At 53.6% G+C, this 57,671-nt stretch carries 53 protein-coding genes, 1 tRNA gene and 2 other annotated features (2 of these 56 only partly in view); of the genes, 53 read left to right on the top strand and 1 reads right to left on the bottom strand.

The genetic code is table 11. The annotated features are described in order from the left end of the window. The 7 genes from ACL02P_RS11970 to ACL02P_RS11940 form a co-directional block, all read left to right on the top strand. Positions 1–379 carry the end of an ABC transporter permease gene (locus ACL02P_RS11970; RefSeq protein WP_009225139.1) on the top strand. The gene continues 626 nt to the left of window position 1, outside the view, so 379 of the gene's 1,005 nt are visible here — the last part of the coding sequence; its start codon lies beyond the left edge, outside the window; it ends in the stop codon at positions 377–379. Between the two features lie 12 nt (positions 380–391). After that, complete coding sequence (gene nikC / locus ACL02P_RS11965) at positions 392–1,291, top strand: nickel transporter permease (protein ID WP_412837359.1); 900 nt, start codon at positions 392–394, stop codon at positions 1,289–1,291. Between the two features lie 125 nt (positions 1,292–1,416). After that, positions 1,417–2,367 (top strand): L-lactate dehydrogenase, encoded by a 951-nt coding sequence (locus ACL02P_RS11960; RefSeq protein WP_323077487.1) that lies wholly within the window; start codon positions 1,417–1,419, stop codon positions 2,365–2,367. A gap of 144 nt (positions 2,368–2,511) precedes the next feature. Next, on the top strand, positions 2,512–2,748 hold the full coding sequence (locus ACL02P_RS11955; protein ID WP_412837358.1) for a hypothetical protein: 237 nt from the start codon (positions 2,512–2,514) through the stop codon (positions 2,746–2,748). Then, the gene (locus ACL02P_RS11950) at positions 2,749–3,084 is read left to right on the top strand and encodes a GNAT family N-acetyltransferase (protein ID WP_412837357.1); all 336 of its coding nucleotides are present in this window, start codon (positions 2,749–2,751) and stop codon (positions 3,082–3,084) included. 276 nt (positions 3,085–3,360) lie between these two features. Then, positions 3,361–3,819: an alpha/beta fold hydrolase gene (locus ACL02P_RS11945; RefSeq protein WP_412837356.1), complete on the top strand. Its 459-nt coding sequence runs from the start codon at positions 3,361–3,363 to the stop codon at positions 3,817–3,819. Positions 3,820–3,888: 69 nt separating this feature from the next. Then, on the top strand, positions 3,889–4,323 hold the full coding sequence (locus ACL02P_RS11940; protein WP_009225144.1) for a DUF1801 domain-containing protein: 435 nt from the start codon (positions 3,889–3,891) through the stop codon (positions 4,321–4,323). 549 nt (positions 4,324–4,872) lie between these two features. Here ACL02P_RS11940 and ACL02P_RS11935 read toward each other — a convergent pair. Continuing rightward, positions 4,873–4,946 (bottom strand) — tRNA-Arg (locus tag ACL02P_RS11935). Between the two features lie 262 nt (positions 4,947–5,208). Here ACL02P_RS11935 and ACL02P_RS11930 point away from each other — a divergent pair. From ACL02P_RS11930 to ACL02P_RS11705, 46 genes are all read left to right on the top strand, one after another. After that, positions 5,209–6,102, top strand: a complete 894-nt coding sequence (locus ACL02P_RS11930) for a hypothetical protein (protein ID WP_009225145.1) — start codon at positions 5,209–5,211, stop codon at positions 6,100–6,102. Positions 6,103–6,351: 249 nt separating this feature from the next. Continuing rightward, positions 6,352–7,773 (top strand): trigger factor, encoded by a 1,422-nt coding sequence (gene tig, locus ACL02P_RS11925; protein ID WP_009225146.1) that lies wholly within the window; start codon positions 6,352–6,354, stop codon positions 7,771–7,773. A gap of 254 nt (positions 7,774–8,027) precedes the next feature. Then, the gene (clpP, locus tag ACL02P_RS11920; RefSeq protein WP_009225147.1) at positions 8,028–8,618 is read left to right on the top strand and encodes an ATP-dependent Clp endopeptidase proteolytic subunit ClpP; all 591 of its coding nucleotides are present in this window, start codon (positions 8,028–8,030) and stop codon (positions 8,616–8,618) included. 12 nt (positions 8,619–8,630) lie between these two features. Then, the gene (gene clpX, locus ACL02P_RS11915) at positions 8,631–9,887 is read left to right on the top strand and encodes an ATP-dependent protease ATP-binding subunit ClpX (protein WP_009225148.1); all 1,257 of its coding nucleotides are present in this window, start codon (positions 8,631–8,633) and stop codon (positions 9,885–9,887) included. A gap of 121 nt (positions 9,888–10,008) precedes the next feature. Then, positions 10,009–11,130, top strand: a complete 1,122-nt coding sequence (gene ispG, locus ACL02P_RS11910; RefSeq protein WP_009225149.1) for a flavodoxin-dependent (E)-4-hydroxy-3-methylbut-2-enyl-diphosphate synthase — start codon at positions 10,009–10,011, stop codon at positions 11,128–11,130. A 172-nt stretch (positions 11,131–11,302) separates the two neighbouring features. Beyond that, positions 11,303–13,021 carry an ATP-dependent protease LonB gene (gene lonB, locus ACL02P_RS11905; protein ID WP_412837355.1) on the top strand — a complete coding sequence of 573 codons (1,719 nt, stop codon included), beginning with the start codon at positions 11,303–11,305 and terminating at the stop codon, positions 13,019–13,021. Between the two features lie 149 nt (positions 13,022–13,170). Further along, the gene (gene lon / locus ACL02P_RS11900; protein ID WP_009225151.1) at positions 13,171–15,507 is read left to right on the top strand and encodes an endopeptidase La; all 2,337 of its coding nucleotides are present in this window, start codon (positions 13,171–13,173) and stop codon (positions 15,505–15,507) included. 51 nt (positions 15,508–15,558) lie between these two features. Further along, a complete protein-coding gene (yihA, locus tag ACL02P_RS11895) occupies positions 15,559–16,203 on the top strand; it encodes a ribosome biogenesis GTP-binding protein YihA/YsxC (RefSeq protein WP_009225152.1) in 645 nt (214 codons plus the stop codon). 196 nt (positions 16,204–16,399) lie between these two features. Beyond that, positions 16,400–16,984 (top strand): hypothetical protein, encoded by a 585-nt coding sequence (locus tag ACL02P_RS11890; protein WP_009225153.1) that lies wholly within the window; start codon positions 16,400–16,402, stop codon positions 16,982–16,984. Between the two features lie 320 nt (positions 16,985–17,304). Beyond that, positions 17,305–17,703 carry an adenosylmethionine decarboxylase gene (gene speD, locus ACL02P_RS11885; RefSeq protein WP_009225154.1) on the top strand — a complete coding sequence of 133 codons (399 nt, stop codon included), beginning with the start codon at positions 17,305–17,307 and terminating at the stop codon, positions 17,701–17,703. 203 nt (positions 17,704–17,906) lie between these two features. Next, positions 17,907–19,352 carry a glutamyl-tRNA reductase gene (gene hemA / locus ACL02P_RS11880; protein WP_412837354.1) on the top strand — a complete coding sequence of 482 codons (1,446 nt, stop codon included), beginning with the start codon at positions 17,907–17,909 and terminating at the stop codon, positions 19,350–19,352. Between the two features lie 205 nt (positions 19,353–19,557). Then, a complete protein-coding gene (locus tag ACL02P_RS11875) occupies positions 19,558–20,184 on the top strand; it encodes a bifunctional precorrin-2 dehydrogenase/sirohydrochlorin ferrochelatase (protein ID WP_323077472.1) in 627 nt (208 codons plus the stop codon). Positions 20,185–20,186: 2 nt separating this feature from the next. Then, positions 20,187–21,149, top strand: a complete 963-nt coding sequence (gene hemC / locus ACL02P_RS11870) for a hydroxymethylbilane synthase (RefSeq protein ID WP_260071179.1) — start codon at positions 20,187–20,189, stop codon at positions 21,147–21,149. 6 nt (positions 21,150–21,155) lie between these two features. Beyond that, a complete protein-coding gene (gene cobA, locus ACL02P_RS11865) occupies positions 21,156–22,703 on the top strand; it encodes a uroporphyrinogen-III C-methyltransferase (RefSeq protein WP_009225158.1) in 1,548 nt (515 codons plus the stop codon). Positions 22,704–22,764: 61 nt separating this feature from the next. Next, complete coding sequence (gene hemB, locus ACL02P_RS11860) at positions 22,765–23,769, top strand: porphobilinogen synthase (RefSeq protein ID WP_009225159.1); 1,005 nt, start codon at positions 22,765–22,767, stop codon at positions 23,767–23,769. 45 nt (positions 23,770–23,814) lie between these two features. Next, a complete protein-coding gene (gene hemL / locus ACL02P_RS11855; RefSeq protein ID WP_009225160.1) occupies positions 23,815–25,119 on the top strand; it encodes a glutamate-1-semialdehyde 2,1-aminomutase in 1,305 nt (434 codons plus the stop codon). Further along, a complete protein-coding gene (locus ACL02P_RS11850; protein WP_412837353.1) occupies positions 25,116–26,048 on the top strand; it encodes an RluA family pseudouridine synthase in 933 nt (310 codons plus the stop codon). Before hemL ends, ACL02P_RS11850 begins: the two co-directional genes overlap by 4 nt. A gap of 186 nt (positions 26,049–26,234) precedes the next feature. Beyond that, positions 26,235–27,692 carry a LysM peptidoglycan-binding domain-containing protein gene (locus ACL02P_RS11845; RefSeq protein WP_412837352.1) on the top strand — a complete coding sequence of 486 codons (1,458 nt, stop codon included), beginning with the start codon at positions 26,235–26,237 and terminating at the stop codon, positions 27,690–27,692. Positions 27,693–27,777: 85 nt separating this feature from the next. Then, positions 27,778–28,040: a binding site (T-box leader), on the top strand. Between the two features lie 151 nt (positions 28,041–28,191). Continuing rightward, on the top strand, positions 28,192–30,867 hold the full coding sequence (locus tag ACL02P_RS11840) for a valine--tRNA ligase (RefSeq protein ID WP_412837351.1): 2,676 nt from the start codon (positions 28,192–28,194) through the stop codon (positions 30,865–30,867). Positions 30,868–30,966: 99 nt separating this feature from the next. After that, positions 30,967–32,340 (top strand): bifunctional folylpolyglutamate synthase/dihydrofolate synthase, encoded by a 1,374-nt coding sequence (locus tag ACL02P_RS11835; RefSeq protein WP_036645168.1) that lies wholly within the window; start codon positions 30,967–30,969, stop codon positions 32,338–32,340. A 59-nt stretch (positions 32,341–32,399) separates the two neighbouring features. Next, complete coding sequence (gene murC / locus ACL02P_RS11830; RefSeq protein ID WP_050769755.1) at positions 32,400–33,722, top strand: UDP-N-acetylmuramate--L-alanine ligase; 1,323 nt, start codon at positions 32,400–32,402, stop codon at positions 33,720–33,722. Between the two features lie 172 nt (positions 33,723–33,894). Next, on the top strand, positions 33,895–35,055 hold the full coding sequence (locus tag ACL02P_RS11825; protein WP_260071172.1) for an SPOR domain-containing protein: 1,161 nt from the start codon (positions 33,895–33,897) through the stop codon (positions 35,053–35,055). A gap of 220 nt (positions 35,056–35,275) precedes the next feature. Beyond that, the gene (locus ACL02P_RS11820; protein ID WP_009225167.1) at positions 35,276–35,881 is read left to right on the top strand and encodes a Maf family protein; all 606 of its coding nucleotides are present in this window, start codon (positions 35,276–35,278) and stop codon (positions 35,879–35,881) included. Between the two features lie 128 nt (positions 35,882–36,009). Continuing rightward, complete coding sequence (gene radC / locus ACL02P_RS11815; RefSeq protein ID WP_260071170.1) at positions 36,010–36,705, top strand: RadC family protein; 696 nt, start codon at positions 36,010–36,012, stop codon at positions 36,703–36,705. Between the two features lie 307 nt (positions 36,706–37,012). Then, positions 37,013–38,047, top strand: a complete 1,035-nt coding sequence (locus tag ACL02P_RS11810) for a rod shape-determining protein (RefSeq protein ID WP_009225169.1) — start codon at positions 37,013–37,015, stop codon at positions 38,045–38,047. A gap of 96 nt (positions 38,048–38,143) precedes the next feature. After that, positions 38,144–39,022 carry a rod shape-determining protein MreC gene (mreC, locus tag ACL02P_RS11805; protein ID WP_260071169.1) on the top strand — a complete coding sequence of 293 codons (879 nt, stop codon included), beginning with the start codon at positions 38,144–38,146 and terminating at the stop codon, positions 39,020–39,022. Continuing rightward, a complete protein-coding gene (mreD, locus tag ACL02P_RS11800) occupies positions 39,019–39,549 on the top strand; it encodes a rod shape-determining protein MreD (protein WP_009225171.1) in 531 nt (176 codons plus the stop codon). The genes mreC and mreD overlap by 4 nt, the downstream gene beginning before the upstream one ends. 78 nt (positions 39,550–39,627) lie before the next feature. Then, complete coding sequence (gene minC / locus ACL02P_RS11795) at positions 39,628–40,287, top strand: septum site-determining protein MinC (RefSeq protein WP_009225172.1); 660 nt, start codon at positions 39,628–39,630, stop codon at positions 40,285–40,287. Between the two features lie 3 nt (positions 40,288–40,290). Beyond that, complete coding sequence (gene minD, locus ACL02P_RS11790) at positions 40,291–41,088, top strand: septum site-determining protein MinD (protein WP_009225173.1); 798 nt, start codon at positions 40,291–40,293, stop codon at positions 41,086–41,088. Between the two features lie 3 nt (positions 41,089–41,091). Continuing rightward, a complete protein-coding gene (locus ACL02P_RS11785; protein ID WP_009225174.1) occupies positions 41,092–42,237 on the top strand; it encodes an FtsW/RodA/SpoVE family cell cycle protein in 1,146 nt (381 codons plus the stop codon). A 413-nt stretch (positions 42,238–42,650) separates the two neighbouring features. After that, positions 42,651–43,556, top strand: coding sequence for a peptidoglycan DD-metalloendopeptidase family protein (locus ACL02P_RS11780; RefSeq protein ID WP_412837350.1), 906 nt, complete (start codon positions 42,651–42,653; stop codon positions 43,554–43,556). After that, positions 43,549–44,406 (top strand): M50 family metallopeptidase, encoded by an 858-nt coding sequence (locus ACL02P_RS11775; protein ID WP_260071168.1) that lies wholly within the window; start codon positions 43,549–43,551, stop codon positions 44,404–44,406. The genes ACL02P_RS11780 and ACL02P_RS11775 overlap by 8 nt, the downstream gene beginning before the upstream one ends. Before the next feature lie 93 nt (positions 44,407–44,499). Beyond that, positions 44,500–45,687: an Rne/Rng family ribonuclease gene (locus ACL02P_RS11770; protein ID WP_412837349.1), complete on the top strand. Its 1,188-nt coding sequence runs from the start codon at positions 44,500–44,502 to the stop codon at positions 45,685–45,687. 55 nt (positions 45,688–45,742) lie between these two features. Further along, positions 45,743–45,831 (top strand) — a sequence feature (ribosomal protein L21 leader region). Between the two features lie 13 nt (positions 45,832–45,844). Then, complete coding sequence (rplU, locus tag ACL02P_RS11765) at positions 45,845–46,156, top strand: 50S ribosomal protein L21 (protein WP_009225178.1); 312 nt, start codon at positions 45,845–45,847, stop codon at positions 46,154–46,156. Positions 46,157–46,170: 14 nt separating this feature from the next. Continuing rightward, entirely contained in the window at positions 46,171–46,506 is a 336-nt protein-coding gene (locus ACL02P_RS11760) for a ribosomal-processing cysteine protease Prp (protein ID WP_009225179.1), read from the top strand. Positions 46,507–46,524: 18 nt separating this feature from the next. Further along, positions 46,525–46,836, top strand: a complete 312-nt coding sequence (rpmA, locus tag ACL02P_RS11755) for a 50S ribosomal protein L27 (RefSeq protein ID WP_009225180.1) — start codon at positions 46,525–46,527, stop codon at positions 46,834–46,836. A 585-nt stretch (positions 46,837–47,421) separates the two neighbouring features. Further along, positions 47,422–48,714 carry a group II intron reverse transcriptase/maturase gene (gene ltrA / locus ACL02P_RS11750; RefSeq protein ID WP_020815955.1) on the top strand — a complete coding sequence of 431 codons (1,293 nt, stop codon included), beginning with the start codon at positions 47,422–47,424 and terminating at the stop codon, positions 48,712–48,714. A 202-nt stretch (positions 48,715–48,916) separates the two neighbouring features. Then, entirely contained in the window at positions 48,917–49,684 is a 768-nt protein-coding gene (locus ACL02P_RS11745) for a Spo0B domain-containing protein (RefSeq protein ID WP_412837348.1), read from the top strand. Further along, positions 49,675–50,985, top strand: a complete 1,311-nt coding sequence (gene obgE, locus ACL02P_RS11740; protein WP_412837347.1) for a GTPase ObgE — start codon at positions 49,675–49,677, stop codon at positions 50,983–50,985. Before ACL02P_RS11745 ends, obgE begins: the two co-directional genes overlap by 10 nt. Positions 50,986–51,114: 129 nt before the next feature. Continuing rightward, entirely contained in the window at positions 51,115–51,552 is a 438-nt protein-coding gene (locus tag ACL02P_RS11735) for an ACT domain-containing protein (protein WP_016311133.1), read from the top strand. A 61-nt stretch (positions 51,553–51,613) separates the two neighbouring features. Beyond that, positions 51,614–52,900, top strand: coding sequence for a homoserine dehydrogenase (locus ACL02P_RS11730; protein WP_009225184.1), 1,287 nt, complete (start codon positions 51,614–51,616; stop codon positions 52,898–52,900). A 34-nt stretch (positions 52,901–52,934) separates the two neighbouring features. Next, a complete protein-coding gene (thrC, locus tag ACL02P_RS11725; protein ID WP_009225185.1) occupies positions 52,935–54,005 on the top strand; it encodes a threonine synthase in 1,071 nt (356 codons plus the stop codon). After that, positions 54,002–54,967, top strand: a complete 966-nt coding sequence (thrB, locus tag ACL02P_RS11720) for a homoserine kinase (protein ID WP_009225186.1) — start codon at positions 54,002–54,004, stop codon at positions 54,965–54,967. Before thrC ends, thrB begins: the two co-directional genes overlap by 4 nt. A 58-nt stretch (positions 54,968–55,025) precedes the next feature. Further along, a complete protein-coding gene (gene pheA / locus ACL02P_RS11715) occupies positions 55,026–55,922 on the top strand; it encodes a prephenate dehydratase (protein WP_412837346.1) in 897 nt (298 codons plus the stop codon). Then, positions 55,922–56,800 (top strand): branched-chain-amino-acid transaminase, encoded by an 879-nt coding sequence (gene ilvE, locus ACL02P_RS11710; RefSeq protein WP_085279368.1) that lies wholly within the window; start codon positions 55,922–55,924, stop codon positions 56,798–56,800. The genes pheA and ilvE overlap by 1 nt, the downstream gene beginning before the upstream one ends. A 163-nt stretch (positions 56,801–56,963) precedes the next feature. Beyond that, positions 56,964–57,671, top strand: the start of a protein-coding gene (locus ACL02P_RS11705) for a LysM peptidoglycan-binding domain-containing protein (protein WP_412837345.1). It continues 1,302 nt past the right edge of the window; the window shows 708 of its 2,010 coding nt (coding positions 1–708); its start codon is at positions 56,964–56,966; its stop codon lies off the right edge, out of view.

Genomic DNA, 57,671 nt, shown 5'->3' with positions numbered 1-57,671 from the left:
TACGATTCCGATGGCGATTATCGCCCGGATGACGCGGTCGAGTATGCTGGAAGTCATGAATTCCGATTTCGTTCGCACGGCCAAGGCCAAAGGGTTGTCGCAATTTATTGTCATCTATAAACACGCCTTGAAAAATGCATTTATTCCCGTGCTGACGGTCATCGGTCTGCAAACTGGCGCATTGCTTGGCGGTGCGGTTTTGACCGAAACGATCTTCGCATGGCCTGGTGTGGGACGGTATATTTACGAAGCGATCAGCTCGCGTGATTATCCGGTAATTCAATCCGGCATTCTGGTTATCGCCTTTATTTTCGTCATTATCAATCTGATCGTGGATTTGCTGTACGCAGCGGTCGATCCACGCATCCGTTACCGGTAAAGGAGGGAAACCATGGCAGAGGCAACTACAGCAAGCACAAACCGCAGCACCGCCGTCCCGGCCGAGAAGGTTTCCGGACCTTGGCGCGATGCGTGGAAAGCGTTCCGCAAAAATAAAATCGCCATGGCCGGCCTGATCATGATCGTGTTTTTCATTCTGATCGCCTTGCTGGCCCCGGTGATTGCTCCTTATGAATTTGACAAGCAGGTTTTGCGCGACCGCTTAAAACCGCCGTCCTCATCGCATTGGTTTGGGACGGACGATCTGGGACGCGACCTGTTCACCCGCGTATTATACGGGGCGCGAATCTCCTTATGGGTGGGGACGTTCTCCGTTGTGGGATCAATCATTTTGGGGACGCTCTTCGGCATTCTGGCAGGGTTCTACGGCAAATGGATCGATATGGTGATTTCGCGCCTGTTCGATATTTTGCTGGCGTTCCCGAGCATTTTGCTGGCGATCGCGATCGTGGCCATCCTTGGTCCGTCGCTGCAAAACGCGTTGCTTGCCATCGCCATCGTCAACATCCCAACGTATGGGCGGCTGGTGCGGGCGAAGGTGCTTAGCCTGAAGAACGAAGAGTATATCACTGCAGCACGGGCAATCGGGATGAAAAACAGCGCGATTTTGCTGCGGCACATCCTGCCAAACAGCTTGACGCCAATCATCGTGCAAGGCACGCTGGGAATCGCTACGGCGATTATCGAAGCGGCTGCGCTGGGCTTCCTTGGTTTAGGTGCTCAGCCGCCTACACCGGAATGGGGCAAGATGCTGTCTGACTCGCGTCAATTCATCGCCACCGCTCCGTGGACTGTAGTTTTCCCGGGGATTTCGATCATGCTGACCGTACTTGCCTTCAACCTGATGGGCGACGGTTTGCGTGACGCGCTTGACCCGCGGATGAAAAGTTAAATCCATCGTTATGAACTGTCGGGAGGATTCCCGGCAGTTTTTTTGTGTGTTGCACCAAATATACGGTCTGCGGTTATAATTTAGGCATCGGATATAGAGAATGGATAGGAGAAGGAGGCGGCAGAATGGCTAAAAAAGCGAGGAAGGTAACGATCGTTGGTTCCGGCCTGGTCGGTACGGCTTGCGCTTATTCCATGATCAATCAATCGATCTGCGAAGAAATTATGATGATTGACCGGACGTATGATCGTGCGGTGGCACATGCGCTGGATTTGTCGCATTGCATGGATTTTACGCCAACCCGTACGAAGGTATATGCTGGCCGGCTGGAGGACTGCCGCGACATGGATGTGGTTGTGCTGACGGCAGGGGCGAATCCGAAGCCGGGGCAAACGCGTCTGGATGTGCTGGGCGAGGCGGAGAAGATTACGCGGGATATCGTCAGCCGCATCGTGGATGGAGGATTTGACGGCGTGTTTGTCGTCGCTGCCAATCCGGTGGACATCGTGACCTATATTGTACGCGAGGTGTCGGGATTCCCGCGGAACCGGGTGATCGGCACTGGGACCTCCATCGATTCGGCGCGGCTCAAAACGCTGCTGTCGGAGGTATTTGCTGTTGATCCGCGCAGTGTAAACGGGTATGCGATGGGAGAGCACGGGGATTCGCAGTTTGTGGCCTGGTCGCATGTCACGATCGGCGGGAAACCGCTACTGCACATTTTGGAGCAGCATAAGGAGCGGTTCCGCCACGTCAAGCTGGACGAAATCGCGCAAAAAACCAAAGATGCGGGATGGGAGATTTTTACCCGTAAGGGCAACACCCAGTTTGGGATTGGGAACGCGCTCGCTTATATCGTGAGATCCATCTTAAACGACGAGCACAAAATCATCGCCGTTTCGGTTGTGCTGGAGGGGGAATATGGACAGACCGGAGTTTGTGCCGGTGTGCCTGCCATTATCGGTGACGGCGGGATCGAGGAAGTGCTGGAACTGAACTTGACCTGGGAGGAACAGCGCAAATTTACGCAATCCTGCGATATTTTGAAGGCGGCGATTGCAAGTCTTCAACTCTAATCATGTTTAGCCGCTGTCGGTTGGCGGTTTATCAGAGCATCCGTTCGATGGGGAACGGATGTTTTTTTATTTTTCCTGGAGAGGTCTGATTCTGTGCTTAAGTCGCGGGAAGGAGGGGGAATCCGCCTGAGGACCGTTCTGTGCATGTTTCCCCTTTTTATACAGGCGGCGGAGATTTTTGTGGAAGGCTTTTACGACTCGCTGCGATACTTTACTTCGGACCGGGACAAACTGGCGAAAGCCATTGTGCATGCTTTGGTCAGAGAGCAGTTTTTTGTTGCCTTGGAAAGGGAGCAGGTTCTGGGGATATTCGCGTATTCCGCGGGGCAGAAGCGGGCTTTCCGGTTTCAACGGGCTGAGCTTCAGCGGGAACTTGGCTGATTGAAGGGAAGTTTGTTTTATTTCCTTGTCCGTCGGGAGCTGGAAAAACCGCTGCATTTGGCGGAGGGCCAATGTTATTTCGAGGCGGTTGCTACGGCAAAGCAAGCACGGGGTCGTGGGGTTGCCAGCCAACTGAACAACGAACTGATATCTCGTTTAGGTTATGACGATTATATTTTGGAGGTTGTTGATACCAATACCGCAGCGATTCGTTTATATGAACGATTGGGGTATGCCGAGTTTCGGCGGAAGCCGCAGCGCTGGTTTCGGAAGCAGGCGGGGTTTAATGCCAGGTTGTATATGAGATGGATGCAAGACCAGGCGCGACCAGAATAAGGTGTGGTAAATTTAGGTCTAGACAAGAACATATATTCTCTTTATGATGAGGGCATCATGCGGCCGATCGTGCTGATTCACGGGTTTACGCTTGACCATCGCCTGATGAGCGGCTGCATGGAACCGATATTTCAGAATCGCACGGGGTGGAGAAGGATTTACCTTGATTTGCCATTTGCCGGGGACGGGAAAGTCGAAGAATTATGCGGGTATTGAGAATACGGACGGGATGCTGGATGCGGTGCTGGAGTTGATCGATGGGTTGGTGCCGGACCCTTGATCGTGGCGGATCCAGATCAACGGGAACTGCCGGACCATACGGTTATTTATGAGGATCCGGCGTTGATTCATGAACTGTCTCCCGAGGAGTATGATGATTTTTGCTCGATGAGCGCAGTTTTGGATCGGCACACCTGGAGAAGGTATGCAAACGAGATCGTTCCCGGCTGTCGCATGGCAGATTCCGCTTTTTTGGACAAGATTCGGGCACGGTATGGGTTTTCTTTTCTGATCGATCGGGAGAAGTTTGACGCGCCTTCGTTATTCCTGCTCGGCAGGCAGGACACGTCGGTGGGATATGCGGATGCGCTCCGCTTTTTAGAGCTGTATCCGTGCGGTACGCTTGCGGTCATGGACCGGGCCGGGCATAACCTGCAGATTGAGCAGGAGGACACGTTTAACGCGTTGGTGAACGAGTGGCTGGATCGAGTGGAGGAAGCTAAGGATAAGGAATAATAAAATGAGACAGGCTTGCGGTGGGACTTGAATTGGCGGGATACGGAGATTCTTGAGGGAGGTTTCTGAATGTACGAGTTGAAGACCAAAGAAAACGACAACAGTGTCATCGAGTTCATTGAAGGGGTGGCCGATGCCAAGAAGCGAGAGGATGCCTATCGGTTACTGGATATTTTTACAGAGACAACGGGGTATCCGGCCAAAATGTGGGGCCCCAGCATCATCGGCTTTGGCTCCTACCACTACAAATACGCCTCCGGCCACGAAGGGGATGCGCCGCTGGTTGGCTTCTCGCCTCGGAAGGCGAAGATCAGCCTATATCTTGCCGCGGATGATCCGGGACGAGGCGCTTTGCTGGAATCCTTCGGGAAGCATACCCAAGGGAAAGGGTGTGTTTACATTAATAAAGTCGCCGACATCGATGTGGACGTGCTGCGTAAGTTGATCCGGCATTCGGTCGAGCACCTTCAGAAGTTGTATCCGAATGATGGGGGAAGGAGCTAGCTGGTAAGCGGCTCTTTCTTTGTGTCGGAAACGGTAAGGGGATTCGGTGCGGGAAATCGGTATAGGAACTGGTATGAGGAACTGTTGTGGGACGGTTATAGCGGCGCGTAGGGTAGCAACTAGGGGGGCGTCGTCGTCCGCAATGGTCGGCCATGGTTCACCTTGTCCGCCGTCGTCTGCCTTGCCCGCCGTCGTCTGCCTTGCCCGCCGTGTGGTCCGCCTTGTCCGCCGTCGTCCGAAATATATGCGAAAAATCGAATAGAATTCAACGGGTAACGGTACTTTTGGGCGATTATATATGAAATTTCATGCTTATTTGGACCATCAGAGGTCGAAAGGCCGAAATCTATATGAAAAATCGAATAGATTTGGCGATATTGGCTGTTTCGGTCTGAATTATATATGAAATTTCGAATAGAATTCGGTTGCTGCTATATCCCAGTCACATCGGCCCTACTCGCATGGGCGGCCTCGCTCCGACGACCCCCACCGGGGTTCTCACCCTCCTGGGAACGCAAAAACACTCTCCGTTTGGAGAGTGTTTCGTCACGTCCCAGGAGGGATTCGAACCCCCGACCGACGGCTTAGAAGGCCGTTGCTCTATCCAGCTGAGCTACTGGGACATCTCAAATATGAAAAACACAAGCAAAATATATTATATCACATGTAAGGTTGTTGGGCAATAACTTATAAAGAAAAATTGACATGCCGCAGATGAAAAGGGCGATCGCCGCGATCTGATCCGCGTTCTAATCCGACGATTTGGCCCAAGAGGTTTTTGCCTTCGCAAGGGACTATGCTATAATCTCAATTAATTGCGATTCGGAGGAGAAAGGAGGTAGCCTTATCAGCAGTTCACGACCCGATGAGAAAGACAACATTGTCTTGTTTCCCAAAACGTTGGACTATTACCAGATCGAACTGACCCGTATGCTGGAGACCGAAAGATATGGGGAGGCCGTAGAGCTCCTGCAATTTCTGCTTCAATGCCAGGGAGAGGATCCAAGGCATTACGAGGAATGGCAGGCTTTACTGGAGTGGCTGACCAGCGCATTTCCCGCGCTGAAAGACGGCATATCGGATTCGGAACCACAGGGCTTCGAGGGAGATGAGGAAACAGAGGAAATGCTCGCTCGTCGGCTCGCGGAGGCCAAGCTAGCCGAAGATGCGGGTTATACGGACAAGCTGTTAGCTGCCGTGAGGGACAAGCCGCTCTCGGAGCAGACGTTCCTTGCCCTGGAACAGCTTGCATACCTGGATCGTCCCGAGATCGATGACGCGCTGATCGGCTGGATCAGCCGGGAGGAGATGCATCCGCTTCTTCAATATCGGGTACTGCAAACGCTGCGCCGCCGCGGAACGACGGGGACGCTGGTGATCATGCGCGGAGGGGAGCGGGTGGAAGTGGAGATTGAGGCAGTCCCGCTCAAGCCTGAGGATTTCCCGCCAGCCGTGCAAATGGTGCTTGATCGCGTAGGCGACCAGACGCAGGTGCATGATCCGACCCTTTACTATTTCGCTCAGGAATTATGGTCACAGTTTGTCATGGTACTATATGGTACGGCGGATTACCGCTCGCTCCTGGTCGAAGAAGATGCGATCATCGATATTTGGGCGGCGGCGCTGCATCAGATGGTGGCAGATAGCTTGTCCGGAAGCCAAACGGATGAGGAGATTCGCGCCATGTACGGAATTACCGATGGACTGCGGCTGCGATATGAGCAAGTCTGCCGAACGATTGGCAAATTCGTTGCGTCGGGACGAATCCACGGCATGTAACCATTGGGTGAGAGTGCAGCAGAAGATCACTCTATCAACCTTGCAAATAGGATTTGCCCAATACCTGACTGTGGTCCGGCTCTTGTAAAAAGATGTATTGTTGTTTATAATATAATGGTTATTCTGATCGTGTTCATAGAGACAGCTATACTGGAACCCAAGAGCAAGACACCTTGAAAATAGCTGTTTTAGTCGCGATTCGGTTTCAGTATTTAAAGTATATGTGAAATTTGGAGGGGAAAGCATAAAATGAAAGCAACTTGGGAAAAAATAGAGAAGAACCTCGGTGTACTCGAGGTTGAGGTGGAGGCGGAACGCGTAGCCGCCGCACTGGATAAAGCTTTCCAAAAGGTTGTTAAGAAAGTAAACGTACCTGGTTTCCGCAAAGGTAAAGTGCCTCGGCCGATTTTCGAAGCACGTTTTGGCGTGGAAAGCTTGTATCAAGATGCAATCGATATCCTGTTGCCTGAAGTGTACACTGAAGCGGTTGATCAAACGGACATTTTCCCGGTAGATCGTCCTGAAGTGGACATCGAGCAATTTGCTAAAGGACAACCTTTCAAGTTCAAAGCAAGAATCACGGTTAAACCAGAAGTGAAGCTTGGCGACTACAAAGGCGTAGAAGTTCCTGCCATTAACGTTGAAGTCAGCGACGAAGAGCTGAACAACGAATTGGAGCGTCTGCAACAACGCCATGCTGAACTTGTTGTCATCGACGATGAGCCGGCTAAGAACGGCGACACCGTTGTTATCGACTTTGACGGTTCCGTAGACGGCGTGCCTTTCGAAGGCGGCAAAGCTGAACGTTATTCCCTGGAGCTTGGAAGCAACACGTTTATCCCTGGCTTCGAGGATCAAGTTGTAGGCTTGGCTACCGGCGACTTCAAGGACGTTACGGTAACTTTCCCGGAAACGTACCATGCAGAAGAGCTGGCTGGCAAAGAAGCTGTGTTCAAAGTCAAAGTTCACGAAATCAAACGCAAACAACTGCCTGAACTGGACGACGAGTTCGCGAAAGACGTTAGCGAATTTGACACGTTGGACGAGTTCAAAGAAGATTTGAAGAAACAGCTTGCGGCTCGCAAAGAGCAAGAAGCAAAAGCAGCCCGCGAAGGGGCAATTGTTGATAAAGTCGGCGAGAACGCTGAAGTCGAAATTCCGGAAGCGATGATCAAAGGCGAAGTTGAGAACATGATTCGCGACTTCGACAACCGTCTTCGCGCACAAGGCATGAACCTGGATATGTTCCTGGGCTTCTCCGGTCAAACGGTGGACGACCTCAGAGGACAAATGCAAGGGGACGCTGAGAAACGCGTTCGCAACAACCTGGTGCTTGAAGCCATCGCTAAAGCCGAGAAGATCGAAGTCACTCAAGACGAAATCAACAAAGAGCTGAACGATATGGCGGAAGCTTACAAACGTACGCCGGAAGAAATCCGCAACATTTTGGCAGCTAACGGTTCTTTGGGCAGCTTGAATGAGGAAATCCTGATCCGCAAGACGATCCAGTTCTTGCTGGAGAACAGCAAGGAAGTTCCGGCTGAGCAAGCGGAGGCAAAGTCCAAAGAAGCTAAACCGGCTGCTAAGAAATCGACGAAGAAGTCGACCAAAGCCGAAGCGAAAGCAGACGCTGACAAAACTGAAGCCGAAGAAGCCCAAGGCGAGGAATAATTCACTCCAGCCAGATCCCGCTTCTTTGTATACATCACGATAAAAGTTAGGGCACGTATGATAAAATGCGTGCCTTAATTTTTCATCTCCAGATGATACATTTATTTCCATCGCGCACGGGACAAGCCTAAGGTTATATAATGTGTAAAAACGAACATAAACTGTACTGGGCGAAAAATGACACGGGGCTTCGAACATGATAGAATGTTTTACGTAAGCGCAAGGGAAATTGAAAAGGAAAAGAGGTTGGTCGCATGAGTCTGGTACCTATGGTCGTAGAACAAACGAATCGAGGAGAACGGTCGTACGACATCTATTCGAGACTCCTTAAAGATCGCATTATTTTTCTCAGCAACGCAATTGATGATGAAGTTGCCAATCTCGTGATTGCCCAACTGTTGTTCTTGGCAGCTGAAGATCCTGAGAAAGATATTCACCTGTACATCAATTCTCCGGGGGGTTCCGTTACCGCGGGGATGGGTATATATGATACGATGCAATATATCAAGCCCGATGTGTCCACCATCTGTGTCGGGATGGCGGCCAGCATGGGATCATTGCTGCTGACAGCAGGGGCCCCTGGCAAACGTTATGCGCTTCCGAACAGCGAAGTGATGATTCACCAACCGCTTGGCGGCGTTCGCGGTCAGGCAACGGATATTAAAATTCATGCCGATTGGATCATCAAGACAAGACAAAAGCTGAATCAGATCTATGTAGAGCGGACGGGTCAACCCCTTGAAAAAATCGAGCGCGATACAGACCGCGACTTCTTCATGAGCGCGGAAGAGGCTAAGGCCTACGGGATTATCGATCAGGTGATCTCCAAGCCCACTAATCTATAAAGGGGTGTTTACATGTTTAAGTTTAACGATGAAAAAGGCCAACTAAAATGCTCGTTCTGCGGCAAATCGCAAGAGCAAGTACGCAAGCTTGTTGCCGGACCCGGCGTTTATATATGCGACGAATGCATTGAGCTGTGCACGGAAATCGTGGAGGAGGAACTTGGCCACGAGGAAGAGCTGGATCTGAAGGAAATTCCGAAGCCAAAGGAAATCCGCGATATTTTGGACCAGTACGTCATTGGTCAGGAGCAAGCGAAGAAATCGCTGTCCGTTGCGGTTTACAACCACTACAAGCGGATTAATACGCAGAACAAGATCGAGGATGTTGAGCTGCAGAAGAGTAACATCCTGCTGCTAGGCCCTACAGGTTCGGGGAAAACACTCCTTGCCCAAACGATGGCCAAAATCCTGAACGTTCCATTCGCGATCGCCGATGCCACTTCCTTGACGGAAGCCGGCTATGTCGGTGAAGACGTGGAAAACATTCTGCTGAAACTGATTCAGGCTGCCGATTATGACGTGGAAAAAGCGGAACGCGGCATCATTTACATCGACGAGATCGATAAAGTGGCGCGTAAATCGGAGAATCCTTCGATTACCCGCGACGTTTCCGGCGAAGGTGTGCAGCAAGCGCTGTTGAAAATTTTGGAAGGTACGGTGGCTTCCGTTCCTCCGCAAGGCGGACGCAAACATCCGCATCAAGAATTTATCCAAATCGATACGACGAACATTTTGTTCATCTGTGGCGGGGCGTTTGACGGCCTGGAGCAAATGATCAAGCGTCGGATCGGTAAGAAGGTTATTGGCTTTAACGCGGCGAATGACGGGCAAAAAGAACTCAAACCGGGCGAATACCTGTCGATGGTATTGCCGGAGGACTTGCTGAAATTCGGATTGATTCCGGAATTCGTTGGCCGTCTGCCGGTCATCTCGACCCTCGAGCCGCTGGATGAGAAGACGCTGGTGCGCATTTTGTCCGAGCCGAAGAACGCTTTGGTGAAGCAATATCAGAAGCTGCTTGAGCTGGACAACGTGAACCTGCAGTTCGAACCGAAGGCGCTAGAAGCGATCGCTCGGGAAGCGATCAAGCGGAATACCGGAGCCCGCGGACTTCGCGCCATCATTGAGGGCATTATGCTTGACGTGATGTACGAAGTGCCTTCCCGCGACGATATTACGGATTGCGTGATCACCGAGAAGGTCGTTCTGGAGAAAACGGTGCCGGAATTGGCTTCCAAGCCAAACAAGAAACAAGAAGAAAGCGCGTAAGCGGGGAACCGCCGGGTGCGCTAAAATAAAGGTCAAGGTTCTCCACCTTTGCGGTTGTCGTGCCCTATATCTGGGCGCGCCCGCGGGGGTGGAGCTTTGATCGTTATGGGAGAGACCAGACATGACATTCTTGAGACAAGATACGCGGCCGGTTAAAGTCGGAAATCTGACGATCGGCGGCAGCAACGAAGTCATCATCCAAAGCATGTGTACGACGAAAACGGCAGATGTCGAGGCAACGGTAGCCGAGATTCTCCGGTTGGAGGAAGCAGGTTGCCAACTGGTACGCGTGACGGTGAATAACGAGGAAGCGGCTGCGGCGATCAAGGAGATCAAGAAACGGATTCATATCCCGCTGGTCGCTGACATTCACTTTAACTACAAGCTGGCGCTGCTGGCGATCGAAAACGGCATCGATAAGGTCCGGATTAATCCGGGGAATATCGGCCGCCGCGAAAAGGTTGAAGCGGTGGTCAAAGCGTGCAAGGAACGCGGCATTCCGATTCGGATCGGCGTGAACGCCGGTTCGCTGGAGAACCACTTATTGGAGAAATACGGCTACCCAACGCCCGAAGCGATGGTCGAAAGCGCCTTGTACCATATCGGGATTTTGGAGGATCTGGACTTCCATGACATTATCGTGTCGCTGAAGGCCTCGGACGTGCCGATGGCCATTGCGGCCTATACCAAAGCGGCAGAGGTCATTCCATACCCGCTGCATTTGGGCATTACGGAAGCTGGAACCTTGTTCTCCGGCACGGTGAAGAGTGCAGCTGGTATCGGCGCCCTCTTGTCGATGGGGATCGGCTCGACGGTCCGGATTTCGCTGAGTGCGGATCCGGTAGAGGAAGTGAAGGTGGCGCGCGAGCTGTTGAAGACGTTTGGGTTGATTACCAATGCAGCGACGCTTGTCTCCTGCCCGACCTGCGGCCGGCTGGATATTGACCTGTTCTCCATCGCCAACGAGGTGGAGGCGTATATCGCCAACCTGAAGGTGCCGATTAAGGTATCCGTGCTCGGTTGTGCCGTCAACGGCCCGGGCGAAGCGCGCGAAGCCGACATCGGGATCGCCGGAGCTCGCGGGGAAGGGTTGCTGTTCCGTTACGGGGAAATGATCCGGAAGGTTCCGGAAGCCGAGCTGCTAAGCGAATTAAAGAAAGAAATTGACCATATCGTGGAGGTGTACGAAGCGACCGGAGAAATTCCGGGACGCAAGGAGCACCGGGCCCGCGTGAAGTCTTGATTGAATATAAATCCGTACCGCAGTCTGCTTGAATGCAGGCTGCGTTTTTTTGTTGCCCGCTTCAACACGAACTATCCCTTAGAATATCCCAACTTGAAAAATCCTTGTTTTACCTTGGAGCGAAAAGGCTATACTACCAAGTATCAGTATAAGAGTGGGAGGCGTAACGCGTATGGATCTAAATGTTATCCTGATGGCGGTCCAAATGTTTTTTGCCGTCGTGATTGGGCTTTATTTCTGGAATCAGCTGCGCAGTCAAAAAGGCAACCGGCTGGCGGTAGACCGGGAATCGCGCAAGGAAATGGAGAAATTGCGCAAGCTAAGGGCCGTCTCGCTCACCAAGCCGCTTGCGGAGCGTACCCGTCCGGCCTCGATGAACGACATCGTTGGGCAAAAGGACGGTTTGCGTGCGCTGAAAGCGGCGCTTTGCAGCGCCAACCCGCAGCATGTGATCATTTACGGTCCGCCGGGCGTAGGAAAAACGGCGGCAGCACGCGTTGTGATGGAGGAAGCGAAGAAAAATCCGGTATCTCCCTTTAAATCCGATGCCAAATTTGTTGAAATTGATGCAACGATCGCCCGCTTCGACGAGCGCGGCATCGCTGACCCGCTGATCGGTTCGGTGCATGATCCGATCTACCAAGGGGCGGGGGCGATGGGGGTTGCCGGCATTCCGCAGCCGAAGCCCGGTGCCGTGACGAAGGCGCATGGCGGGATTTTGTTTATCGATGAGATCGGCGAATTGCATTCGATCCAAATGAATAAACTTTTGAAGGTTTTAGAGGATCGCAAGGTGTTTCTGGAGAGTGCGTATTATAACTCCGAAGACTCCAATACGCCGGCGTATATCCACGATATTTTCCAAAATGGCTTGCCTGCGGATTTCCGCTTGGTTGGCGCGACAACCCGCTCGCCGCAGGAGATCCCGGCCGCTTTACGCTCGCGGTGCATGGAGATTTATTTCCGGCCGCTGCTGCCGGAGGAAATCGCCCAAATTGCAGAGGATGCGGTGAAGCGAATTGGCTTCCAGCCTTGTCCGGAAGCGATTGAAGTGATTAAGAAATATGCGACGAACGGCCGCGAAGCCGTTAATATGGTGCAACTCGCTGCCGGTCTGGCCCTCACCGAGAAGCGCGACCAACTGCTGGCATCGGACTTGGAATGGGTGGCCACGAGCAGTCAACTGGCGCCGCGACCGGATCGCAAAGTACCGGATCAGCCTGCAGTTGGTGTCGTCAATGGCCTGGCCGTGTACGGGGCAAACATGGGCACATTGCTGGAAATTGAAGCTACGGCGGTTCCTGCTGAAAAGGGTAAAGGCACCTACAACATCACCGGTGTCGTAGACGAAGAGGAAATCGGCGGAGGCAGCCGCACGCTGCGCCGCAAGAGCATGGCCAAAGGCTCGGTGGAAAATGTCCTGACTGTCCTGCAGCGGATCGGGCTGAATCCGCCGAACTATCACCTTCATATCAACTTCCCGGGGGGAACCCCGATCGACGGTCCTTCTGCCGGGTTAGCCATCGCGACTGCGATCGCCTCGGCGATCAAGCGGGTGCCAGTGAACAATCAGATCGCCATGACCGGCGAACTGGGGATTCACGGCAAGGTGAAGCCGGTTGGCGGCGTCGTGGCGAAGGTGGAGGCGGCATTCCAGGCTGGCGCCACGACGGTGCTGATTCCGAAGGACAACTGGCAATCGTTGTTTGAAGGCTTGGAAGGCCTGCGGGTAATCCCTGTCGAGACGTTAGGTGAAGTGTTCCGCCACGTCTTTGGTCCCGAGGCCGAGAAGAATCTGGAGTTGCCGATCGGCGGCGACCTGTTTGCTCCGGCAACAGCTCCCGCGCCTTTTCTGCACGCAGAGTCACCTTCGCAAGGCGGAGCGATGTAAGCCGGGCCAGCAGAGGTTACCTATGCGTCATGCTCATACACATTCCGGGGAGCGGCTGCTTGAGGCGGTCGCTCCTCGTTGGTGTTTTTATGTAACATTTGCTAAAATAGCAATGAAATCTACAGAGAACGTTTGGAGGTGCATAAGCGATGGGACCCCATAAATCCAAAGGCCGGCGATTTCCGCTGCTGCCGCTGCGCGGTCTGCTCGTCTATCCAAGCATGGTACTGCACTTGGACGTGGGACGAGAGAAGTCGGTGAAAGCGCTGGAAAAAGCTATGGTCGAAGATAATCTGATTCTCCTCTGTTCTCAATCGGAAGTGAACATAGAAGAACCAACCCAAGAAGATATCTTTCGCATCGGCACCGTCGCAAAGGTGCGCCAGATGTTGAAGCTTCCCAACGGCACCATTCGTGTGCTGGTGGAAGGCATGGAACGCGCTGAAATTATCGAATATTTGGATAATGACGAATATTATGAGGTTATCGCCGAAGAGCGTCCGGAGGAAGAAACGGTGGATCCGGAAGTGGACGCACTAATGCGTACGGTGTTAACCCAATTCGAACATTATATCAACTTATCTAAGAAGGTCACGCCGGAGACGCTGGCAGCCGTATCAGACATTGAAGAAGCCGGTCGTTTGGCGGACGTAATCACCAGCCATTTGTCCTTGAAAATCAAGGATAAACAAGAAATCCTCGAAACAATCGATGTCCGCAAGCGGCTGGAGAAGCTGCTCGACATCTTAAATAACGAGCGCGAAGTGCTGGAGCTGGAGCGCAAAATCAACCAACGCGTCAAGAAGCAGATGGAGAAAACGCAGAAGGAATACTATTTGCGCGAGCAGATGAAGGCGATCCAGAAGGAGCTCGGCGAGAAGGAAGGGCGGGCCGGCGAAGCCGAAGAGCTGCGGGCCCAGCTCGAAGAGAAAGGGCTGCCGGAGAACGTCCGGGAGAAGGTCGAGAAGGAAATCGACCGCCTGGAGAAAATGCCGGCCAGCTCGGCGGAAGGCGGCGTCATCCGCAACTACGTGGATTGGCTGCTTAGCCTGCCGTGGAACAACAAGACCGAAGACGACCTCGACTTGGCCAAAGCGGAGCAAGTGCTGAACGAAGACCATTACGGCCTCGATAAGCCGAAGGAACGGGTTCTGGAATACTTGGCTGTGCAGAAGCTGGTCAAGAAGCTGAAAGGCCCGATCCTGTGCCTGGTCGGCCCGCCAGGGGTCGGGAAAACGTCGCTGGCCCGCTCCATCGCCCGTTCGCTAGGGCGTCAGTTCGTCCGCATTTCGCTGGGCGGCGTGCGGGACGAAGCAGAGATTCGGGGACACCGCCGCACCTATGTCGGCGCAATGCCGGGACGAATTATCCAAGGCATGAAAACGGCAGGAACGCTGAATCCGGTATTCTTGCTGGACGAGATCGACAAGATGGCTTCGGACTTCCGCGGCGATCCTTCCGCGGCGCTGCTTGAGGTGTTGGATCCGGAGCAAAACAACACTTTTTCCGATCATTTTATCGAGGTTCCGTTTGATCTATCCAACGTGATGTTCATTACGACTGCCAATGCGGTACATAACATTCCGCGGCCGTTGCTTGACCGGATGGAGACGTTGTTTATTCCGGGCTACACGGAGCTGGAGAAGCTGCAGATTGCCAACCGTTACTTGCTGCCTAAGCAAAAACGCGAGCATGGACTGGAGCCGGAGCAGCTAGAGGTTGGCGAAGATGTGCTGCTGCAAGTGGTCCGCGAATATACCCGCGAATCCGGCGTGCGGAATCTGGAGCAGCAAGTGGCTGCCTTATGCCGTAAAGCGGCGAAGCAGATCGTGTCCGAGAATAAGGAGAAAATTATCATCACAACGGACAATGTCAAGGATTTCCTTGGCCCAGCGAAATTCCGCTATGGGGTGGCCGAGCTGGAAGATCAGATCGGCACGGTAACGGGACTAGCCTGGACGGAGGTCGGAGGGGAGACGTTGGTCATCGAGGTGACCGTCGTACCGGGATCCGGGAAGCTGACGCTTACCGGTAAGCTGGGCGACGTGATGAAGGAATCGGCGCAAGCTGCCTTCAGCTACACCCGCTCCAAGGCGGCGGAGCTGGGGATTCCGCTCGATTTTCACGAGAAGAACGATATTCATATCCATATTCCCGAAGGGGCGATTCCGAAGGACGGTCCGTCGGCGGGCATTACGATCGCTACTGCGCTGATCTCGGCGTTGACGAACCGACACGTCTCCAAGGACGTCGCCATGACTGGCGAAATTACGCTGCGCGGACGCGTGCTGCCGATCGGCGGCTTGAAGGAGAAATCGCTTGCCGCGCATCGGGCGGGCTACCGTAAAGTCCTGATGCCGAAGGACAATGAGCGCGATCTGCGCGACATTCCGGACAGCGTTAAGGAGGACCTGGAGTTCGTACCGGTGTCACATATGGACCAGGTGCTCGAGCATGCGCTCGTAGAGCGTCCAGGGATGCACTAGCATGTAAGCGTGGCGCAAAGGTGCGTCATCGCTCAAGAGAGGAAATGAACGATGAAGGTAACCAAGGCTGAATTTATCATCAGCGCTGTTGGCCCCAATCAATATCCTGAGGACGCCTTGCCGGAGATCGCTCTGGCAGGGCGTTCCAATGTGGGCAAATCGTCGCTGATCAATCGGATGATTAACCGCAAAAACTTAGCGCGCACCAGCTCAACCCCCGGAAAAACGCAGCATCTGAACTATTACCGGGTGAATGACCGGCTCTACTTTGTGGACGTGCCAGGCTATGGGTATGCCAAAGTATCCAAGTCGCAGCGCGAGGTCTGGGGCAAAATGATCGAGAAGTACCTGCAGGAGCGGGAGACGCTGAAGCTGGTGCTGCAGATCATCGATCTGCGCCATCCGCCGACCAAGGACGACGAGCTGATGTACGACTGGCTGAAGGCGTACGAGCTTCCGGTGTGCGTCGTTGCCACCAAAGCCGACAAGGTGCCGAAATCGCGCTGGCAGAAGCACCTGAAAATTATCAAGGAAGCGCTGGTACTGCGGGCCGGGGATCCGTTGATTCTGTTCTCGGCGGAAGAGGGGATTGGCAAAGATGAGCTGTGGGCGCAAATCAAGCGGTATGCGGGGCTGGCGGAAGAAACCGAGGCTAAAAGCCCGGAAGCCTCCGATACAGAAAATGGGAAGAGCTAAGAATTCGGTAAATACGAAAGGGATTTGGAGCAGTTTCCGCAGGAAAGTGAGCATGCAGCGAAATTGTTCAGGTTAAAAACGGCTTAATGCCGTTTTTTCTGGAAAATGGCAAGAATTCACGTTTTGGCCGCTGAGCGTACGGTTGGAATCGTAGTGTATAATTATAATAAAGCGATTAAGAATTGAGGAGATTTGTATGGCTCAGCGGTTAGCCACAGAGTATGTCAATGCCAGTATGCGTTTAACGGAAGTTCAGATGTCGCAGTTTATTCACAAAGTCTACGATCCCCATGTGCGCCAGCGGGTCAAAGTGTTGGACAACGGCGGGCAAGAGGTCGTACTGGAGGATGACGGCGGTGAGGAAGTGCATCTTCCATTTGAACGTGTTGACGGTTATTATGTCTGCGAAATGTCTTTCCGCTTGGAAAAACCCCATTTAACGAACGTGATGAGACTGTTGTTCGCCGCCTTTAAAGGCTCCGGCATGGTCACCCGAATTTATAACGGATTCATGATGATGTATTATTATCAGGAAGGCCGGGTTCGCAAAATCGTCGAGTATTCTCGGGAATCCTACAAGCTTGTGTTCGAATACAAGGATGCGGCGGCGGAGCTGCAGCAAATTTACCGGAATAACGATATTGAGCTGGAAATCGCCCGGATCCGCAAAAACATTAATTCGCTGCTTGACCAGCGGTTTGTCGCGGATGAAGCGGATGTGGAACGCATCGACAATGAGCTGCGTCAATGCTCGCGAAGACTGTTTGTCCTAGAGGCATAAACTAAAATAGCCCAGTCCCCTAAACGGGTGTCACCAGAGAGAGGGCGACAACATAATGTACTAAATGATAACTACCCTATTACAGGGTAGTTTTTTTATTCATGAACCGCGAACGGATGCAGGGATTTTGCCGAAAAAATAGGTTGCATTTGTCCGCAAGAGATGTTATTTTTAATCTCGTTGAAAAGAATATAGGAACCAGGATTCACTCAGGACATGGAGATGTTGCGAGAGATGTTTCCCTCGAGAAGTGAATGACGTAGGTCCTAGCGGATGAAATTTTTTCAAACATTTTATTCCTAGGAAGGGGGAGCCGGAAGATGGAATATTCAACTTTCGGAAGACACGTTGCGGTTGATGCTTGGGGAATCGACTATGAGGTGCTGAACAACGCCGGGTTGTTGGAAGCCCACTTGGTGGAAGCGGCGGAAGCTTGCGGAGCGACCATTTTGTCGATTCAATCCAGACAGTTTGAACCGCAAGGAGCCACCGTGCTTGTGATGTTGTCGGAAAGCCACCTCTCGATTCACACGTATCCTGAGAGAGGGTTTGCTGCTATTGATTGCTACACCTGCGGGGAATTTGTAGATCCGCAGCTGGCGATCGATTACCTGGTGTCCGTCTTGAATCCGGAGAAAACGTATGCGAAGAAGCTGATTCGGGGCTTAGGCGAGCTGGAAGTAGCCGAAGCGGATTCGAATCGCGCTGAATTTGTTTAAGCGAGGATAGATTTTCTAAAAAATTGGTAAAAAGCTTAACCATGGGTCATCCATGGTTATTTGTTTTGAATGAATGAAATTCATAAATAATTCATAAAAAACTCATAGAAATCCCAGGGGAGCCGAAGGCTACTGTGATATAATTAACATAGTTTGTTTGCGATACATGCTATTGACACTTCTTCAAGGCAGGTGAACTTGCAATGCACATCGTCGTAGTTGGGTTAAACTATCGCACGGCGCCTGTGGAAGTCAGGGAACGCTTTTCTTTAACAGATACGGACATGCCGCAAGCGCTGCAGGAGCTCTTACGTACCAAGAGTGTATTGGAAGGCGTAATTATTGCCACCTGCAATCGTACAGAAATCTATGCCGTAGTTGATCAACTGCACATGTGCGGGTCCTTCGTTCGCAGCTTTATGGAACGCTGGTTTGGGGTTCCTCGCGAAGAATTTACCCGCCATTTATATATATATGAAGACGAACAAGCGATTCGTCATCTGTTCCGCGTTGCGTGCGGTCTGGATTCGATGGTGCTGGGGGAAACCCAAATTCTCGGCCAGGTCAAAAATGCGTTCTTGCTCTCGCAAAGCGAGAAATGCACCGGAACATGGTTTAATATGTTGTTTAAACAAGCGGTCACGCTGGGCAAACGAGCCCATTCCGAAACCGCCATCGGGGAGAGCGCCGTTTCGATCAGCTATGCTGCCGTGGAGCTGGGCAAGCGGATTTTTGGCAGCTTTGAAGGCAAACGCGTGCTGATCCTTGGTGCCGGCAAGATGAGCGAGTTGACGGCCAAGCACTTGAGCGGTGCCGGTGCGGAAGAAGTGCTGGTAGCCAACCGGACATTTGCCCGGGCCCAGGAGCTTGCCGCGAAATTTCACGGTGTGCCATGCACCATGCAGGAAGCGATGGAACGGCTGGAAGAGGTGGATATTCTGATCAGCTCGACCGGTGCGGAAGGGTATGTAATCACTTCGGCACAGGTCGCCCGCAGCATGAAGGGGCGGATGGATCGCCCGTTGTTTATGATCGATATCGCGGTGCCGCGGGACATCGAGCCGGCCATCGGCGAGCTGGATCAGGTATTCCTGTATGACATCGATGATCTCGAAGGCATCGTAGAGAGCAACATGGAGATGCGCCGCGCAGAAGCGGTTAAGATCGAAGCCATGATCGAGGACGAAATCGCCGCCTTCGGAACATGGCTGCAGACGCTGGGCGTGAAGCCGGTCATTCGCGCGCTGCAGGAGAAGGCTTCCGATATTCACGAGAATACGTTGGACAGTCTCTTTAATAAGCTGCCGGAGCTGGATGAACGGCAACGCAAAGTGATTCGTCGCCTCACCAAGAGCATTTTAAATCAAGTGCTGCATGATCCGATTAACCGGATCAAGGAGATGGCTGGCGAAAGTCAAGGCACGAAAGCGCTGGAGATGTTTACGCAGATTTTTGCGCTGGAGGATCGTCTGGAAGCACAAAGCGATGCACCTTCCGCATCCGGCAAGGAGATCTCCGCCTCACGGGAAGCGCAAGAAATGTTAGCGTCCCGGGCGTCCGAAGGGTTGCCGGAGCTCGAAGATGGGCTCCCAAACCAGGTCTCCTTCGAGCCTGAGCCTTCGTTGTCGCTGGCGAAGGTGTCTGTATAATCTGGATAACTGGATATTCTACACCGCGAGAACGCCCTGAGCCCTCTGCCGGATGCACCCGAATCGATGGCTGATTCGACGCTGAAGCGGAGGGGGAAGGGCTTTTTTTGAAGGGATGAACATGGAAAATTGCGGCAGGGTAGGGTATGCTATTAATCAGTTGAAGTAGGAGGGATGCGCCATACCTTATTATGTGCCCGTCCTATTGAATTTGGCAGGCCGTCGCTGCGTCGTTATTGGCGGCGGACCGGTTGCCGAACGGAAGGCGACGATGCTGGCAGAGGCTGGAGCGGTAACGGTGGTGATTAGTCCCAACGTAACGGAAGGTCTGCAGCGGCTCCATCAGGAGCGGGAGCAAGTCGTATGGATCCAACGGGAGTATCAACAAGGGGATTTGGCCGGGGCGTTCCTCGCTTTTGCCGCGACCGATCGGCCGGAGGTCAACGCCGCTGTGGCCGCCGAAGCGGAGGCGGAGGGCATCCCGATGAATGACGCGGGCGAAGGGACGCGAGGCAGCATGATTACGCCCGGCGTTCTGCGCCGCGGGGGGCTGGTCGTTGCCGTCTCCACCTCGGGGGCGGGACCAACGGCCGCGCGGGAGCTGATCCGCGAGATTGATGAACACTTTGGCGAGGATTACGAGCGTTACATTGACTTTTTAAGCTCGGCACGGGCTTTCATTAAAGAACGAATCGACGATCCCGGAAGACGGAAGCGTCTGTTTCGGAGGTTGGCCGAGACCGATATATTGACCTCGATCCGGGAAGGAAGCTTTGAGCCGTGGAGCGAAGCAGCCATGATCGCCTGGATTGAGGAACAGACGGAGGAATAAGCATGACGAAGCGAACGATAGTGGTGGGTACGAGACAAAGCCAGCTGGCGCTGACACAGACGGGACAGGTCATCGACGATTTAAAAGCGATCTGCCGGGAGCATCACCTGCCGTTTGATTTTGAAATCCGCAAGATCGTAACCAAGGGAGACCGGATTTTGGACGTGACGTTGTCCAAGGTTGGCGGCAAAGGGCTGTTCGTGAAGGAAATCGAGCAGGCGATGCTGAACGGGGAGATCGATTTGGCGGTCCATAGCATGAAGGACATGCCGTCTGTGCTGCCGGACGGACTGATGAACGGTGCGGTGCCGCGGCGGGTTGATCCACGGGATGCGCTTATTTCAAGAAACGGACGGAGCCTTGACGAATTGCCGCAGGGGGCCAAGGTAGGGACCAGCAGCTTACGTCGCGCCAGTCAATTGCGCGCTTATCGACCGGACTTCGTGCTGGAGCCGATTCGCGGCAATATCGATTCCCGATTGCGCAAGCTGGAGGAGGAAGGTTTTGACGCGATCATTTTGGCCGCGGCGGGGTTATTCCGCATGGGTTGGGAACACCGGATTACGGCATTTCTTCCCGCAGAGGTCTGTCTGCCCGCCGTTGGTCAAGGGGCGCTTGGCATCGAATGCCGCGAGGATGACGACGAGGTGCGCCGGCTCTTGTCCTTATACAATGATCCGGACACCGCGGTGACGGTGGCTGCGGAGCGCCGTTTCCTCGGCGTGCTGAATGGCGGCTGCCAGGTGCCGATTGGAGCCTACGCGACGTTGCTGCCGGAAGAAGGCGCAAGCGGCGAAACCGGCCGTCCGCGTTTGCGATTGACGGGGATGGTTGGTTCGGCGGACGGAACGACGATTCTGAAGGAAAGCGCCGAAGGAACAGATCCGACCGAGCTGGGAGAGCAGCTTGCCGGCCGGCTGATCTCGATGGGAGCAGCTGCATTATTACAAGAAACCGGGGAGTGAACGAATATGGCTGGTAAGGTGTATCTGGTTGGCGCAGGCCCTGGAGATGCGCGATTGATTACGCTGAAAGGGCTTGATTGTCTGGAGAAAGGCGACGTGATCGTCTACGATCGTCTGGCCAATCCCAGCCTGCTGCGAAGAACGAAGCCCGGGGCAGAGAAAATATATGTCGGGAAGCGAACCGACCGTCACACGATGAAGCAAGAGCATATCAATCAGCTGTTGGTTGATTTGGCGCTGGCGGGCAAAACCGTCGTTCGCTTAAAAGGCGGCGACCCGACGATCTTCGGCCGCGTTGGAGAGGAGGCGGAGCTGCTGCGGCAGCACGGAATTCCTTACGAAATCGTGCCGGGGATTACGGCTGCCATCTCGGTGCCGGCGTATGCAGGCATTCCTGTCACTCACCGGGATATGGCTTCCTCGGTGTCGATCGTTACGGGGCGTGAAAGCCCGGACAAGCTGGATCAGTCTATCGACTGGGAAAAGATCACCAACGCGACCGGCACCCTTGTGTTTATGATGGGCGTGGCCAATATTGGTCATATCAGCAGACAGCTGATTCATTACGGTCGGCCGCCCGAAACGCCGGTTGCCCTGATCCGCTGGGGGACGAGAGCCGAACAGGAGACGCTGGTCGGGACGCTGGCCGATATTGAGCAAAAGGTACGCGAAGCTGACTTTAAGCCGCCGGCCGTCACGGTTGTCGGCGAAGTTGTGGCTCAACGGGAGCAGCTCATGTGGGCGGAATCGCTGCCGCTATTCGGCAAGCGGATTCTCGTCACCCGTTCGCGCTCGCAAGCGAGCGAGCTGGTGCGCGGCATCGAGGAGCTTGGCGGCGAGCCGTACGAGTTCCCTGTCATCGACATCGCGATGCCGGAGGGCCAAGAGCTGGCCAGCACGGACGAAGCGCTCAATCAGCTAGAGCAGTACGATTGGGTATTCTTCACGAGCGTCAATGGCGTGGAGTATTTCTTCTCGCACCTGGAGAGACTGGGGAAAGATGTGCGCGGGCTGCATAAAGCGAGAATTGCCGCCGTAGGGCCGGCAACGCAGGCGGCGCTGCGCCAACGCGGGATTGCGGCGGAGGGCTTGCCGGGCAAGTTTCAGGCCGAGGGCCTGATGGAAACGTACGGCAGCGAGTTGAAGCCCGGACAGCACGTGCTGTTGCCGCGCGGCGACCTTGCCCGAGCTTGGTTGCCTGCTGCCTTGCGTGAGCAGGGCTTGACCGTCACCGAGGCAGTCATGTACCGGACAGTGCCGGCCGGGGAAACGGACGAAGAGCTGTTGAAGCTGCTCGAGAAAGGCCGTATTCACGCCGTCACCTTTACCAGCTCGTCAACGGTGACGAATCTGTTGGCCGCGCTCACCGGCATGGGGGTCGCCGATCCGGTCGCTGCCCTGCAAGGCGTGGACATCGCCTGCATCGGGCCGGTCACGGCGAAAACGGCAGAGGATGCAGGCCTGCGGGTTTCGATTCTTGCGGAAGAAGCAACGATCGACAGCTTGATTCAGGCGCTATGTGACTGGAAAGCGCGGACGGCGTCGGCGAAGTGATTTTTTTTTTGATTAACACGGAGGCTTAACCCCGTGCTGCATACTTAGGAGGGAATCAAAGATGAATTTTCCGATCGTAAGACATCGCCGGCTGCGTCAGTCGGCTGCGATTCGCGGGATGGTGCGTGAAACCGTCCTGACGGTGGACGACTTGATTCAACCGATCTTTGTAACTTATGGAAAGGGCGTCAAGAATGAGATTTCATCGATGCCCGGCGTGTTTCATTTTTCGCTGGACACGCTGGAAGAGGAAGTCAAAGAAATTATGGATCTAGGCATTCCGGCGGTTCTGCTGTTCGGCATTCCGGAAACGAAGGACAGCGTCGGCACCTCGGCCTTTGCGGAGGACGGGATCGTACAGGAAGCGACGCGGATCATTAAATCGCGGTATCCGGATTTGCTGGTCGTAGCCGACACCTGCTTATGCGAATTTACGGATCATGGCCATTGCGGGATGGTACATACGTTTGAACGCGACGGGCATGTCTGCGGCGACGTCATGAACGACGAGTCGCTGGAGCTGCTGGTGAAAACCGCTGTCTCCCAAGCGCGAGCAGGCGCCGACATCATCGCGCCGTCCAACATGATGGACGGATTTGTGCAAGCGATCCGTGCGGGACTGGATGAAGCGGGCTTCAGCCATGTGCCGATTATGTCATATTCCGTCAAATACGCGTCTTCGTTTTATGGGCCGTTCCGTGAAGCGGCGGACTCGGCGCCGCAGTTCGGCGACCGGAAGACGTATCAGATGGACCCGGCCAACGCCCGCGAAGCGCTAAGGGAAGCGGAATCCGACGTGCTGGAAGGCGCGGATATGCTGATGGTGAAGCCGGCCTTGGCCTTTATGGATATTTTGCGGATGCTGCGGGATCAATTTGATCTTCCGCTGGTCGCTTACAACGTAAGCGGAGAGTATTCGATGGTGAAGGCAGCCGCCCAGCAAGGCTGGATCAACGAGCGGGCCATCGTCACTGAGATGCTGCTAGGCATGAAGCGGGCGGGTGCGGATATCATCATCACGTATTTCGCCAAGGATATGGCACGCTGGCTGCGCGAGAAGCAGTAAGCATAGAGCCAAGAACGGGGTTTGAACAGTTAAGGAGGGGGATCGATGAGCAAGGACACGATTGGCCGGCGGGGCGAAGAGCGATCGCGCCTGGCATTCGAAGAAGCGAAGCAGGTCTTGCCCGGCGGCGTTAACAGCCCGGTGCGGGCGTTTAAATCCGTTGGCTTGACGCCGATGTATATCGAACGCGGGGAGGGCTCCCGGATTTATGATATCGACGGCAACAGTTTTATCGATTATGTAGGCTCCTGGGGGCCGCTGATTATGGGCCATGCTCATCCAGAGGTGGTGCGTGCGCTGCAGGAGACGGCTGCGAAAGGGACGAGCTTTGGAGCGCCAACGCTGCTAGAGACGCAAATGGCCATGCTGGTTGCTGAACGGGTGCCGTCGATCGATGTGGTGCGGATGGTGAACTCGGGAACGGAAGCAACGATGAGTGCGATCCGTCTGGCACGGGGATACACGGGCCGCAGCAAAATTATGAAATTCGAAGGCTCCTATCACGGCCATGCCGACAGCTTGCTGATTAAAGCAGGCTCCGGCGTAGCGACGCTGGGACTGCCGGACAGCCCGGGCGTGCCTGAGGGGGTTGCCTCTAATACAATTGCGGTACCTTATAACGACTTGGCTTCGGTTGAGCTTGCGTTTGAGCGGTTTGGGGAAGAGATCGCCGGCGTTATCGTGGAGCCTGTAGCCGGGAACATGGGCGTTGTGCCGCCGCTGCCGGGATTCCTGGAAGGTCTGCGCCGGATTACCGAGCGATACGGCAGCTTGCTCATTTTTGACGAGGTCATGACAGGCTTCCGCGTAGGGCTGAATTGTGCGCAGGGGCGCTTTGGCGTTACGCCGGATTTAACTTGCCTCGGCAAGGTGATCGGCGGCGGGCTGCCTGTTGGAGCGTACGGCGGAAAACGCGAGATCATGGAGCAAATCGCGCCAAGCGGGCCGATTTATCAGGCCGGGACGCTGAGCGGCAACCCGTTGGCAATGGTTGCGGGTTACACGACGCTGTCGCTGCTTACTCCAGAGGTGTACGACCGGCTGGAGCGCTTGTCGGCGAAGCTGGAGGAAGGCTTTACGCGCAACGCCAAGGAAAAAGGTATTCCGTGTACGATCAACCGCGTGGGCTCGATGATCTGTCCGTTTTTTACCGAAGAGAAGGTTATCAATTACGAGACGGCAAAAACAAGCGACCTCGACTTGTTCCGCCGTTACTTCGCGGCGTTGCTTGAGCAAGGCATCAACGTGGCGCCTTCGCAGTTCGAAGGTATGTTCGTCTCGGGCGTGCATACCGACGAAGACATTGAGCTGACGATCGAAGCGCATCGCTTGGCGCTGCAAAAGCTGTGAGCGGCAAGCTAACCTGGACGCGGCGCGGGGAATGGCTCGAGCTGATGCCCGGCAAGCTGCCTGCGCGCGATGGGCAGGACCGTCTGGATGCGGCGATGGCTTGGCTGGAGGAGGGGCTGCAGGCTCCTCCTAAGCTGCTGCGTCGGCTGCGGGCCGAAGGCGGCATCAAGCTAGCCGGGGACCGTTTAAGGCTGCTGGCCTTTCCGGCCAGGGCATCGCAATATGCTCCGGTTGAGGCAGAGCTTTCGCTTTTATATGAGGATGATTTTTGCCTTGTCGTGCACAAGCCGGCAGGGCTAAAAGTCCATCCGGACGGCAACGAGGGGGGCGCTTCCCGTAGGGACTCGGCTCCGCCGGACACGCTTGCCAACCGCGTCGCGGGATGGTACGCCAGCCTGGGTCAGCCAATCGCTGCGGCGCATATTCACCGGCTGGACGAATATACGTCAGGACCGGTGTTGTTCGCAAAGAACGAATACGCCCATTTAAAGCTGGATGAAGCGATGAGCCGCAAGGAGATCGGACGGACTTACATCGCGTTTGTACAGGGCGTTGTTAGTTCCGCGCTTAAGATCATTGACCAGCCGATCGGCCGGGACCGCCATCACAATCAGCGGCGCCGGGTGTCCCCTACCGGCAAGCCGGCGATCACGCATGTGGAGCTGATGGAGGTATACCCGAAGCACGAGGTGAGCCTCGTTCGGCTGACCTTGGAGACCGGCCGCACGCATCAAATTCGCGTCCATCTGAGCGCAGCGGGCCATCCGCTCGTAGGGGATGCGTTGTATGGCGGCAGCACGAAGTGGCTGCCTTATCAAGCGCTGCATGGGGAGCGGCTGGTGTTCCCGCACCCGCTCACCGGAGAAGCGGTGGAGCTGGGCGATCCGTGGCCGCCGGCCATGATCCAGCTGCGCGATCGCTTTCGTTGACTAGCCGGGCTGTCTGATGGCAGCCTGGCTTATTTTTTTACCTAATGTGAGAAGGTCTGTACCCTCCCATTGGCAAAAAGCTGGCATGCACTCTCTTTTGCAGCATATAGATTAAACGAGGATGATTTGGATCAAGATTCATCGATTTCTAAATCAGGTTTGGATATGCTGAAAGGAGGTAACGAGTTGGCTGATCAATCCTATGGTCTCAGGTTTGATATTTATGAGCGCATACATCTTTCTGAAGATGTGATCGGCATTGAAGAGCTGGAGGAGATCGAGCTCTATCCGAAAGTCCAGGTGATTCCCGGGGAGGAGTATGCCGCGCTGCGCGGCCATTTGCTGTTGTCGGGGGTGTATCGGGGAGAAGGAGAAACGCAGAAGCTGGAACACTATATTCCAGTAGAAATTACGATACCGCTAAGCCGGGTAAACCGGTTGGAGGATATCACGGTTGAAATTGAAAACTTCGATGTTGACCTGCTTAGCTCGCGCAGCTTGAATATTACAGGGGTCTTGTCGCTTCAAGGGGTGGAGACTACTACCCTCGTGTCCGAGCAAGATGCATGGAAAGATCGCGAGTTTACGACTGCCCATGTCGTACCGGATCTGCGAGAGGATGAACCGGAAGCCGAATCGAATTTCAGCGCGGAGGAATCGGAGGATTACGCTTCGGCGGTGACCGAGCCTGAATCGATCCCGGCAGCGCCATTGCTGACGGAAGAAGTTCGCCAAGAGCCGGAGCCGACGTTCTCTTGGAATTCGTTAATCCGCGAAACGGCAAACGAAGAGCCGGAGCCTGAACTGGAGCTGAAGCAAGAGCCGCAGGACGAAGAGCCTCAACAAATCCCGCAATTCGCTTCGTGGCAGGCGTTTCCGGATGAAGTCCTTACCGCGCAAAAACGAAGTGCGGACGAGCCGCAGGAATCCGCCGCCTGGAGAGAGGATGTCCCCGCATTCCAGGAAGCTGGTCCTTGGGCGGACAAGGAATCTGAATCGGATTTTGACGCTGCTGCAGAGGTTTTTGCTGACCAGACAGAGGAGTTGGATGCAGGCGCAACATTTGAGGAGGAGATTCGCCCATTCGCGGAATCCGCGCCAATTGAACGTGCGAGTGAAGCTGTAGAGGCGGAATATGCTGAACCGGAACGGGCTTCGGATGGGGTTGGCGAAGAAGTCGCTGCCGTGTCAAACGATACGGCGAACGAACCTGTTTTGGAGGCGAATGCGGAGGTTGAAGCGGACCAAGTTGTACCTGCCCAACCAGAAGAGAAGAAGGAAATGAAGATTGCGTTGGGGGCCAAAAAAGGGGATGACGAGGGAGATCGAGACAACTTTGGCTTAACGAAGTTGATTTCCTCTTCGGCCCGGCCTGCTCAGGAACCGCAGGAGGAAGCTTCGGATCAGGCGAGCCTGGACGACAGCAGAGACCAAGGTGAGGGTGAGGAGCTGCGGTGGAAGAACCTGTTCATCAGCAACGAGGATCAAAACCCCTTCCGCAAAGTGCGTCTCGTGATCGTGCAGCGTGAAGAGACGTTGGATGATATCGCCCAACGCTACCACCTGAGTCCACGGGAGCTGCAGCTGTACAACCGGCTGTCCGAGCATCAGGTGAATGAAGGGCAAATTTTGTACATTCCGTGAGGATCTCCCCGTGAAATCAGGCGGATTGTTGACTCCCGTTCCTTTCCAAGTTATGATAATATAGATTAAAGTAATAAGATCTATGGCAAAGACTTGGAACGGGAAGAGTAGGCAGCGTACCCTTCAGAGAGCGGAATCCACGGCTGAGAGATTCTGCAGGACATGTAGCTCACCGAAGTCGCCCGGGAGTTGTCCGTTTGAGCAGCATATCATATGGGGTTAGAACGGACCGGCAGCAGCCGTTATCTGCATGAGAGTCGCATTTCTTGCACCGGATGGTGAATGAACCGGATGCCATTGATGCGAAACAAAGGTGGTACCGCGAAAGTAAAGCCTTTCGTCCTTTGAGACGAAGGGCTTTTTGTTTTTTCTTAGGCAGCATGAAGTAGGCGCGAAAGCCCGTCCCGAAGTCTTATGCACACGGTGTGGAGCTGATGACGCCAGTCGACTATCTTGGGATCGCCAAGGCTATGCTTATTTGTAACGGAGGTTGAATAGGATGACAGAAAATCAAGATCAACAAACTTCGTCGGTAGAAATGCCGACGACGTACGATCCGAAAGCAGCGGAGCAGAAATGGCACCGTTATTGGTTGGAGAACGGCTTCTTTAAAGCCGGACAACGGCCGGATGCCAAGCCCTACACGATCGTGATTCCGCCGCCTAACGTAACCGGGATGCTGCATATCGGGCATGCGCTGGATTTGACGCTGCAGGATATTTTGACCCGGACCAAGCGAATGCAGGGATATGACGCGTTGTGGCTGCCCGGGATGGACCATGCGGGGATTGCAACTCAAACGAGAGTGGAGCAGCGGCTTAGAGAGCAAGGCGTATCCCGTTACGACCTGGGCCGCGAGAAGTTCCTCGAACAAGTATGGGCCTGGAAGGACCAGTATGCGGGAACGATTCATGAACAGTGGGCCAAAATGGGCGCTTCGCTCGATTATTCGCGCGAGCGGTTTACATTGGACGAGGGCTTGTCCCAAGCGGTTCGCGAAGTGTTCGTGAAGCTTTATGAGAAAGGCTTGATTTACCGCGGCAAATACATTATCAACTGGGATCCGGCGGCGCGTACGGCGCTTTCCGATATCGAGGTAGAATATAAAGAAGTTAACGGGCATCTGTACCATCTTCAGTATCCGCTGAGCGATGGAAGCGGCTATATCACCGTGGCGACGACTCGTCCAGAGACGATGCTCGGCGATACCGCCGTTGCTGTTCATCCAGAGGATGAACGTTATCGCCATCTGGTCGGCAAAACGCTTCGTCTGCCGATCGTTGACCGTGAAATCCCGATTATCGCCGATGAATACGTGGAGAAAGAGTTTGGCAGCGGCGCGGTAAAAATCACCCCGGCGCATGACCCGAATGACTTCGAAGTTGGTTTGCGCCATAACCTGCCGCAAATTAACGTGATGGACGAGACCGGCAAGATGAATGCTGAAGCCGGCAAGTATCAAGGCCTCGACCGCTTCGAATGCCGCAAGCAGATCGTGAAGGATTTGCAGGAGATGGGCGTGCTGATCAAAATCGAGGATCACGTGCATCAGGTTGGTCATAGTGAACGGACCGGCGTTGTGGTTGAGCCGTATCTGTCGACGCAATGGTTCGTGAAGATGAAGCCGCTCGCGGAAAAAGCGATTGAAGCGCAAAAATCGGGGAACGGCGTTAACTTCGTACCGGATCGGTTCGAGAAAATTTATTTGAACTGGATCGAGAACGTACGCGATTGGTGTGTTTCCCGCCAATTGTGGTGGGGTCACCGCATTCCGGCCTGGTATTGCGACGAGACCGGCGAAATGGTTGTAGCCCGCAGTGAGGAAGAAGCACGGGCCAAGCTGGGACGCGACGATATCCGACAAGACGAGGACGTGCTGGATACGTGGTTTAGCTCTGCACTTTGGCCGTTCTCCACACTGGGCTGGCCGGATGAGGATAGTGCGGATCTCAAGCGCTATTTCCCAACGTCCGTTCTTTCCACCGGTTACGATATCATTTACTTCTGGGTTGCCCGGATGATCTTCACTTCGCTGGAATTCACCGGTCAAGTTCCGTTCAAGGATGTCCTGATCCACGGCCTCGTCCGCGACAGTGAAGGGCGCAAAATGTCCAAATCGCTGGGCAACGGCGTCGATCCAATTGAAGTTATTGAGAAGTACGGTGCCGACGCAATGCGTTACATGCTGTCCACCAGCAACACGCCGGGGCAAGACCTGCGTTTTCGTTGGGAACGCGTTGAGCAAGCCCGCAACTTCGCCAACAAGATTTGGAACGCTTCGCGTTTTGCGTTGATGAACCTGGGGGGCGTGAAGTACGAGGATATCGATATCAGCGGCGAGCTGTCGACGGCGGATCGCTGGATTTTACACCGGATGAACGAGACGGCCAAGGAAATTACCCGCCTGATCGACGCTTACGAATTCGGAGAAACCGGTCGATTGCTGTACAACTTCATCTGGGACGATCTGTGCGACTGGTATATCGAATTCGCCAAGCTGTCCCTGTACGGGGAAGATGCTGCGGCTAAGAAGAAAACCCAATCTGTGCTGGCCTATGTGCTCGATCGCACGCTGCGCATGATCCATCCGTTTATGCCGTTTATTTCCGAGGAAATATGGCAGCATTTGCCGCATTCTGGCGAAACGATTACGCTGGCGGCTTGGCCGGAATACGACCCTGCGCTGGAAGCACCGGACGCTGTTCAGGAAATGAATCTGCTGATCGATGTCATTCGCGCTGTGCGGAATATCCGCGCCGAAGTGAATGTGCCGATGAGCAAAAAGATCGAGCTCGTCATCAAGCCGGGCAGCGCGGAAGTGCTGGAAGTGTTGTCCCGCAACGAGCATTACATCCGCCGTTTCTGCAATACGTCGGAGTACGAGGCTTCGCTGAACGCCGGCGTGCCGGATAAGGCGATGACCGCTGTTGTAACGGGAGCCGAGCTGTTCCTGCCGCTGTCGGGTCTGATTGATATCGGACAGGAAATCGAGCGGCTGACGAAGGAACTCGACCATCTGAACAAAGAAGTGGAACGCGTTGAGAAGAAGCTGGCCAACGAGGGCTTTGTGTCCAAAGCGCCGGCTAAAGTCATCGAGGAAGAACGGGCGAAGATGGCCGATTATTCCGAGAAACGCGACAAGGTGCTGGCACGGATTGCGGAGCTGAAAGGTTAATTGAAAATAAAAGTTCAAGAAGTCAGGTTTGGAGCACCGAAGAAAAGGCTTCGAAGATGACTTCTTGAACTACACTAATATTAAATGAAGGTGACTGACATGGGGGATCGTACAGAGGAAGAAACACGGCCGCTGAACAGCTATGCTGAAGCGGTCGATTGGATCAACGGGCTGCTGCCGTTTGGCATCCGTCCCGGCTTGGAACGGATCGAGCTCATGATGGAAAAGTTAGGCCATCCCGAACGGAGGCTGAAATTTATTCATGTGGCAGGGACGAACGGTAAAGGCTCCTCCTGCGCTTTCCTGACCCGAACACTGCGGGAATGCGGTTATCATGTGGGGACGTATACGTCCCCTTACATCACAAAATTCACGAATCGCTTCCAATATGATGAGGAAGATATCCCCGAGACGGTGCTGCTCGAGCTGGCGAACCGGGTTGCTCCATTGGTGGCTGAAATCGCCGGCACCGAACTGGGATCCCCAACCATGTTCGAGGTGAGCACAGCGATCGCGATTTTGTATTTTGCGGAAGTGTGTTACCCCGATGTGGTAGTATGGGAGACCGGGCTTGGGGGAAGGATGGATGTGACCAATATTGTGACGCCGATCGTCTCTTTGATTACGAACATCGGCTTGGATCACATGGACGTCCTTGGCGACACAATCGAGCAAATCGCCCGCGAGAAAGCTGGCATTATCAAGGCGGGGGTACCTGTGGTCAGCTGCGCCGAGCAGCCGGAGGCTGTTGCCGTACTGAAGGAAACGGCGGCAGCCAAGCATGCTACCCTCTATCTGATGGGGGAGCAGTTCCGGTACGAGCGGGTGGCGGTGGATGCCAAGGAGCAGCAGTTGCATTTTCAAGGTCCATTCCGGGAGATGGATTTTACGATTCGCATGCTTGGGGAGCATCAATGCAAGAACGCCGCCGGCGTCATGATGGTGCTGGAAGTGCTGCGGCAGTATATGGCTTTTATCCTCGAGGATGAACAGGTGCAGGACGGTTTCCGTACTTCCTTCTGGGCCGGACGGCTGGAAGTGGTGCGGGAGGAACCTCGCCTTGTATTGGACGGAGCACATAATCCGGAAGGTGCCGCTTCGCTGGCGAAAAGCCTGCCTGAAGCGTTCCAATACCGCAAGCTGCATTTGATGATGGGGATGCTGGCCAATAAGCATCATCAGGGCTACTTGAAGCATATATTACCAATAGTGGATACGCTAATTCTGACCGAGCCCGATTTTCGCCGGAAAATGGACGCCGATGCGTTGTATGAACTCGTGGCCGAACTACAGGGGATAGAAGCGAAAGCGGATTTGGAAATCATCGTGGAACGTGACTGGAGAAAAGCCCTTTCGCTTTTGGAGTCACGGACGGAACGGGAGGATCTTGGGGTAGTCACCGGCACGTTGTATCTGATCTCGGACGTGCGGGCGGCCCTTTTGCATCAAACCGATTCTGAAAAAGGCTGGTGACCATTTTGTTAAATACGACCGAACAACACGTACATTTTATCGGTATCGGCGGATATGGCATGAGCGCCATTGCCCGCGTGATGCTGGAAATGGGGTATACCGTCACGGGATCGGACGTTGCCTCCCAAGAGTTGACGGAGAAGCTCGCCGCGAAGGGAGCGAAAATCTATATCGGCCATACCGCCGAACACGTGCATGGGGCGGATTTGGTCGTTTACTCTACCGCGCTGCCGCAGGATAATGTGGAGCGTTTGGAAGCGCAAGAGCAAGGCATACCGGTGCTGCATCGCTCTCAGATGCTGGCCCGCCTTTTGAATGAGCGTAACGGTGTTGCTGTTGCCGGAGCTCATGGCAAAACGACAACCTCGTCGATGATCGCGCTGGCGATGGAGCTTTGCGGTACCGATCCTACCTACATTATCGGCGGGGAAATTATGGACATGGGCACAAATGCCAAAGCCGGACAAGGAAAATGCGTGGTTGCGGAAGCTGACGAAAGCGACGGTTCCTTCCTGCAGTATTATCCATCACTTGGCGTCGTGACCAACATCGAGGCCGACCATTTGGAAAACTACGGCGGTGACTTCAATCGCCTGAAGGAAGCCTACGTGCAGTTTCTGAATCAGATCAAACCGGACGGCAAGGCGGTCGTATGCGGAGACGACCCGAACATACGGGAATTGCTTCCTCGGGTACAAAGTCCGACGATTACGTACGGCATCGAAACCAACTGCGACTATACGGCCCGGGAGATTGAGCTTGGAGATCGCTGTGTTACCTTTAAAATGTATCAAGGTGACCGGGAGCTCGGAACAGTGGAATTGTCTGTGCCTGGTCGGCATAATGTTTACAATGCGATGGCGACCGTGATCGTATGCATGGAGGCAGGCATTCCGTTTGATGAAGTTGTCAAAGCGTTGCGCCACTTCCATGGCGCGAAACGCCGTTTCCAGGTGCTTGGAGAGAAGAACGGAATTCTGATTATCGACGATTATGCACACCATCCAACGGAAATCCAAGCGACGATCGCAGCGGCCAAGGCAACCGGCAAGCGAATTATCGCCGTCTTCCAACCGCAGCGGTATACGCGGACCTTTTTCTTGTTGGATGCGTTTAGCCGGGCGTTTGGAGATGCGGATGAGGTGATCATCACCGACATTTATTCACCGGCCGGAGAGAAAGCGATCGAAGGCGTGAGCTCCTCGAAGCTGGTCGAATTGATCAAACAAAACAGCAATCCCGGCGCTCGTTACTTGCCGACGAAGCAGGACGTAATTGCCGATTTGCAGCATCGTTTGAAGCCTGGCGATCTCGTGCTGACGATGGGCGCGGGCGACATTTACAAAGTGGGTTACGAGCTGGCCAAAGGGTTGTCTAACTAAATCCTCAAGCTTTACCCTTCAGTATAAACGGTCTTTACCGGGCTTTGGTTCCCGGGGAGGCCGTTTTTTTCGTTTCTTACAATCTACGAACCTCACCTCTTTAGGCTTGGCATAACCGTTAGTTCGCGTTCATATGGATAGGGTAGAAGAATGGACAAGGAGCGTGCGGACCGTGAACAAAGCCAAAATGACATTCCGGTTTGACAGGGATGGCCGGGAAATCCGGCCGGAGCGGGAGATTGCTGAGGAGCCGATACGGAGGACCACACCCCAATATCGAGCGGTAGAGACGGTAGAGGAATGGGGGGATCCCTTCACGGACCATACAGGGATGGGGCTCACTGTCTTTCCGGGCGGACAAGACCAGAGACAACGCCAAGATCCGATGGGGACAACTCGGGACGATTGGGAAGAAATTTACGACAAAGACCCTTGGCAGACAGAGTGGCAGGAGGAGACCCCTCCCATCTATACCCGTCCTCACCGAACCTCCTGGTGGAAGGTGGCCGGCTCTTTGACCGGAGCGATTGTTACGGGCGCACTGTTTGGGTATGTCGTGCTATCTTTATTTAATCAGGAGATCGAACTCCCTCTTCCAGGGATTAACACGAACACGCCACAGCAGGTGGAATCGGGAGACACAGCAAGCCAGCCGGCCATGGGGGAGATTGAAGGGGAGGACCCCGCAACCGAGGATAACGTTCCGCTTATTAGCGTCGCATTGCCGGAGCAGACTTACTACTTCCTGCAATATGGCGTGTTTAGCACGGCGCAGGGGGTGCAGCTGGCGCAGGAGGAACTGCAAGCGTCCGGTATTGCAGCTGCCCGGGATACGGTCGACGAGAAACGGGTTTATGCCGGGGTCTCCACGGATAGAGAGCAATCGAAACTGCTTACCGGTCAACTGAAGGCGGCAGGTGTGAACCTGATTTTGCACGAGATCTCGTTCCCGGCAGCGGCTAACGTCCCATTTGCCGGCGAACGCGAAGCGTTGGAAGGGTTTATGGCGCAGAGCGCAGAGCTGGTTGACCTGCTTAGCACCTCGTCCGCAGCGCTGCTGACCGAAGCGGACCCGCAGCCGCAGCAGCACCCGGAACTAGAGCAATTGGGGGCCAAGCACCAGGCCTGGACACAAAGCGCTTCGGCGATCCGCGGGAAATGGTCTACGGCGGGGGCAGCCCTGGCCGGTGAAATGGAGAAAGCGATCAACGGGGCGGTCGAGGCCATGAGCGAATATCAGAAAAACGGGGCAAAAACACTGCTCTGGGAAGTACAAAATGAGATGATGCGCTTCATTATGGCCGAGCAGTCACTCGTTCACGACGGAGTATAAATATGCAACAGGACATTTAATCCAAAGACAGGGGGCTGGAAATAGTTTCCCCTGTCCTTTTTGTGTTTGCGCCTGGGGCCATAATAATCTTATAATAGGTTAGTGTCAAAAAATGGCGGGGATGACAGCAAACCGTTGTCGATTCTTATCTATTTTTTACCAACTTATGCATGTAACCATTCAGGACATCAATTCGTTTTCTACAAAGGAGAGTTCCATAATGGATACCGCAAATTTGCGCCGGATTATTCTTGCTTCCACTTCACCTCGCAGGCGTGAATTAGTCGCATCTCTGGCGATTCCTTTCGAAGTGGTACCAAGCCATACAGAGGAATCTTTCGAAGCATCGTTATCGCCGGAGCAAATCGTGATGGAGCTTGCCGGGCGCAAAGCGGAAGCCGTTTACCGGGGGCTTGATCCTTCGGCAGACCGCAATGCGGTGATCGTCGGGAGCGATACGATCGTGGTCCGAGACGGCGAAGTTTTGGGTAAACCGAAGGACACCCAAGAGGCAGCGGATATGCTGCGAAGCCTGCAGGGACGAGAGCATGTGGTGTATACTGGCGTAGCCTGCATGGACGCCTTAACGGGGCGACGTCACGTTGATTACCGGGCGACGACTGTAAGGATGAAGGCATTGACCGAAGCGGAAATTCAAGCCTACGCCCGCAGCGGGGAAGGATTGGACAAGGCTGGGGCCTATGCGATTCAAGGACTTGGCGCTACGATCGTTACTGGAATTGAAGGATGTTATTTTAATGTGGTCGGCTTGCCGGTCTCGTTGCTCGTGGACATGCTGAAGGATTTCGACATTCAGGTGCTGTAAGCAGGAGGCTGAGCTTGCCGTGATGGCAGGTCATCGGGAAGTGATAAAGCATATCCTTCCGAACTTAGGACGGGCGTAACCGGAATAACCGGGAGCGACCCGAACCCATTCGGAAGCGGGGGATAGCGATGGAACAAGCACAAACTCCCTATATGCTGCGTGATCTTCCTTCTGAGGAGCGGCCAAGGGAACGAATGATCAAATACGGAGCGGGGGCGCTCAGCCATGCGGAATTGCTGGCGATCCTGCTCCGCACAGGAACACGCCAGGAATCGGCAGTTCATATGGCCCAGCGATTGCTCGCCGAATTAGGCGGGCTGCGCGGGTTAGTTGATGTCAGCCTGGAAGAGATGACGAGCCTGAAAGGCATCGGACCTGCGAAAGCGGTCCAGCTGAAGGCAGGGATTGAGTTGGGGCAGCGACTGGCCAAGTCACGTCTTCCGGATCAAGCAGTAATCCGCAGTCCGCACGATGCGGCTGAGCTATTGATGGAGCAAATGCGCTATTTGCAGAAAGAGCATTTTGTATGTCTTTTTTTGAATACAAAAAATCATATCATTGCTCAAGAGACGCTTTCGATCGGAAGCCTGAACGCATCGATTGTGCATCCGCGCGAGGTGTTCCGGGCTGCGATCAAATGCAGCAGCGCTTCCGTCGTATGTGCGCACAATCATCCCAGCGGCGATCCCACTCCAAGCCCGGAGGATATCCGGATGACGCGTAGGCTTTGCGAAGCGGGGGAAATTATCGGCATCGATGTGCTCGATCACATCGTCATCGGGGACGGCAAGTTCGTCAGTTTGAAAGAACGGGGCTTGATGTAACTTCAGTGAATTCAAGATTCGCCGTCGAACTTGCATCATTGATGAACTTCGTGATCGGAAGATGACTTTTTGAACAACCGTTTCAATGAAGGTTCAAACAAGTCAGGTTTCGAGCACCAAGAAGATTGGATGAAGCTAGGGGCTGAGTAGCGGAGCGTAGACAGATCTACGTGAGCAACGGAAGGCCCGGCTGAATTCAAGATTCGCCGTCGAACTTGCATCATTGATGAACTTCGTGATCGGAAGATGACTTTTTGAACAACCTCTAATATAATAGGTTAGATACAGAAGGAAAGGAAGAAGCAGCATGTTGGGTGGCTTTACAAAAGACTTGGGAATTGATTTAGGGACGGCAAATACGTTGGTATATACGAGAGGCAAGGGCATTATCGTCCGCGAGCCTTCGGTGGTAGCGATTCATACCGACACGAAAAACATCGTGGCCGTCGGAGAATCGGCCAAGAAGATGATCGGCAGAACCCCCGGCAACATTCGGGCGATCCGTCCGATGAAGGATGGCGTGATCGCTGATTTCGATACAACGGCAACGATGATTAAATATTTTATTGGTCAAGCGCAGAAGAAACGTTCGTTGTTCCAGCGCCACCCGAACGTGATGGTTTGCGTACCGTCGGGGATCACGGCCGTTGAGCAGCGGGCTGTTGAGGACGCGACGAAGCAAGCAGGTGCACGCGAAGCTTACACGATCGAGGAGCCGTTCGCCGCGGCGATTGGCGCAGATTTGCCGGTTTGGGAACCTACCGGCAGCATGGTCGTGGACATCGGCGGCGGGACGACGGAAGTTGCGGTGATCTCGCTGGGCGGGATCGTCACCAGCAAATCCGTCCGCGTGGCAGGCGATGAAATGGATGAAGCGATCATCCAATATATCAAGCGCCAATACAACCTGATGATCGGGGAAAGAACCGCCGAACAGCTGAAGATGGATATCGGCTCCGCTCTTGCGCTGGAGAAGGTTGAAACGATGGAAATCCGCGGACGCGACCTCGTGACAGGACTGCCGAAGACGATCACGATCACTTCTGACGAGATCTCCGAAGCGCTGAGCGATACGGTGGGTGCAATCGTGGACGCGGTGAAAGTCACTTTGGAGAAATGCCCGCCGGAACTCGCAGCAGACATTATGGACCGGGGAATCGTATTGACCGGCGGCGGCGCGTTGCTGCGTAACCTGGATAAACTGCTGGCCGGCGAAACCGGCATGCCGGTGATTGTGGCGGAGAATCCGCTTGACTGTGTGGCGATCGGTACGGGCCGGGCTTTGGATAATATCCACTTATTCAAATCGAAAAGTAGTTCAGCCCTTCGTTCCAAGCGATAATTTCGCGCGGAAGAAGGCACCCCTGATATCAAAGCGGCGCCGTCCTGAATTGGACGGCCAATGCCGTTTTTCCAAGAAATCATGTATGGTTGGAGGGTGCGAAAACTGTTTAAGCTGCTTGGCAACAAAAGATTATTTATTTTGTTGATGGGACTTATTTTGTTTATTGCGGTGATGGGGTTTACGCTGGGGCCAAGAACCAACTTGTCCTGGCCGGAGAAATTCGTCAAGGACACGGTTGGCTTCGTGCAATACGTGTTTTACAAGCCCGCTAGCTATGTAGCGGGCTTCTTTGAAGATATTTCGAACCTGCGCGCGCTGCAGGAGGAGAACGAGCAGCTCAAAATTGCTTTGGCGCACTATACACGTGACAAAGCGATTTACAACCGAATTGAGCAGGAGAATCAACGGTTGCAGGAGATGCTCGACTTTACCGAGCAACAAAAGAAAATGTACGATTACAAATGGAAAATTGCCCAGGTCATCAGCGTTAATGACGATCCTGTCAATCGCACGATCGTGGTTAATTTAGGGGCTCGGGAAGGCGTGAAAGAGGGGATGGCTGTCTCCTCCGATAAAGGCTTGGTTGGCGTGATCAGTCATGTCAGCAACTTTACGTCCACCGTCCGCCTTGCGACCTCGATGGATGCCAAGGACCCGAACTCCAACGGCATCGCCGTGACAGCGCAGGGGAAGGAGAACGACGTCTTTGGCATGATCGAAACGTTTGATCGCGAGCAGGGAATGTTCCTCATGACGCGCATTGAAGATGCCACTCCGTTGAAGAAAGGGGATACCATCGTCTCCTCCGGGATCGGCGGCGTATTTCCTCGCGGGATGGTGATCGGCACGGTGAAGGACATTCAGGTTGGCGAATACGGGCTGACGTATACCGCTACGGTGGAACCTGCTGCGAGCTTCACCGACTGGAAGGAACTATTTATCGTATTCGAACCGGAAGGTGAAGGCGAGTGAACAAGCGCAAACTGATTTTAATTCTGCTGCTGTTCCTCTTGTTCATTCTTGAGGGAACTTTGGTTCCTTGGCTGATCCCTACGGCATGGCAGACGCGGATTGCCCCGCATCTGGTTTACGTCGTTATTCTATATTTCTCCGTTTATGAGAACCGGCATACGGGGCTGATCCTTGGTCTGGTCTTTGGGATGTTGCACGATATCGTTTTTTACGGGGCGTTGATCGGAGCCTACTCCTTCGCTATGGGGTTGTCCGGCTATCTGCTGGGGCTCTTGTCCCGCAACCAGCGGGCACCGCTGCCGCTGATGATGATCGTCGTGCTGCTGGGCGGCCTGCTGCTGGATTCGATTCTGTTCGGTACGTATACGCTGTTTGAACTGATACACCAGCCGTATACATGGGCGTTGAAAAATCACATTATCCCAAACGTTTTGGTGCAGTTCGTATTTGCTTTGGCGATATACGTACCGCTGCGTCGGCAGCTCGAAATCATTACCCGCAGACGCTCTCCCGAGGAGAACGCTTGACTTCCCGCTTATTTTGCTTGCTGTAAGCAGGAACTTTTCCGCTTCGGCGCGAATTGATTAGGGGGGAGGGACAGGCTCATGACAGTAAAATCCAACCACGTGACGATTAAAGGCGTAAAAGATGGCCTGGTTTTCCTGCTGGACGACAAATGCGATTTTTCGAGTCTTCTGGAGGAATTAAAGTATAAATTGGAATTTAGCCATCAACATATCTTGACTGGGCCGATCATCCATGTCGATGTGAAGCTGGGGATGCGACTCGTCACTGAGGATCAGAAGGACATGATTCTTGATATATTAAAGCAAAAAGGCAATCTGCTTGTCCGCTCCTTTGAGATGCCGGAAATTGTTCGGGCGGATGCGCCGGGAGCGCTGACGACGATTGCGGGGATTGTCCGCTCGGGTCAGGTGCTGCATCATGAGGGCAACCTGCTGTTTATCGGCGATGTGAATCCCGGGGGGACGATTCGCTGTACCGGCGACATTCTGATTCTCGGCGCTCTGCGCGGGATGGCCCATGCAGGCTTTGAGGGCAACGAGAATTCGATCATTGCAGCTTCGTACTTGTCTCCAACGCAGCTTCGAATCGCGGAAACGATCAGCCGGCCCCCGGATGAATGGGAGAACCGGGAGACGAGCATGGAGTTCGCTTTTCTACGGGAAGGGAAGATGCAGATCGACAAAATCATCAATATCACCCGGGTGAGACCGGACCTTAACGTGTTTAAAGGGGTGTGAATCATGGGACAAGCTATCGTAATAACGTCCGGTAAAGGCGGAGTGGGCAAAACCACGACCTCGGCCAATATCGGCACGGCGCTTGCGCTTCTGGGGAAAAAAGTGTGTTTAGTGGATACGGACATCGGTTTGCGAAATTTGGACGTAGTCATGGGGCTCGAAAATCGGATCATTTATGATTTGATCGACGTGGCCGAAGGTCGCTGCCGACTGAATCAAGCGCTGGTGAAGGATAAGCGGTTCGATGAGCTGTATATGCTGCCGGCGGCGCAAACGAAGGATAAAAACGCGATTTCGCCAGATCAGGTCAAAGACATCGTTCTGGAACTGAAGAAGGAATTTGAATTCGTAATTATCGACTGCCCGGCGGGGATTGAGCAAGGGTTTAAGAACGCGATTGCCGGGGCGGATCAGGCGATCGTGGTCACAACGCCGGAACATGCCGCTGTACGCGATGCGGACCGAATTATCGGGCTCTTGGAGAACTCGCATATCGCTTCGCCGAAGCTGGTTGTGAACCGGATTAAAATCAATATGATGAAATCCGGGGATATGCTGGATATTGAAGGAATCCTTCAGGTGTTAAACATCGATCTGATCGGCATCGTGCCAGACGATGAGAAGGTCATTAAAGCCGCCAACAGCGGCGAACCGACGGTAATGAATCCGGACTCTTCGGCTGCGATTGCCTACCGCAACATCGCGCGGCGGATTTTGGGCGACACCGTGCCGCTGATGCTGCTGGATCAGAAGAAGGGCGTATTTACGCGCTTTAAGAAGTTTTTTGGAATGGGTGGATAACCGTTGTTTTTTAAACTTAAACATGTGGACTGGCTGATGGTAGGGATACTTGCTTTGTTTATGGTGTTTAGTACCCTCCTGGTGCGCAGTGCCATTGCTCCATATGAGACGGAATTCCAGTGGTATGATCTGAAGACGATCATATTTTACTTGCTAGGGTTCGTGGTCGTGTTCGGTATGGCTTTGGTGGATTACCGTACGTTGCTTCGGTACAGCTGGTATGTGTACGGAGCAGGCTGCGTGCTGCTGGTGCTCGTCTACCTGTTTGCGCCGGAAATCAACGGGGCGCGCAGCTGGTTCAAGATTGGCGGGCTGCAATTTCAGCCGGCCGAATTGGTTAAGGTTATTCTCATTTTGACGACGGGGTATTTATTAGGCAAAAAAATGGGGCAACCGCTTCACTTCCGACGCGACATTATTCCGATCACGCTGGTGACGCTGCTGCCGTTTTTTTTGGTATTGATTCAACCGGACTTGGGAAATGCCATCATTTATCTCGTCGTGTTGGTAGGGATGCTGTGGATCGGCAATGCCAGATACAGCCACGTCTTGATCGGTTTAACCGCGGCGGTAGCGGGATTGATTCTGTTCGTCACGTTGTTTAACGCCTATAATACGCAGATTCAAGACTATTTAGCGAAGCATCAGAAGCTTCACTGGTATCAGCGGATCAACACGTTTATCAACCCGGATCAAGCGTCGAGCGACGATCGGCACCAATCCAACTATGCCAAGATCGCCATCGGCTCCGGGGGACTGCTCGGCGACGGTTACATGAAAGGCGACTTAAAGAACAAGAAATTCGTTCCGTATCCGTATTCGGACTCGATTTTTGTTGTCGTTGGCGAGGAGTTTGGGTTCATCGGGGCATCGGTGCTGCTGTTGCTCTACTTCTTGTTCATTTACAGGATGATCTTAATCGCCCTGCATTGCATTGATAAACGAGGCGCCTACATGATTGTTGGTATCGTTGCGATGTTCCTGTTCCAAATCTTCGAGAACGTCGGGATGATGATCGGCCTGATGCCGATTACCGGGATTACGTTGCCGTTCATCAGCTATGGAGGAACCTCGCTGCTCATCAATATGTTATGTATCGGACTGGTGTTCAGCATTAAGCTGCATCAGGAGAAATATAAGGTGGATTAGGATAAACCGGTGCCGGCAGCACCGGTTTTTTGGTTTATTGACCACCGCTGCACCTCATAGAGGTAAAAGATGGCCTTATTTTTGCGAAGTCAAAGAGATTGGCTGAAATAAGGTCATTTTTTTCCCTTATTCGTGAGAACTCCAGCATGTTTGTTGGTGAAGTCGCATCAATAAGGCCCAAAATTACCGTTATGATGTGCGCTTGAAGATAAACGTGGTGGAATAAGAACATAAATTACCTCTATTCACTTCCCAGCTCAGGAGCGATTAGGCGGATCTCCAAGCTTGTTCATATTCCATTCCTGTGGCTCATAAGTATGTAGTACAGGCCCTGCCAGAGAAGAAGGCAGCGGCAGGAACGGATGACTTATGGGACAACCACGAATTGTGGAGCGGAGCGGGGGGATAAGAGCATGGACGTGAAATCAAATGTCAAAAAGCGGAGAGCGGAGCGGATTCGGCAATTGACGATGGAAGACGCCGTAGGGCCGCTGCCGCCGGATCAGGGCTGGGGAGCTGCCCCCGGACGGGCGGCTGCACCTCCGAGAACGAAGCCATGGCCTGTTAGTGCAGGTCAGGACGACACTGATCCCGATCCCGAGCTGTTATGGAAGCGCGGGCAAGGCCGCTGGCAGGATCCTTATGCTGGCGCTTATGGAAGCGGAAAGGGTGACGATGAGCTGATGAGTCCCGGGCCGGGAAAACGTTCGACGTTCTGGTTCGCGATGTTCGTTCGCCTGGTGATTAGCACGTTACTGTTTGCGGCGATCTGGGGCATGAACCGCTATGAGCCGGCCTGGGCGACGCCCATCCGCGCGTTTATTGCCAAGTCGCTTACCGTGGAGATGGATTTCCAAGCGGCCCAAGCCTGGTACGAACGTAATTTCGGAGGGGCACCATCCTTTATTCCCATCTTTAAAACCAATGAAGATCATGGGCTGAGAGTAGGAGGCGCAGCTGGTTTTTTACTGCCGATTGAGGGCAGTCTTGCCAGTCCATTTGCCTTGAGCTTAAAAGGAGTTGAAATTATTCCTGACACCGGCAGCTTGCAGGTCAAAGCCATCGAGACCGGACGGGTGCTTCGCGTTGCCAAGGAAGCCGAGACCGGACAGACCGTGACGGTACAGCATGCCGGGGGATACGTCTCGGTATATGGACATTTGGAGCAGATCTCCGTTGAAAAAGGGGACTGGCTGGAAGGGGGCGATGTTCTGGGCAGCCTTCCGCCGCGAACGCAGTCGCCATTGCCGACGCTTTATTTTGCGATCAAAAAAGATGACCGGTATATCGATCCGGCGGATGTGATTCCATTTGATTAAATGGCGCGGCATCGCGATTTCGTTCCATCCTTTTTTCGTCATTATTATGCTGATGTCTGTGCTGACCGGCCACTTTCTGGAACTGCTTGCCTTGTTCACAATCGTGTTCGTGCATGAGATGGGCCATGTGTTTGCCGCTCGCATGTACGACATCAAAGTCTTGTCCGTCCAAATGCTTCCCTTTGGAGGCGTGGCGGTCATGGAGGATGCGGGGGACCTCACAGCCGGGCGCGAGATGGTTATCGCTTTGGCAGGCCCGCTGCAAAACCTGTTGCTGATCGGCGCCTCCTTACTGCTTCATGCCGTCGGGATCTGGGACGGGCCGTTTTTGAGCTATTTTATTCAAAGCAATCTGCTCATTGCTTTATTTAATCTGCTGCCCATCCTGCCGCTGGACGGCGGCAAAATCTCGCAGGCTTTATGCAGCCTGGTTATGCCTTATTATGCCACGCTGCTCTGGTCTTACCGTATCAGCTTGCTGTTCAGCGCCTTGCTGGTGGCCTACTCCTTCTTGCCGCTATTGCTCGGGTTAGGTGGGATGCAGCTGAATCTTCTGCTGATTGGCCTCTTCCTGCTTTATTCCAATCTGACCGATTATCGGAACATTCCCTATCGTTTTATCCGTTTTCTGGTGAACCGGGATCGCAGCTTTTCCAGACATCTGCTGAGCGGGACGTTGGCCCAACCAATCGTTGCGGAGAAAACGAAACCTTTGGATCACATTTTGCGTCTATTTAAGAGAGAAAAATATCATTTTATTTACGTGATGAACCAACAGGGGAACATCGTGGCGGTCGTTCCGGAACAACGAGTGATTTCCTCTTTCTTACAGGGAGGCTCTGGGGCTTGAAGCGCGACAGACGTGATATAATGGAACGGGCATGTTACTTGATAATAAGCGAGTTCATGATCAATGGATGACGAAAGTATGAAGGGTGAGATCATGAAGAGGATGATTGTTCACTGCGGACCTGGCTCTACCGAAATTGCGCTTCTAGAAAACGGCAAGCTGGTGGAATATGCGGCGGAGCGTTCTCAACATCGAGGACTGGTTGGCAGCTTTGTGAAAGGCAAAGTGGTTAATGTCATTCCGGGTATGCAGGCCGCTTTTGTGGATATCGGTCAAAAAAAGAATGCGTTTCTCTATATCGACGACGTGCTGCACCCTCATTTGGAGAAGCAGCCGAAGCAGAAGCCGTCGATCGCGGAGCTTCTGAAGCCAGGCCAAGAGCTGGTCGTACAGGTTGTAAAAGAAGCGATCGGCAACAAAGGTGCGCGGGTGACGACTCATTATTCTTTGCCGGGACGCTGGCTGGTCTATATGCCGACGGCTGGTTATGTTGCCGTCTCCAAGAAGATCGCATGCGAAGAGGAGAAGCAACGCCTCAAGCTGCTTGGTGAGGAGCTGCGCAGCGAGGAGGAAGGATTGATTCTGCGCACGGTCGCCGAGGAAGAGGACGGCAAGGCGATCGCGGAAGATCTCGCGCAGCTGCGCAAGCAATGGGCCGCCATCCAGGAGAAGGCGAAGCATACGGCAGCTCCGGTCGTACTGCACCAGGATTTAAGCATGATCCAACGTTTGATGCGCGACGTATATAGCCCGGAAACGGACGAGCTGATCATGGATTGTCCGGAGCAGGCGGAGGAGGCGCTTGCTTTTCTGCAGGCGATGCTGCCGGGGGAGACGCCGCGCATCATTGTGCATGAAAGCGAAGTGCCGATCTTTGATTATTATGAAGTGAGGCCGCAGATGGAGAAGGATTTTCAGCGGAAAATCTGGCTGCCGGGGGGCGGCTACCTCGTGTGGGACACGACTGAAGCGTTGACCGTGATTGACGTGAATACCGGCAAGTTCACCGGGGGAGACAGCTTGGAGGATACGGTGTTCCGCACCAATCTGGAGGCCGCGCAGGAGATGGCCCGGCTGATTCGGCTGCGGGATACCGGCGGCATTATCATCGTAGATTTTATCGATATGAACAGCGACGAGCATCGATCGGCCGTTTGGGAGCGGCTGGAGCAGGCGCTGGCTGGCGACCGTACACAGCATCATATTTTGGGATGGACCAAGCTCGGCTTGCTGGAAATGACGCGAAAAAGAATGCGGGAAGAGATTACGGTAATTAGTTGATTTTTTGCAAGGTGCATGGTAGTATATTAGGGTATGTGTCATGAGTTAGCTTGTGCACATGCTGCAACCGCTCCGATCGGGTTAACAAGTCCGCTGGACCTTTGCGTCTAACGGCACCTGAATCAGGCGAGTCTGAGACATGAGGAGGTGCAAGCAAATGTACGCAATTATCGAAACCGGCGGTAAACAATACCGTGTTCAAGAAGGCGATGTGCTTTACATCGAGAAATTGAACGCAGAAGACGGTGCAAGCGTAACGTTCGACCGTGTGTTGGCAGTATCGAAAGGTGAAGGTTTGGTAACGGGAACTCCATTGGTATCCGGCGCTAGCGTAACGGCGAAAGTCGAGAAGCATGGCAAAGGCCAAAAAGTGATCGTTTACAAATACAAACCGAAGAAGAACTACCACAAGAAGCAAGGTCATCGTCAACCTTACACGAAAGTAACGATCGAGAAAATCCAAGCGTAAGAAGGTGCGATAACTTGATTATCGTCTCCATATTACGCCGGAAGAATAACGACATCGCAGGCTTTAAGGTGGAAGGCCATGCCGGCTATGCGAAGGCCGGTGAGGACATCGTCTGCGCGGGCGTGTCGGCCGTGACCGTTGGAACGGTCAACTCGATCGAAGCGTTGACGGGCATTGTGATGGACTCCAGGATGAAGAACGGCTTTCTTAGCGCGAATCTTCCTGATACGGTCGAAACGGAAGAAGCCGGAGCACAAGCGCAACTGCTGCTTGCCTCGCTTGTCGTTATGCTGAAGAGTATCGAAGAATCATACGGGAAGTATATTCAGATACAGGACGTCATTATTTGAAGAAGGAGGTAGACTACAATGTTGAAATTGGATCTCCAGTTGTTCGCTTCCAAGAAGGGCGTAGGTTCCACGAAGAACGGACGCGACAGCATCGCGAAACGCCTTGGCGTGAAACGTGCTGATGGCCAATTGGTAACGGGCGGAAGCATTCTCGTTCGCCAACGCGGTACGAAAATCCACCCAGGTACAAACGTAGGCATCGGTTCGGACGATACGCTGTTTGCGAAAATCGACGGCGTTGTGAAATTCGAACGTTGGGGTCGCGATCGCAAAAAAGTGAGCGTCTACCCTGTGGAAACCGCTCCTGTAGCGGCTACAGTCGAAGCTTAAGAGCTATGAATCAAGAGCCCTGGCACGTTGGTGTCAGGGCTTTACTTTTTTACAGCGTGCCCAGCTAAGCACGCATCTTCTAACCGGTGAAAGTCCGGTCGCGGGAGGGGCCAAGCCCCCGCGTAGCTAGGATACCTGCGTATGGCGAAATCTGTGCGTAGAAGCGTATCGACGAAAGTATCTGTCAGAGACAGGGCGAGCGACATATCAGGCCGTAACATGAAGTGAATCCTGCCGCATCGTCAAAAAGGCCTCGCAAGAGGGAAAAGAGGAAGCCGAGTCTCGTGTATATGGACGAAGGCCATGGAAGCTGTTCAGAACTTGGAGCGACAGCGAAGAATCCTCCGGTGTAAAGGGAACGGCATGGTATGAAAGAGGATGCAGTGAACTGGGGAGACCCTCCCCTGCACGGTAATTTTTTTTTGAAAACCGTAAAGAGTCGCTCTATAAACCCGAAAGGTGAAGTGAGCGTGCTGCAGGAAGGGAGTCCGAGGGGCTCATACTACCAAGGAACCGCAGGACAACACAACCTACGGGAGGGAAGGAGCCCTGCTTTGTTCAAGTTTCTGAAGGAGGTACGAGTCAGTGAATGCCAAACGGCTAACCACACCAAAGGAAAACGTTCAACAACTCCAAGAGAAACTAGGTCATGCGGCCAAGGAAAGCAAGAAGCGAAGGTTTCACGCGCTGTACGACAAGGTCTACCGGCTAGACATCCTTTGGGAGGCATGGCAAAGAGTGCGAGCCAATAAGGGGTCGGCAGGAATTGACGGAGAGACGCTGGCAGACATCGAGAAACAGGGAGAAGTACTGTTTGTGCACGAATGTCAACGTCTTCTAAAGGAAGGTAACTACCATCCGCAACCTGTAAGACGCCACTACATTCCGAAGAAAGATGGCAAACAGCGACCGCTGGGTATTCCCACGGTGAGAGACCGCGTCATTCAGATGGCAACTAAACTAGTCATTGAACCCATCTTCGAGGCAGACTTTCAAGAAACGTCATTCGGGTTTAGGCCAAAGAGAAGTGCGAAGCAAGCGCTAGATCGCATCCGGAAAGCATGCAACCGTAAAGGGAATTGGGTGGTCGACGTCGACATCCAAGGCTACTTCGACAACATCAATCAGGAGAAGCTTATGAAGCTGGTCGAAATGCGAATCAGTGACAGGCGAATCCTGAAACTGGTGAGGAAGTGGTTAGGCGCGGGAGTAATGGAGGAAGGAAAGATCAGACGTTCAGATTTAGGAACACCGCAAGGTGGGGTCATTTCACCGCTCTTGGCGAACATCTACCTGAATTACTTCGATCTCTTGTGGGAACGGCATGGCAGTAAGGTTGGGGAACTCACACGTTACGCGGACGATCTAGTGGTCATCTGCAAAACAAAGAAGGATGCGGACCGGGCGTATGAACTCATAAGAGCGATTATGGAACGCCTTGAACTAACCCTTCATCCAACGAAAACGCGCATTGTCGGACTATGGACAGGAGAAGATGGCTTCGACTTCTTAGGTATGCACCATCGAAAGACCAAAGCCGAAACTTCCAAGGGCCAAGTGTACTACACAACACAACAATGGTTGTGTCGCAAGGCCGAGGAGCGGATACGGGAAGTCGTGAAGGAGCGGTTAGCCCCACCGAGCATGCGCCACAAAACATTCCAGGAACACCTAGAATACCTGAACCCAAAAATACAAGGGTGGCGTAACTATTACTTCACAGCCTACAGCCAAAAGAAGATGGCAAAATTAGATTGGTACATCCTACAGCGGTTCGCAAAGTGGTATGCCAAGAAGCATCAACGTGCTCGTTGGTTGAGTTCACTACGCGAAGTGAAATCATTATCCATACAATATGGACTCAAGACGCTTTTGTAATCTGTACGCACATGAATGACGAACATCGGAAAGCCGTATGAGGGAAAACCTCACGTACGGTTTGATGAGGAGGGGCAGAAATATTCTGCCCTTTACTCTAGTACATAACGGGAGCGAACTTGGTTGAGGTATGTTATACTGGGTAGGGATGTCAGGGTGGGGAGTTTCATTCCGCCCAATCTGTTAGAGGAACGGGGAAGATATGAAACATCGGTTCATGGTGAGGGCAATGATCGTGTTGATCGCGCTCGTTAGCCTGACACTAGCTTATTTTCTGAAGTCGCCGATCGGACAGGTCCTCCTGTGCGGGGCTCTTTTCGTGTTGTTTGGGCTATATGTACGGCATCTTCGGAAAGGAGCCGAAATCGAGCGGAAGCATTTGCTGGAATCGGTCCAACGAACGGCCTCCGCCACGCTGGGTCATCATCGCCACGATTGGATGAACGATCTGCAGATTCTATATGGGTATATCCAACTTCGGAAAATTGATAAACTCGCCGATTGCGTGGAAAGAATAAAAGAACGAATGGCCGTAGAAAGTAAAATTTCCAGGTTAGGCATTCCGGCCTTGGTCTTCTACTTACAATCGTTCCGCGAGGTCAACGGTTCGATTCATCTCGACGTTGACATTGAGGACGAACTGCAGCTGGATCAATTGCTTACTGCGGAGCAAGCGGAAGAACTGACGGAGGCCATCGTGGAAACGGTGCGGATCTTCCAGTATAACGGGCGTTCTTCTTGGGGAGAGACGCTGCAGTTGAAGATGTCGATGTACCGTGAGGACGGCGAAGTCATCGTTCGGTTTGAACAGGCCGGTTCCAAGGGGAATCCGGAGGTACTTCTTGTCCGCCTTCTTGATGAAGGAGTGGCGGGATTGCGGGTTAAGGCTGACCGTGGCGATGCGGAAGACGGTTCGTTGCGGCTACGGGTGGCTTGTGGAAAAATAAACGAGGTGAACGCATGTTTGTAGATAAAGCGAAAATTTATGTCAAGGGGGGCGACGGCGGCGACGGGCTGGTCGCTTTTCGCCGGGAGAAATACGTGCCCGAAGGCGGTCCGGCCGGCGGTGACGGCGGCAAAGGCGGCGACGTGATTTTCCGCGTTGATGAAGGCTTGAGAACGCTGATGGATTTCCGCTATCAACGGCATTTCAAGGCGCAGCGCGGAGAGAAGGGGCGGAATAAGAGCCAGCACGGAGCAAATGCGGAGAACATGATCGTCCGGGTCCCCCCCGGAACGGTTGTCATTGACGACGATACCCAAGAGGTGCTTGCCGATTTGACGCGCCATGGGCAGGAGGTGGTTGTGGCCCGCGGAGGTCGTGGAGGTCGCGGCAATATCCGGTTCGCTACGCCAAACAACCCGGCACCTGAGCTGGCAGAGCATGGCGAAGAGGGCGAAGAACGCTGGGTCGTGCTCGAGCTGAAGGTGATGGCCGATGTCGGACTGGTCGGGTTCCCTAGCGTTGGGAAATCGACGTTGTTATCCGTTGTATCGGCAGCAAAACCAAAGATCGGCGCCTACCATTTCACAACGATCACCCCGAATTTGGGGGTTGTTGATGTGGGCGACGGCCGGAGCTTCGTGATGGCGGATTTGCCTGGATTGATCGAAGGGGCCCATGAAGGCGTTGGTCTGGGCCATGAGTTCTTGCGGCACGTCGAGCGGACGCGGTTGATCGTCCATGTCGTTGACATGGCTGGCTCGGAAGGGCGGGATCCTTTTGACGATTGGCAGAAAATTAACGACGAGCTGCGGCTGTACAATGCCAATTTGGAGAAACGCCCGCAAATCGTAGCCGCCAATAAGATGGATATGCCTGAAGCGGCAGCGAATTTGGAGAAATTCCGTGCCGAAGTCGCCAAGGTGCGCGGGGATTTGGAGATTATGCCGATTTCTTCATTGACTCGTCAGGGTGTCCAAGAGTTGCTCTACCGCGTGGCGGAGCTGCTGGAGCAAATTCCGGAGGCGCCTGCGATCGAAGAAGTGACCGAACTGGCGGAACGCAAAATTTACAAATTGGACAAAAAGGAAGACGAAGGCTTTACGATCCGCCGCGAAAACGAGACTTTCGTGGTGGAAAGCGCGAAGATCGAGCGGATGATGAAGCGGATGCAGCTGAATTCGCATGACGCCATCCTGAAGCTGGCCCGCACGCTGCGGCATATGGGGGTAGACGATGAGCTTCGCAAGCGGGGGGCCAAGGACGGTACGCTGGTCCGCATCGGGGACTTCGAGTTTGAGTTCGTTGAAGGCAGCAGCTACTACTGATGATGGAAAAGAGCACCTTTTGGGTGCTTTTTTTGCTATGGGTCAGGACAAAAAATCATTGCCACCCTGCGTCATATCCGTTATAATGTCCACTATATGAAAACAAAAGTCTCTAAGGAGAGGACGTTCGTGAAGGAGCACTACTATTTGGTTCGTGAGGATATTTTGCCAGAAGCGGTAGTTAAGACCTTACAGGTAAAGCAGCTCTTGGCCTCCGGCGACGCCAAAACAGTTCATGAGGCTGTTGCTCAAGTGGGGTTAAGTCGCAGCGCTTTTTATAAATATAAAGACGGCATTCATCAACTCAATCAATTCGAACGGGAAAGCATCGTGACCATCTCCTTTGATCTGGAGCACCGGTCCGGGATCTTATCGAAGGTGCTTGCGCTGATCGCCGGTTCCGGCGGCAACGTATTGACGATTAATCAGAGCATCCCGCTGCAAGGCAAAGCCAATGTCGTGATCTCCGTGGAAACCTCGCGCTTAACCGAAGAGCTGGATGAGATGCTGGATTCGCTGCAAAGCATTCCGGGCGTAAGGAGAACACAGATCGTTGGTCAAGGTTAACAAGGTAAAGAGGAGAAATTAGACGAAAAAAACCGTAATTGGATAACGGGAGGGGACGGCTGTGAAGCCTGTGAAAGTAGGACTGCTCGGACTTGGCACGGTAGGGACCGGCGTGGTCCGGATCTTGGAAGGACATCAGGAGGATCTCAGCAGTCAGGTGGGTTCGCCGATCGTCATTGAGAAAATTGCCGTTAAGACCTTAGACAAAACGCGCAGCGTCCATGTGGATCCACGAAAGCTGACGGAGGACCCCTGGTCGGTCATCCGAGATCCGGAGATCGACGTGATTGTGGAAGTTATGGGCGGCGTGGATCAGACAAAAGCTTATATTTTGGAGGCGCTCGAACGCGGCAAGCATATCGTGACCGCAAACAAGGATTTGATGGCGCTGTATGGCTCAGAGATTCTGGCCAAGGCGATGGAGCATCAATGCGACGTATTTTATGAAGCCAGCGTGGCCGGCGGCATACCGATCATTCGCACGTTGATTGAAGGCTTTTCCTCGGATCGGATTATGAAAATTATGGGGATTGTCAATGGAACGACCAATTATATTTTGAGCAAAATGAGCCAGGAAGGCGCTTCTTACGAGGATGTGCTGAAGGAAGCGCAGCAGCTCGGATACGCAGAGTCCGATCCGACCTCCGACGTGGAGGGATTGGATGCCGCTCGCAAAATGGCGATTCTCGCAACCCTCGGTTTCCGCACCAACGTGGAGCTGGACGATGTGCATGTTCGAGGCATAACTTCGGTATCCAAGGAAGATATTTTATATGCCAAGCGTCTTGGGTATGAGATGAAGCTGCTCGGCATCGCAGAACGGCAGGATGACGAATTCAGCATTACGGTTCAGCCGACCATGGTGAAGAATACGCATCCGATCGCGGCCGTAAATGGCGTTTACAATGCGGTGTACGTGTATGGGGAAGCCGTTGGGGAAACGATGTTCTACGGTGCGGGAGCCGGCGAAATGCCGACGGCCACGTCCGTGGTTGCGGACCTGGTCGCTGTCGTTAAGAACCTCAAGCTTGGCGTGAACGGTTTGAAAGCCATCGTCCCGTATAAGCCCAAGAAGCTGAAAACCGACGAACAAATCGCCTACAAAAACTTCCTGTTGCTCCACGTCGACGATAAAGCCGGCGTTCTGGCGCAGATCACCCAAGTCTTCGCCGAATACGAGGTGAGCTTGGAGTCGGTCGTACAGTCGCCAAATACGAATGTTGAAGGTGCTGAAATTATGATCGTGACGCACAATGCCAGCAAGGCAAGCATGGATAAGGTATTGGCCCATTTCGAATCGCTGGACGTCATTCATCGGATCAAAAGCGTGTATCGCGTAGAGGGATAATAACATTAATTCAGAATAAAGGAGTTCTTTTTGCATGAGATATCTCGGATTGCTGGAAACGTACAAGGAATATTTGCCGGTGAGCGACAAGACGCCGAAGCTGACGCTGCAGGAAGGCAATACCCCGCTGGTTCGCGCGGAGAACCTGTCGAAGGAGCTGGGCCTGGATCTGTATTTCAAATATGAAGGGCTGAATCCAACCGGTTCCTTTAAGGACCGCGGAATGGTGATGGCCGTCGCGAAAGCGGTGGAGGAAGGCAGCCGGACGATTATGTGCGCGTCCACGGGGAATACCTCGGCAGCGGCAGCGGCTTATGCGGCTCGGGCGGGAATCGACTGCATCGTGCTGATTCCGAATAACAACATTGCCCTCGGAAAGCTGGCGCAAGCGATGATTTACGGGGCGAAAGTGATTGCCATCGAAGGTAACTTCGACCGGGCGCTCGAAATCGTGCGCGACATCACCGCCAAGCATCCGATCACGCTGGTCAACTCGGTGAACCCGTACCGCATTGAAGGCCAGAAAACAGCGGCATTCGAGGTGTGCGACCAACTGGGGAAAGCGCCGGATGTATTGGCGATTCCCGTCGGCAACGCGGGCAATATCTCGGCCTATTGGAAAGGCTTCAAGGAATATTATGAGCGCGGTAAATCGACTTCTCTGCCGCGGATGGTTGGATTCGAGGCCGAAGGCGCGATGGCGATCGTCAAAGGCGAGCCGATTCTGGAGCCGGAAACGATTGCGACCGCCATTCGGATTGGCAATCCGGCCAGCTGGAAGACAGCTGTCGCCGCCGCGGAGGAATCCGGCGGGCAAATCAACTACGTTACGGACGACGAAATCCTTGACGCATACCGCACCATCGCTGCCAAGGAAGGCATCTTTGCCGAGCCGGCATCAGCGGCTTCGATCGCCGGCGTTTATAAATTGCATCGGGAAGGTTATTTCAAAGGCGGCGAGACCGTCGTTTGCGTGCTGACCGGACATGGTCTGAAGGATCCGAACATCGCGATCAAGAGCATTGGCGGCGAACCGCTTGTCGTACAGGATACGGAGGAAGCGGTGCTGAATGCGATCGCCAAGCTGCAAGGAGCACGGGCATGATTCGCCGGGAAGGCGTCCGGGTCAAGGTGCCGGCAAGCACGGCGAATCTGGGGCCCGGCTTTGATACGCTTGGTATGGCGCTTAACCTCTATGCCTGGATTGAAATGAAACCGGCAACCTCCACGGTGATCACCCTGCATGGGGGGAACCTGGAAGGACTGCCGACCGATAAAAGCAATCTGGTATACCAAGTCGCGCAATCGGTGTTTGCGGAAGCCGGCGTGACCTTACCGGAACTGGAAATCTCGATGAAATCAGATATTCCGTTAACCCGCGGGCTTGGCAGCAGCGCTTCGGCGATCGTCGGGGCGCTGTTTGCGGCCAACCTGCTGGTTGGCGAGCCTTTAAGCAAGGCCAAGCTCTTCGATATGGCTACGGCCTTGGAGAAGCATCCGGACAACGTTGGTGCCTCCCTGTTCGGCGGGATTATTACCGCGGTTTGGGACGGGGCGCACGCGGATGTGCTGCGCATCGAGCCGCCGGCTGATCTGGAGGTGCTCGTTGCTATTCCTGACTTTCAGCTGTCCACCTCCAAGGCGCGTGAGGCGCTGCCGAAGCAGATCAGCCTGCAGGATGCGGTGTACAACGTCAGCCGCACGTCCCTGCTTACAGCGGCGTTAGCCGCCGGTCGGCTGGATTTGATCCCGGCTGCCATGCGCGATCGGCTGCATCAGCCGTACCGGGCTGCACTCGTGCCCGGAATGGCCCGGATCCTTAAGGAAGCAACTGCCCATGGGGCTTTGGGCGCTGCCTTAAGCGGAGCCGGACCGACGCTGCTCTGTCTGACGGACCGCCGTCAGGGAGCGGACAAACAGCTGGAGTCGTTTTTGCTGGAGGTGCTGAGTGGGGAAGGCATCTCCGCGCAGACCATGAGGCTGAAACCTTGCACATCGGGGGCTGTGGAGCTTACTATGGAGAGTGAAGGTTCTTTTCTGGATCACATTCAAGCCTACGGTTTGTGAGAGCTTCGTGATCGATTAAGATTAATGGTTGAAGCACCTTATGAGGGGAAGTCAGGAGATGAAACGAATAGCATTGCTGCCGGAAGGCTCGGTATCTCATGAAGCGGCGCTGCATCTATTTGGCGATGAGCCTGTGGAACTGCTGCATTTCAAGCAGATATCCGACGTCTTCTTAGCCACGGCCAGCGGACACAGTGATTACAGCGTCATCCCGATGGAGAATACAATTGAAGGCTCCGTCAGCCTTCATATGGATTGGCTGATTCACGAAGTGGATATTCCGATGCAGATTGAATGGATATACCCTTCCGTGCAGAATTTGATTGGCAAGAAGGAAGAGTTCCAAGCGGCCGATCCATCGGACGAGATCGATTACAGCAAAGTGACGAAGGTGCTGTCTCATCCGGTTGCGATGGCGCAGTGCTTGCAATTTATTCGTTCGCAGATGCCTAAGGCGGAGCTGGAGCATACCGGCAGCACTTCAGAAGCGGTAGAGCTGGTGAAGAAAAATCCGGGACAAGGCTGGACGGCAATCGGCACGGCACTAGGAGCTAAGCGCCATGGACTGGATGTCCTGGCTCGCCATGTGACGGATCACGATAATAACTATACCCGATTTGTTCTGATCGGCCCGCGGCCGCTTGAACTGAATCACTCGGCAGCCCAAAGCAAAACAAGTCTGCTGGTAACGTTGCCTGAGGATTTTCCGGGCGCCTTGCATCAGGTATTGTCTGCATTTGCATGGCGTAAACTGAATTTGTCGCGCATCGAGTCACGCCCTACGAAGAAGAGGCTGGGCAGTTACTATTTTATTATGGATGTGCTTGAAGCGGTTGATTCCGTGCTGCTGAGTTCAGCGATTGGTGAAATCGAAGCGTTAAGCTGTCAAGTACGTGTGCTGGGCAGTTATCCCAGCTTGTCATTTGGAGAACAAAAAGCGGAGGTGCCAAAATAATGGCAGAACAATGGATTTATTTAGATGGACAATTCGTAACAAAAGATCAAGCAAAGGTTTCCGTATATGACCATGGATTTTTGTACGGGGACGGGATTTTTGAAGGCATCCGCATTTATAACGGGAACATCTTTAAATGCAAGGAGCATTTGGACCGCCTATACGATTCGGCTAAATCCATTATGTTGGACATTCCGCTGACGTATCAGGAAATGGAAGATGCGCTGGTCGAGACGCTTCGCCGCAATGATCTGCGCAACGGTTATATCCGTCTTGTAGTTTCCCGCGGCGCCGGCAACCTCGGATTGGATCCAAATCGTTGCCCGAAAGCCTCGGTGATCATTATCGTAGAGCAGCTTGCGATCTATTCGGAGGAAGCCTACAAAACCGGGCTGAAAACCGTCTCCGTATCGACGCGCCGCAACATTCCGGACGCTCTGAATCCGAAGATCAAATCGCTGAACTATTTGAACAACATTTTGGTGAAAATCCAGTCGAACCTGTCCGGTGCGGGCGAAGCGATCATGCTGAACGCGCAAGGGTACGTTACGGAGGGTTCGGGCGATAATATTTTCATCGTCAAAAACGGGGTTATTACTACTCCTCCATGTTACTTGGGCGCCTTGGACGGCATTACCCGCCAAGCGATCATCGAAATTTGCCGCAAAAAAGGCTACAATATCCAAGAGCAGCCATTTACGTTGCATGACGTTTATGTCGCTGACGAAGTGTTCCTGACGGGGACAGCTGCCGAAGTTATCGCTGTGCGCGAAGTCGACGGCCGCATTATCGGCGAAGGGCATGCCGGCCCGATTACGCTGAAGTTGCTGGAGGAATTCCGCGCGATCGTTGATAAGGACGGATTGAAAGTTTGGTAACGTTCGGTAAGGCCGACAAGAATCCTATTTTCCTCGACCTAAGAGGGAGATAGGATTTTTTCTTTTCTAGGATGTCAAAAATCGGGCTCCTGCATAGGATGTAATAAATGGGCCCCGGGCGATCATCACGTACCGGAGAAGAAACCTAGGAGGTCTTTATCGCGTGAAAATCCATATTGTGAAAAAAGGCGATACTTTGTTTGAGCTCTCAAAAAAGTATAACGTGCCTCTGGAAAAACTGATCGAAGCTAACCCGCAGATCGCCAATCCAAATCAATTGAACATCGGTGACAAAGTAAAGATTCCAGCCGTGGCCGTACCGATTGGCGGTGAAACGGGCAATGTCTACAAGCACATTGTCAAGCAGGGGGACACGTTATGGAAGCTGTCCAAAGCTTGGGGATTACCTTTGCAGAGTCTGATCGATGCAAACCCACAGCTTAGCGACCCGAATCAATTGAAGGTTGGGGACATCGTCAACATTCCTACGGGTGCGGGAAATCCGTGGGGTGAGGTCGACAACCCTTCTGCGCCGAACGTGGGGATGTCGCCGGTGCAAACCGGCAAGAAAAACACGGCGCCAATCGCTGGTTCCGGAAAGAAAGCCCCAACGGGCACCAAGCCGGAAATGACGGCGCCGAAGCCGGAGAAGGTGGAGCCGGTGAAAACCGAAAAGCCGAAGGAAGCGCCGAAGAAAACGGAGCCATCGAAACAAGAGCCAATCAACGTAGAACCGCCAAAGCAGCAGCCGATCAACGTGGCACCACCGAAGCAACAACCCATCAATGTGGCGCCGCCGAAGCAACAGCCGGCGCAAGTTCAGCCGCCTAAAGTAGTACCGATGGAGATCAAAATGGAAGTGGAACAAATC

Source organism: Paenibacillus sp. MB22_1, from assembly GCF_047200555.1.
Taxonomy (GTDB): Bacteria; Bacillota; Bacilli; order Paenibacillales; family Paenibacillaceae; genus Fontibacillus; species Fontibacillus phoenicis.
Note: the sequence above shows the minus strand (reverse complement) of the source record. Positions and strands in the feature narration are given on the sequence as shown.

What these genes read in the sequence shown, in the direction of transcription:
- cobA (WP_009225158.1), top strand. Translation starts at nt 21,156, where the DNA reads ATGGCTGGTAAGGTGTATCTGGTTGGCGCAGGCCCTGGAGATGCGCGA.
- hemB (WP_009225159.1), top strand. Translation starts at nt 22,765, where the DNA reads ATGAATTTTCCGATCGTAAGACATCGCCGGCTGCGTCAGTCGGCTGCG.
- lon (WP_009225151.1), top strand. Translation starts at nt 13,171, where the DNA reads ATGGGACCCCATAAATCCAAAGGCCGGCGATTTCCGCTGCTGCCGCTG.
- tig (WP_009225146.1), top strand. Translation starts at nt 6,352, where the DNA reads ATGAAAGCAACTTGGGAAAAAATAGAGAAGAACCTCGGTGTACTCGAG.
- ACL02P_RS11835 (WP_036645168.1), top strand. Translation starts at nt 30,967, where the DNA reads ATGGGGGATCGTACAGAGGAAGAAACACGGCCGCTGAACAGCTATGCT.
- ilvE (WP_085279368.1), top strand. Translation starts at nt 55,922, where the DNA reads ATGGCAGAACAATGGATTTATTTAGATGGACAATTCGTAACAAAAGAT.
- ACL02P_RS11770 (WP_412837349.1), top strand. Translation starts at nt 44,500, where the DNA reads ATGAAGAGGATGATTGTTCACTGCGGACCTGGCTCTACCGAAATTGCG.
- ACL02P_RS11940 (WP_009225144.1), top strand. Translation starts at nt 3,889, where the DNA reads ATGTACGAGTTGAAGACCAAAGAAAACGACAACAGTGTCATCGAGTTC.
- pheA (WP_412837346.1), top strand. Translation starts at nt 55,026, where the DNA reads ATGAAACGAATAGCATTGCTGCCGGAAGGCTCGGTATCTCATGAAGCG.
- radC (WP_260071170.1), top strand. Translation starts at nt 36,010, where the DNA reads ATGGAACAAGCACAAACTCCCTATATGCTGCGTGATCTTCCTTCTGAG.
- ACL02P_RS11890 (WP_009225153.1), top strand. Translation starts at nt 16,400, where the DNA reads ATGGCTCAGCGGTTAGCCACAGAGTATGTCAATGCCAGTATGCGTTTA.
- hemA (WP_412837354.1), top strand. Translation starts at nt 17,907, where the DNA reads ATGCACATCGTCGTAGTTGGGTTAAACTATCGCACGGCGCCTGTGGAA.
- ACL02P_RS11745 (WP_412837348.1), top strand. Translation starts at nt 48,917, where the DNA reads ATGAAACATCGGTTCATGGTGAGGGCAATGATCGTGTTGATCGCGCTC.
- ACL02P_RS11960 (WP_323077487.1), top strand. Translation starts at nt 1,417, where the DNA reads ATGGCTAAAAAAGCGAGGAAGGTAACGATCGTTGGTTCCGGCCTGGTC.
- minC (WP_009225172.1), top strand. Translation starts at nt 39,628, where the DNA reads ATGACAGTAAAATCCAACCACGTGACGATTAAAGGCGTAAAAGATGGC.
- ACL02P_RS11840 (WP_412837351.1), top strand. Translation starts at nt 28,192, where the DNA reads ATGACAGAAAATCAAGATCAACAAACTTCGTCGGTAGAAATGCCGACG.
- rpmA (WP_009225180.1), top strand. Translation starts at nt 46,525, where the DNA reads ATGTTGAAATTGGATCTCCAGTTGTTCGCTTCCAAGAAGGGCGTAGGT.
- lonB (WP_412837355.1), top strand. Translation starts at nt 11,303, where the DNA reads ATGGATCTAAATGTTATCCTGATGGCGGTCCAAATGTTTTTTGCCGTC.
- thrC (WP_009225185.1), top strand. Translation starts at nt 52,935, where the DNA reads ATGAGATATCTCGGATTGCTGGAAACGTACAAGGAATATTTGCCGGTG.
- ACL02P_RS11820 (WP_009225167.1), top strand. Translation starts at nt 35,276, where the DNA reads ATGGATACCGCAAATTTGCGCCGGATTATTCTTGCTTCCACTTCACCT.
- ACL02P_RS11955 (WP_412837358.1), top strand. Translation starts at nt 2,512, where the DNA reads ATGTTTCCCCTTTTTATACAGGCGGCGGAGATTTTTGTGGAAGGCTTT.
- minD (WP_009225173.1), top strand. Translation starts at nt 40,291, where the DNA reads ATGGGACAAGCTATCGTAATAACGTCCGGTAAAGGCGGAGTGGGCAAA.
- speD (WP_009225154.1), top strand. Translation starts at nt 17,305, where the DNA reads ATGGAATATTCAACTTTCGGAAGACACGTTGCGGTTGATGCTTGGGGA.
- hemL (WP_009225160.1), top strand. Translation starts at nt 23,815, where the DNA reads ATGAGCAAGGACACGATTGGCCGGCGGGGCGAAGAGCGATCGCGCCTG.
- hemC (WP_260071179.1), top strand. Translation starts at nt 20,187, where the DNA reads ATGACGAAGCGAACGATAGTGGTGGGTACGAGACAAAGCCAGCTGGCG.
- yihA (WP_009225152.1), top strand. Translation starts at nt 15,559, where the DNA reads ATGAAGGTAACCAAGGCTGAATTTATCATCAGCGCTGTTGGCCCCAAT.
- ACL02P_RS11810 (WP_009225169.1), top strand. Translation starts at nt 37,013, where the DNA reads ATGTTGGGTGGCTTTACAAAAGACTTGGGAATTGATTTAGGGACGGCA.
- thrB (WP_009225186.1), top strand. Translation starts at nt 54,002, where the DNA reads ATGATTCGCCGGGAAGGCGTCCGGGTCAAGGTGCCGGCAAGCACGGCG.
- nikC (WP_412837359.1), top strand. Translation starts at nt 392, where the DNA reads ATGGCAGAGGCAACTACAGCAAGCACAAACCGCAGCACCGCCGTCCCG.
- ACL02P_RS11780 (WP_412837350.1), top strand. Translation starts at nt 42,651, where the DNA reads ATGGACGTGAAATCAAATGTCAAAAAGCGGAGAGCGGAGCGGATTCGG.
- clpP (WP_009225147.1), top strand. Translation starts at nt 8,028, where the DNA reads ATGAGTCTGGTACCTATGGTCGTAGAACAAACGAATCGAGGAGAACGG.
- obgE (WP_412837347.1), top strand. Translation starts at nt 49,675, where the DNA reads ATGTTTGTAGATAAAGCGAAAATTTATGTCAAGGGGGGCGACGGCGGC.
- ispG (WP_009225149.1), top strand. Translation starts at nt 10,009, where the DNA reads ATGACATTCTTGAGACAAGATACGCGGCCGGTTAAAGTCGGAAATCTG.
- murC (WP_050769755.1), top strand. Translation starts at nt 32,400, where the DNA reads ATGAGCGCCATTGCCCGCGTGATGCTGGAAATGGGGTATACCGTCACG.
- clpX (WP_009225148.1), top strand. Translation starts at nt 8,631, where the DNA reads ATGTTTAAGTTTAACGATGAAAAAGGCCAACTAAAATGCTCGTTCTGC.
- rplU (WP_009225178.1), top strand. Translation starts at nt 45,845, where the DNA reads ATGTACGCAATTATCGAAACCGGCGGTAAACAATACCGTGTTCAAGAA.